General features: G+C 67.3%; 46 protein-coding genes, 2 rRNA genes and 1 riboswitch (2 of these 49 only partly in view). Of the genes, 16 read left to right on the top strand and 32 right to left on the bottom strand.

All coding sequences use genetic code 11. The features are described 5' to 3' along the window. The 7 genes from ACXI0D_RS12470 to ACXI0D_RS12440 form a co-directional block, all read right to left on the bottom strand. Positions 1-32: the 5' portion of an FAD/NAD(P)-binding protein gene (locus ACXI0D_RS12470; protein WP_479642611.1), read on the bottom strand. 1390 nt of this gene lie to the left of the window's left edge; 32 of the gene's 1422 nt are visible here — the first part of the coding sequence; the start codon lies at positions 30-32; the stop codon falls past the left edge of the window. A 45-nt stretch (positions 33-77) separates the two neighbouring features. After that, positions 78-1496: a cardiolipin synthase gene (gene cls, locus ACXI0D_RS12465; protein WP_479642746.1), complete on the bottom strand. Its 1419-nt coding sequence runs from the start codon at positions 1494-1496 to the stop codon at positions 78-80. Positions 1497-1621: 125 nt separating this feature from the next. After that, positions 1622-1870 carry a hypothetical protein gene (locus tag ACXI0D_RS12460; protein ID WP_014038959.1) on the bottom strand — a complete coding sequence of 83 codons (249 nt, stop codon included), beginning with the start codon at positions 1868-1870 and terminating at the stop codon, positions 1622-1624. Between the two features lie 498 nt (positions 1871-2368). Beyond that, positions 2369-2536, bottom strand: coding sequence for a 50S ribosomal protein L33 (gene rpmG, locus ACXI0D_RS12455; protein WP_169411268.1), 168 nt, complete (start codon positions 2534-2536; stop codon positions 2369-2371). A 10-nt stretch (positions 2537-2546) separates the two neighbouring features. Beyond that, on the bottom strand, positions 2547-2783 hold the full coding sequence (gene rpmB, locus ACXI0D_RS12450) for a 50S ribosomal protein L28 (RefSeq protein ID WP_005411638.1): 237 nt from the start codon (positions 2781-2783) through the stop codon (positions 2547-2549). Between the two features lie 322 nt (positions 2784-3105). Beyond that, a complete protein-coding gene (gene dnaQ / locus ACXI0D_RS12445) occupies positions 3106-3615 on the bottom strand; it encodes a DNA polymerase III subunit epsilon (protein ID WP_153856975.1) in 510 nt (169 codons plus the stop codon). A 55-nt stretch (positions 3616-3670) separates the two neighbouring features. Continuing rightward, positions 3671-4564 carry a LysR substrate-binding domain-containing protein gene (locus ACXI0D_RS12440; protein ID WP_479642610.1) on the bottom strand — a complete coding sequence of 298 codons (894 nt, stop codon included), beginning with the start codon at positions 4562-4564 and terminating at the stop codon, positions 3671-3673. Between the two features lie 109 nt (positions 4565-4673). On the opposite strand from ACXI0D_RS12440, the gene ACXI0D_RS12435 reads away from it, so the two are divergent. The 5 genes from ACXI0D_RS12435 (at position 4674) to ACXI0D_RS12415 (ending at position 11297) form a co-directional block, all read left to right on the top strand. Beyond that, positions 4674-5072 carry a RidA family protein gene (locus ACXI0D_RS12435; RefSeq protein ID WP_106549816.1) on the top strand — a complete coding sequence of 133 codons (399 nt, stop codon included), beginning with the start codon at positions 4674-4676 and terminating at the stop codon, positions 5070-5072. A gap of 160 nt (positions 5073-5232) precedes the next feature. After that, the gene (locus ACXI0D_RS12430) at positions 5233-5565 is read left to right on the top strand and encodes a hypothetical protein (RefSeq protein ID WP_164115421.1); all 333 of its coding nucleotides are present in this window, start codon (positions 5233-5235) and stop codon (positions 5563-5565) included. A gap of 56 nt (positions 5566-5621) precedes the next feature. Continuing rightward, positions 5622-6875, top strand: a complete 1254-nt coding sequence (locus ACXI0D_RS12425; protein ID WP_479642609.1) for a TolC family protein — start codon at positions 5622-5624, stop codon at positions 6873-6875. Continuing rightward, positions 6872-8077 (top strand): efflux RND transporter periplasmic adaptor subunit, encoded by a 1206-nt coding sequence (locus ACXI0D_RS12420; protein ID WP_479642608.1) that lies wholly within the window; start codon positions 6872-6874, stop codon positions 8075-8077. Before ACXI0D_RS12425 ends, ACXI0D_RS12420 begins: the two co-directional genes overlap by 4 nt. A 10-nt stretch (positions 8078-8087) precedes the next feature. Next, a complete protein-coding gene (locus tag ACXI0D_RS12415; protein WP_479642607.1) occupies positions 8088-11297 on the top strand; it encodes an efflux RND transporter permease subunit in 3210 nt (1069 codons plus the stop codon). 96 nt (positions 11298-11393) lie between these two features. On the opposite strand, the gene ACXI0D_RS12410 is transcribed toward ACXI0D_RS12415, so the two are convergent. The 9 genes from ACXI0D_RS12410 to ACXI0D_RS12370 all read right to left on the bottom strand — a co-directional run bounded on the left by ACXI0D_RS12410 (position 11394) and on the right by ACXI0D_RS12370 (position 19650). Continuing rightward, positions 11394-13166, bottom strand: a complete 1773-nt coding sequence (locus ACXI0D_RS12410; protein WP_087924046.1) for a DUF885 domain-containing protein — start codon at positions 13164-13166, stop codon at positions 11394-11396. A gap of 337 nt (positions 13167-13503) precedes the next feature. Continuing rightward, positions 13504-13851 (bottom strand): lipid-A-disaccharide synthase N-terminal domain-containing protein, encoded by a 348-nt coding sequence (locus ACXI0D_RS12405; RefSeq protein WP_014038968.1) that lies wholly within the window; start codon positions 13849-13851, stop codon positions 13504-13506. After that, positions 13851-14573, bottom strand: a complete 723-nt coding sequence (locus tag ACXI0D_RS12400; RefSeq protein ID WP_049446937.1) for a glycosyltransferase family 2 protein — start codon at positions 14571-14573, stop codon at positions 13851-13853. The genes ACXI0D_RS12405 and ACXI0D_RS12400 overlap by 1 nt, the downstream gene beginning before the upstream one ends. Positions 14574-14661: 88 nt before the next feature. Then, positions 14662-15627 (bottom strand): NAD-dependent epimerase/dehydratase family protein, encoded by a 966-nt coding sequence (locus ACXI0D_RS12395; RefSeq protein ID WP_119006947.1) that lies wholly within the window; start codon positions 15625-15627, stop codon positions 14662-14664. A 51-nt stretch (positions 15628-15678) separates the two neighbouring features. Further along, entirely contained in the window at positions 15679-16410 is a 732-nt protein-coding gene (locus ACXI0D_RS12390) for a suppressor of fused domain protein (RefSeq protein ID WP_119006948.1), read from the bottom strand. A 129-nt stretch (positions 16411-16539) separates the two neighbouring features. After that, complete coding sequence (locus ACXI0D_RS12385) at positions 16540-17463, bottom strand: ParB/RepB/Spo0J family partition protein (protein ID WP_008267278.1); 924 nt, start codon at positions 17461-17463, stop codon at positions 16540-16542. Next, on the bottom strand, positions 17463-18260 hold the full coding sequence (locus ACXI0D_RS12380; protein ID WP_005411653.1) for a ParA family protein: 798 nt from the start codon (positions 18258-18260) through the stop codon (positions 17463-17465). Before ACXI0D_RS12380 ends, ACXI0D_RS12385 begins: the two co-directional genes overlap by 1 nt. Before the next feature lie 112 nt (positions 18261-18372). Beyond that, positions 18373-19011, bottom strand: coding sequence for a 16S rRNA (guanine(527)-N(7))-methyltransferase RsmG (gene rsmG / locus ACXI0D_RS12375; RefSeq protein WP_014038973.1), 639 nt, complete (start codon positions 19009-19011; stop codon positions 18373-18375). A 39-nt stretch (positions 19012-19050) separates the two neighbouring features. Then, complete coding sequence (locus tag ACXI0D_RS12370; RefSeq protein ID WP_049446926.1) at positions 19051-19650, bottom strand: 4'-phosphopantetheinyl transferase family protein; 600 nt, start codon at positions 19648-19650, stop codon at positions 19051-19053. An 84-nt stretch (positions 19651-19734) separates the two neighbouring features. On the opposite strand from ACXI0D_RS12370, the gene ACXI0D_RS12365 reads away from it, so the two are divergent. After that, entirely contained in the window at positions 19735-19986 is a 252-nt protein-coding gene (locus ACXI0D_RS12365) for a GlsB/YeaQ/YmgE family stress response membrane protein (RefSeq protein WP_005411656.1), read from the top strand. Between the two features lie 72 nt (positions 19987-20058). Here the strand turns inward: ACXI0D_RS12365 and xth are convergent, their stop codons facing one another. The 4 genes from xth to ACXI0D_RS12345 all read right to left on the bottom strand — a co-directional run bounded on the left by xth (position 20059) and on the right by ACXI0D_RS12345 (position 25819). After that, positions 20059-20826 (bottom strand): exodeoxyribonuclease III, encoded by a 768-nt coding sequence (xth, locus tag ACXI0D_RS12360; RefSeq protein ID WP_049446923.1) that lies wholly within the window; start codon positions 20824-20826, stop codon positions 20059-20061. Positions 20827-21018: 192 nt separating this feature from the next. After that, entirely contained in the window at positions 21019-22428 is a 1410-nt protein-coding gene (locus ACXI0D_RS12355) for a coniferyl aldehyde dehydrogenase (RefSeq protein ID WP_119006949.1), read from the bottom strand. Positions 22429-22583: 155 nt separating this feature from the next. After that, positions 22584-24248: an MFS transporter gene (locus tag ACXI0D_RS12350; RefSeq protein WP_049446920.1), complete on the bottom strand. Its 1665-nt coding sequence runs from the start codon at positions 24246-24248 to the stop codon at positions 22584-22586. A gap of 143 nt (positions 24249-24391) precedes the next feature. After that, a complete protein-coding gene (locus ACXI0D_RS12345) occupies positions 24392-25819 on the bottom strand; it encodes a DcaP family trimeric outer membrane transporter (RefSeq protein ID WP_119006950.1) in 1428 nt (475 codons plus the stop codon). A gap of 245 nt (positions 25820-26064) precedes the next feature. Between ACXI0D_RS12345 and acs the strand changes: the two genes are divergently transcribed. The 3 genes from acs (at position 26065) to ACXI0D_RS12330 (ending at position 29739) form a co-directional block, all read left to right on the top strand. Beyond that, positions 26065-28008 carry an acetate--CoA ligase gene (acs, locus tag ACXI0D_RS12340; RefSeq protein ID WP_110714184.1) on the top strand — a complete coding sequence of 648 codons (1944 nt, stop codon included), beginning with the start codon at positions 26065-26067 and terminating at the stop codon, positions 28006-28008. 121 nt (positions 28009-28129) lie between these two features. Further along, positions 28130-28795, top strand: coding sequence for a response regulator transcription factor (locus ACXI0D_RS12335; protein WP_006477308.1), 666 nt, complete (start codon positions 28130-28132; stop codon positions 28793-28795). Positions 28796-28985: 190 nt separating this feature from the next. Next, positions 28986-29075: riboswitch (yybP-ykoY riboswitch) on the top strand. 88 nt (positions 29076-29163) lie between these two features. Beyond that, the gene (locus tag ACXI0D_RS12330; protein ID WP_032957840.1) at positions 29164-29739 is read left to right on the top strand and encodes a manganese efflux pump MntP; all 576 of its coding nucleotides are present in this window, start codon (positions 29164-29166) and stop codon (positions 29737-29739) included. A 99-nt stretch (positions 29740-29838) separates the two neighbouring features. On the opposite strand, the gene ACXI0D_RS12325 is transcribed toward ACXI0D_RS12330, so the two are convergent. The 6 genes from ACXI0D_RS12325 to glyQ all read right to left on the bottom strand — a co-directional run bounded on the left by ACXI0D_RS12325 (position 29839) and on the right by glyQ (position 44741). Further along, positions 29839-33285, bottom strand: coding sequence for a hybrid sensor histidine kinase/response regulator (locus tag ACXI0D_RS12325; protein WP_119006951.1), 3447 nt, complete (start codon positions 33283-33285; stop codon positions 29839-29841). A gap of 163 nt (positions 33286-33448) precedes the next feature. Further along, on the bottom strand, positions 33449-35596 hold the full coding sequence (locus ACXI0D_RS12320; RefSeq protein WP_119006952.1) for a S46 family peptidase: 2148 nt from the start codon (positions 35594-35596) through the stop codon (positions 33449-33451). 185 nt (positions 35597-35781) lie between these two features. Next, a complete protein-coding gene (locus tag ACXI0D_RS12315) occupies positions 35782-39639 on the bottom strand; it encodes a translocation/assembly module TamB domain-containing protein (protein ID WP_119006953.1) in 3858 nt (1285 codons plus the stop codon). Further along, positions 39636-41432, bottom strand: a complete 1797-nt coding sequence (locus ACXI0D_RS12310; protein WP_083663084.1) for an autotransporter assembly complex protein TamA — start codon at positions 41430-41432, stop codon at positions 39636-39638. Before ACXI0D_RS12310 ends, ACXI0D_RS12315 begins: the two co-directional genes overlap by 4 nt. A gap of 234 nt (positions 41433-41666) precedes the next feature. Next, positions 41667-43742, bottom strand: a complete 2076-nt coding sequence (gene glyS / locus ACXI0D_RS12305; protein ID WP_119006954.1) for a glycine--tRNA ligase subunit beta — start codon at positions 43740-43742, stop codon at positions 41667-41669. A gap of 87 nt (positions 43743-43829) precedes the next feature. Beyond that, positions 43830-44741: a glycine--tRNA ligase subunit alpha gene (glyQ, locus tag ACXI0D_RS12300; protein WP_006403404.1), complete on the bottom strand. Its 912-nt coding sequence runs from the start codon at positions 44739-44741 to the stop codon at positions 43830-43832. A gap of 83 nt (positions 44742-44824) precedes the next feature. Here glyQ and ACXI0D_RS12295 point away from each other — a divergent pair, with 83 nt between their 5' ends. Genes ACXI0D_RS12295 through ACXI0D_RS12285 form a run of 3 tightly spaced genes read left to right on the top strand, consistent with a single transcriptional unit; the run spans position 44825 to position 48340 of the window. After that, on the top strand, positions 44825-46660 hold the full coding sequence (locus tag ACXI0D_RS12295) for a GspE/PulE family protein (protein ID WP_049446899.1): 1836 nt from the start codon (positions 44825-44827) through the stop codon (positions 46658-46660). After that, positions 46632-47378: a glutamine amidotransferase gene (locus ACXI0D_RS12290; RefSeq protein WP_049446897.1), complete on the top strand. Its 747-nt coding sequence runs from the start codon at positions 46632-46634 to the stop codon at positions 47376-47378. Before ACXI0D_RS12295 ends, ACXI0D_RS12290 begins: the two co-directional genes overlap by 29 nt. A gap of 50 nt (positions 47379-47428) precedes the next feature. Further along, a complete protein-coding gene (locus ACXI0D_RS12285) occupies positions 47429-48340 on the top strand; it encodes a BPSS1780 family membrane protein (protein WP_014038990.1) in 912 nt (303 codons plus the stop codon). A 118-nt stretch (positions 48341-48458) separates the two neighbouring features. On the opposite strand, the gene tatC is transcribed toward ACXI0D_RS12285, so the two are convergent. The 4 genes from tatC to ACXI0D_RS12265 form a co-directional block, all read right to left on the bottom strand. Further along, on the bottom strand, positions 48459-49208 hold the full coding sequence (gene tatC / locus ACXI0D_RS12280; RefSeq protein WP_014038991.1) for a twin-arginine translocase subunit TatC: 750 nt from the start codon (positions 49206-49208) through the stop codon (positions 48459-48461). Next, a complete protein-coding gene (gene tatB, locus ACXI0D_RS12275) occupies positions 49205-49663 on the bottom strand; it encodes a Sec-independent protein translocase protein TatB (protein WP_119006955.1) in 459 nt (152 codons plus the stop codon). Before tatB ends, tatC begins: the two co-directional genes overlap by 4 nt. A gap of 15 nt (positions 49664-49678) precedes the next feature. Then, positions 49679-49906 carry a Sec-independent protein translocase subunit TatA gene (gene tatA, locus ACXI0D_RS12270; RefSeq protein ID WP_014648907.1) on the bottom strand — a complete coding sequence of 76 codons (228 nt, stop codon included), beginning with the start codon at positions 49904-49906 and terminating at the stop codon, positions 49679-49681. A gap of 75 nt (positions 49907-49981) precedes the next feature. After that, complete coding sequence (locus tag ACXI0D_RS12265) at positions 49982-50881, bottom strand: lipid-binding SYLF domain-containing protein (RefSeq protein WP_119006956.1); 900 nt, start codon at positions 50879-50881, stop codon at positions 49982-49984. A gap of 165 nt (positions 50882-51046) precedes the next feature. Between ACXI0D_RS12265 and hemH the strand changes: the two genes are divergently transcribed. The 4 genes from hemH (at position 51047) to ACXI0D_RS12245 (ending at position 55256) form a co-directional block, all read left to right on the top strand. After that, entirely contained in the window at positions 51047-52009 is a 963-nt protein-coding gene (hemH, locus tag ACXI0D_RS12260) for a ferrochelatase (protein WP_119006957.1), read from the top strand. Further along, complete coding sequence (locus ACXI0D_RS12255) at positions 52006-52860, top strand: alpha/beta fold hydrolase (RefSeq protein WP_119006958.1); 855 nt, start codon at positions 52006-52008, stop codon at positions 52858-52860. The genes hemH and ACXI0D_RS12255 overlap by 4 nt, the downstream gene beginning before the upstream one ends. Positions 52861-52986: 126 nt before the next feature. Continuing rightward, positions 52987-53136 carry a hypothetical protein gene (locus ACXI0D_RS12250; protein ID WP_164118740.1) on the top strand — a complete coding sequence of 50 codons (150 nt, stop codon included), beginning with the start codon at positions 52987-52989 and terminating at the stop codon, positions 53134-53136. Between the two features lie 14 nt (positions 53137-53150). After that, positions 53151-55256 carry a methyl-accepting chemotaxis protein gene (locus tag ACXI0D_RS12245; RefSeq protein WP_479642606.1) on the top strand — a complete coding sequence of 702 codons (2106 nt, stop codon included), beginning with the start codon at positions 53151-53153 and terminating at the stop codon, positions 55254-55256. A gap of 465 nt (positions 55257-55721) precedes the next feature. Here ACXI0D_RS12245 and rrf read toward each other — a convergent pair. Then, positions 55722-55836: ribosomal RNA gene (gene rrf, locus ACXI0D_RS12240) — 5S ribosomal RNA — on the bottom strand. A gap of 126 nt (positions 55837-55962) precedes the next feature. Next, positions 55963-57671 (bottom strand): 23S ribosomal RNA (locus tag ACXI0D_RS12235) (it continues 1171 nt past the right edge of the window).

Here is a 57671-nt window from a genome sequence, read left to right as displayed (position 1 = left end):
GGTGAATCAGTCATGTGCCGATTGTAGGCCATCGGCGATGACAGGCCGGATTGCCGAAATGGGCGGCCGGCCTTGCCTCACATCAACGCATCGGCCAAGCGTGCGATGCCTTCGCGGCTGCGCCGCCACGTGGGACGGCTGCGCCACTGCTGCAGGTCCAGCTGCCGCGACTCGCGCAGGTAGCCATCCTCGATCGCGCACAGCTGCTGGACCAGCGCGCGGTCGTAGCAGATCAGGCCGATTTCGGCATTCAGCGCGAACGAGCGGATATCCATGTTGATCGAGCCGAGCACGGCGATGTCCTCGTCCACGCTCATGTGCTTGGCGTGCAGGAACTGCGGTTCGTACAGGGCGATGCGCACGCCACAGCGCAGCAGCTCGTCGTAGTACGCCTCCTGCGCCCACGAGGTCAGCCGCTGGTTGTTGCTGGCCGACAGGATCAGCTGCACGTCCACCCCGGACAACGCCGCGATGCGCAGCGCGCTCAGCGTGGCTTCGTCGGGCACGAAGTACGGGGTGACCATCACCAGCCGGCGCCGTGCGAGGTGGATCAGCGCCGCCACCGCATCGCGTGCGTTGCTGTACGGGTAGGCCGGGCCGCTGGGCAGCAGCTGGGTGGCGATGTCGTCGCTGCACTCGGGCACATCGGCGATCACGTCCAGGCGCTGGCCGGTTTCCATGTACCAGTCGCTGGCGAACACCGCTTCCAGATGCGCCACCGCCGGGCCGCGCACGCGCGCCACCAGCTCGCGGTTCGGGTGGCCGGGCACGAACTGCGGGCCCGCCAGGTTCTGCGAACCGACATAGGCCACTTCGTTGTCGATCACCGCGATCTTGCGGTGGTTGCGCAGGTCCATGCGCCCGCTGCGGCGCCAGCGCAGGCCACCGGGCAGCATCGCGCGCACTTCGATGTCGCGCGCTTCCAGGCGCTTGCGATAGGCGCGCAGGCCGCGCTTGGCACCCACCGCGTCGAGCAGCACGCGGCACTGCACGCCACGCGCCGCTGCGCGCTGCAGGGCCTCGACGATCGCCTCGCCCACCGCGTCGTCGAACATCAGGTAGTACAGCAGGTGCACGCGGTCTTCGGCCTGGTCGATGTCGGCGATCAGCGTGTGCAGTGATTCGTCGTAGTCGGTCAGCAGATCGACGGCGTTGCCGTGCACCGGCATGAAGTCGCCCTGGCGCTGCACCAGCGGTACGATCTCGGCGCTGGCGGTGTCCGGCTGCGGGGCCCAGCGCAGGCGATGCTGCAGCGCCTGTTCCTCGCGGATCACCTGCGAGGCTTCGGCCTGGCGGCGGATACGCTCGCGCGACAGCCACGGGTGGCCGAACAGCAGGTACAGCGGCAGGCCCAGCAGCGGCACGAAGCCGACCAGCAGCAGCCAGCTGCGCGCCGCTCCCGGCGTGGTGCGGGTGGGGATCCAGCACAGCGCGACCAGCCGGATCAGCCAGTCGATCAGCAGCAGGTAGGAACCCAGCAACCACTCGAACAGCATCGCGTCGCCCGTCGGGAGGTGATGGGCCATTCTGCCCACCGGCCCTTGTAGAGTCGAGCCGCGCTCGACGGCCTTCCGGTCCGACGGCAGAGCAGCCGTGCGTGGGCTCGGCTCTACAGGACGGCTCAATGCCGCACCGGCACCTCGCACAGCTGCCGCACCGATTCGGCGTGGCGGCGGCCGTTGAGCGCCATGCAGGCGATAGCCTGCGCGGCCCGTTCCAGCTGCGCCTCTGGAAGCGGCGACGGCGCGCCGTTGGCCAGCGCGAGGTGGTGGTCGCACAGCAGCAGCGCCATGCCCTCGATGCCTTGCAGCATGCGCTGCAGGCGCAGCCAGCCCAGTTCCAGGTCCTGCCGGTGTGATGGGGTGTTCATGCAACCTCCTTCAACGGATCTGGCCACCGTGAAGGTGGCGGACGATGCGTGGTTGCAATACCGGGAACGGTAGCCACCAAACCGGCGGGCACGAGGCCCCCACGCACCGTCCGCCATAGAGGCAGATGGGTCGCCCGCCGTCGGCGGAGCTTTTCCGGCAACGGCGGGCGAGTTTACTGGCTACCGATTCGACGGGATTGCAAGCCCGGCCGCTGCAACTGCAGCGGCTTGCCATCATGGGCACGGCAAGGCCTGTCGTTCCAATCAATTTGGAACGCGCGAAGTGCCGGAACCGGTAGGCACAATCACTTATCGCATTCGGCCCATCATTCCGCGCACGGCGCCATTGGCGACAGCCTGCGCGGGGAGTGTTGCAGTGCCGACCAACGGTCGGCACCCACCACGGCAATGCAGGAAGTACCCACCACCTGGATGCCAGACATGAAAAAACCCGCCACAAGGGCGGGTTTCTTCGCGGGGACCAGCAATCCTTGCGGATTACTTGATCTTGCCTTCCTTGTACAGGACGTGCTTGCGCACGACCGGATCGTACTTCAGGAATTCCATCTTCCCCGGGGTGTTCTTCTTGTTCTTGTCGGTCGTGTAGAAGTGGCCGGTACCGGCCGAGGAAATCATACGGACCTTATCGCGCTTGCCTGCCATGATGCTTTACTCCTCAGACCTTTTCGCCGCGCGCACGCAGCTCAGCCAGAACGGAATCAATGCCGTTCTTGTCGATGGTGCGCAGTGCATGCGCGGAAACACGAAGCTTGACCCAGCGGTTCTCGCTGGCCACCCAGAAACGGCGCTCGTGCAGATTCGGCAGGAAACGACGACGGGTCTTGTTGTTGGCGTGCGAGACGTTGTTACCCGTCTGCACTCGCTTGCCGGAAACCTGGCATACGCGGGACATTGCGCACCTCGATAGTAGTAGTTGTCAGCCCGTAGCCCGGGAGACGGCGGCCTCGATGGTTGCCCACCACACGTCAAGAGAATCAAAGGGTTACGCTGGCGTTGGGCGGCCGGGGACGTGTTCCCGGGGGCGCCGCCCGGTAGAAAACCGGACACAGCGAGCCGCGCATTATGCACGGGTTCAAGCACTTGCGCAAGTTACCCACAGGCTGGGGCTGAACGCGACGGCTGCCTTCCTGTAGAGCCGAGCCCATGCTCGGCTGCTTCGGCCCGCAAGACCGAGCCGAGCGTGGGCTCGGCTCTACACAAGCGGCTAGGCCGGCTCAACGCAGGTGCGGAATCACCTGGGCCAGCAGATGGGCATCCTTCAACGCGCCGTGCAGGCCGCGGTTGCCGGGAATGCGCAGGCGCTGCAGCACATCATCCAGCTTGTTGCCCTGGCCGGGCCAGCGCCCGCGCGCCAGCTTCAGGCTACAGGTGATGCGGCAATGCTGGGCCAGCGTGCCGGGGATGCCCGCCAGGCGCAGCTCGTTGTCCAGGAAGCCCACATCGAAGGTGGCGTTATGCGCGATCATTTCGCTGCCGCGCAGGAAGTCCAGCAGTTCGGCGGCCTTGCTGGAGAACAGTGGCTTGCCCACCAGCATCGCATCGCTGATGCCATGCACGCGCTGTGCGCCCCAATCGACCTTGCGCTGCGGCTGCAGGTAGGTGTGGAACTGGCGGCCGGTCAGCTGGCCATCGATCAGTTCGACGGCACCGATTTCGATCACCCGGTGCCCCAGGCGGTGGGAGATGCCGGTGGTTTCGGTATCCAGTGCGACGATGCGACTCATCAGGGTGTGCGTTCTCCAGTACGTGCAGCCGGATTTTCGCACGCGACCGATGCACTCACCCCAACGCTTCCACCACCCAATCGATGAACACCCGCATCCGCTGGCTCATGTGCCGGTTCGGCGGGAACATCACATGCATCGGCATGGGTGGCAGCTGCCAGTCCGGCAGCACCGGCAGCAGCTCGCCACGCGCCACGTGCGGTTCGGCCATGTAGCTGGGCAGCGCCACCACGCCCAGCCCCGCCAACGCAGCCGCCAGATAGGCGTTGCCGTCGTCGAAGCCGACCGTGTAGCGGCCCTGCACCTCGACGCGCTCATCGCCGCGCTGCGCGCTGAACATCCGGGCCCGGCCACTGCGTGGGCTGAGGAAGCCGACCATGTGGTGGTCCGGTCCTTCCAGCGCGCGCGGGTCGGTCGGCAGGCCGAAACGCTGCACATAGCCGGGGCTGGCGTGGAAACCGATCGGCAGCGCAGCCAGCGGCCGCGCCACCAGTGCCGGGTCGGCCGGGGTGCCGCCGCGGATCACGCAGTCGACGTTGTCGGCGATGACATCGACCTCGCGGTCGCTGACGCCGATGTCCAGCTGGATCTCCGGGTAGCGCGCCTGGAAATCCGGCAGCGCCGGCACCAGCCGCAAGCGCGCGTACGGCCCGGGCACATCCACGCGCAGGCGTCCGCGCGGCTGGGTGGCCGCGTCGCCCAGCCCCCCCTCCACCTCTTCCAGCTCGGCCAGCAGGCGGGCGATGCGCGGGTAATAGGCCGCGCCATCGGCGGTGACGCTGACCCGGCGCGTGGTGCGGTTGAGCAGGCGCAGCCGCAGGTGCGCCTCCAGCTGCTGCACCAGCTGGGTGGCTGTGGTGCGGCTGATCTGCAGGGTCTGCGCGGCGCGGGTGAAGCTGCCGGTTTCCACCACCCGGGCAAAGGCCCGCATCGCCTCGAAACGGTCCATGGCTGACCATGATTGTTTGGGATCAGCAATCAATCTAGTCCGATCATCGCGGTTTATCCAGACAGCGCTGGCGCGGAGGATGGGCGTTCTCTCCCACGGGATCTTCCCCATGTCACAGCGTGATGTCGTTTTCCCCGCCGGCCGCCAGGCCCTGTACGAGCGCAACCGTTACTCGCCGGCGATCCGGTCCGATGGCTTCCTGTTCGTCTCCGGCCAGGTCGGCAGCCGCGAGGACGGCTCACCCGAGCCGGATTTTGAAACCCAGGTACGCCGCGCCTTCGAGAATCTCAACGCGGTGCTGGCTGCCGCCGGCTGCACGTTCGATGACGTGATCGACGTGACCGTGTTCCTGGTCGACCCCGAGAAGAACTTCGAGAAGGCGTGGGCGATCGTGCCCGAGTACTGGGGCGAAGCACCGCACCCGACCCTGACCGGAATCGGCGTGACCTGGCTGTATGGGTTCCAGTTCGAGATCAAGGTGATCGCGAAGCTGCCCGCAGACCGGTAGTGCCGGCCGCTGGCCGGCAGCAAGGTGTCGGGGTCAGAGCCCTTTCCGGAGGAAAGGGATCCGACCCCAGCCCGACCCACCTGAACGGGAGGCTCCGACGGATTCCCGAGGTGGCCATTGATATTGTATCCGGCGAAAACCGCTTGCTAGCCTCCCCTTCATGCGCCGGATCTCCCGCCACCTTCGCTCGTACCTGCTGATGCTGCTGATGGCGGCATTCGTGGTCGTGCCGGTGGCCGACGCGCTGGCCTGCACGGTGGAACCGCACGCCAGCACGGTGCATGTGGAGTCCGCACCGGATTCCGATGGCGACAGCGATGGCAAGCACGTCGGTGCCTGTGGCCACAACCACTGCCACCACTCCAATCTGAGCCTGCCGGCCAGCACCCTCGCCGCCTTCGGTGCGCCACTGCCGGCGCGCTGGATGAATGCCGGCGACGCGGCGACCTATGCGGTCGCCCAGGATGAATTGACGCGTCCCCCCCGGGCGTGAGTTGAGCGCGTCCCGCGATTGCGGGCTCCCGTTTCACTCACAACCGGAATCCCCCTATGTCGATCCTGACACCTCGGTCGCCGCGCGCGGCCGGGCTGGTCGTCGCTGTGCTGCTGGGCCTGGCCCCGGCGGCATCGGTGATGGCGCAAGCCGCCCCTTCCTACGACACCCTGCTTGAACGCCTGGACCAGCTGCCCGGCACCCGCGTCGGTACGGCACTGGCCGAGGCCGCCGACGCGCGCGCCGACCAGGCCCGTGCGCTGCCCAACCCTTCCCTCTCCTACTCGGCTGAAAATGCCTGGGGCACCGGCTCCTATGGCGGCATGGGCAAGGCCGATACCGTACTCACCCTGTCCCAGCCGCTGGAGGTCTGGGGCCAGCGTGGCGCGCGTGTCCGTGCCGCCCGTGCCGAGGCACAGGCCGCCAACCTGCGTGGTGCCCAGAGCCGCAGCGACGTGGCCAGCCAGCTGGCGGTGGTCTACGCACAGGCGGAAAGTGCACTGCGCCGCTACGCCCTGGCCGAAGAAGCGCTGACCCTCACCCGCGACGACGCCAATGCGGTCAACGCGATGGTCAAGCAGGGCCGCGAACCGCAGCTGCGCGCGGTGCAGGCGCAGAGCGAAGTGGCCAATGCCAGCGCTGCGCTGGATGAGGCGCAGGCATTCCGCGACGCCGCGCTGGCCCGCCTGGCCGGTGCCGCGCTGCTGGATGCGCCGGTGCAGTCGATCGACAACAGCCTGCTCGACCGTGCCCCGCCGCTGCCGCGTGGCGCCACCGACGTGGCGCTGGCGGTGCGCATCGCCGAAGCCGAAGCCGATGCGGCCAGCAAGCTGGTCGACGTGGAGCGCAAGCGCGCCCTGCCCGACCTCAGCGTCACCGCCGCGCAGACCCGCTTCCGCGAAGGCGGCGAGCGTGCCTACAACCTCGGGGTCAGCCTCAGCATCCCGCTGTTCGACCGCAACCGCGGGGGCATCCGCGCCGCCAATGCCGACCAGCGCGCGGCCGAGGCCCGCCTGGACCAGCAGCGCCGCGACAGCGAGGCCGAACGCCTGTCCGCCGTGGCCGGGCTGAAGGCGGCCGGCAGCCGTACCCGCGCCGCCGATGAAAGCGTGGTCGCCGCCGAAGAGGCGTATCGCCTCGCACGCGTCGGCTTCGACGCCGGACGCATCTCGCAGCTGGAACTGCGCAGCACGCGCAGCGCCCTCATCGCCGCCCGCAGCACCGCCGTGGATGCGCGCCTGTCGCGCGTCGGCGCCGAAATCGATCTTGCCCGCCTTGAAGGGCGCGCACCTTTTGTGGAGGCCAAATGACTCTCTCCCGTACTTTCCCGCTGATCGGCGGCGTGCTGCTGACCGTTCTGCTTGCCGGCTGCGCCGGCAATGCGCAGACGCCTGCCAATGAAGACCCGGCTGCGGCCAAGGCCGGCACCGACGATGGCCACGGCCATGCCGCCGACAGCAAGGAGGCCAAGGCGGAAACCGCCAAGGCCCCCGACGACGCCGATGAAGGCGTGGTGCAGCTGACCCCGGAACAGATCAAGGCGTCCGGTATCGAGGTGGTCGCCATCGGTCGCGGTGGCGGTGGCTCGACGCGCCTGTCCGGACGGGTCGAGCCGTCGGTGGGCGCACGCGCGTCGGTGGCGTCCACGGTGACCGGCCGCGTCGAACGCGTGCTGGTCGCGCCGGGCACGGCGGTGAAGCAGAACCAGGCGCTGGCGATCGTGGTCAGCGGTGAGGCCGCGGTGTTCCGCGCCAATGCGCTGGCTGCATCGGCCGAAGCCGAGGCCGCGCGCCTGGCCTATGGCCGCGACAAGGCGCTGGTCGACCAGGGCGTGGTCGCGCGCCAGGAACTGGAGGCCTCGCGCGCCCGCTCGCTGGCGGCACAGGCCCAGGCCGCTGCCGCGCAGGCCCAGGCTGCTGCCAACGGTGCGCCCGATGCCAGTGGCCGCGTGCGCATCACCAGCCCGGTGGCCGGCATCGTCGGCAACGTGCAGGTCACCCCGGGCGGCGTGGTCGCTGCCGGCAGCGCGGTGGCCGATGTCGCCGACCCGGCGATGAACGAACTGGTGTTCACCGCGCCGCCCGCGCTGGCCGCACAAGTCACGCCCGGCATGAAGCTGGAAGTGAGCGTGCCGGGTGGCAGCTTCACCGCCACCGTCACCGGTTCGGCCGCCGATGTGCGCCAGCAGGGCGGCGTCGCGGTTATCCGCGCCACGCCAGTGGACGCTTCGCTGCCGCCGGCCGGTTCGCCGGTTTCGGCGGTGGTGGTCACCGAGGGCCAGGACGGTTCGCTCAGCGTGCCGGCCGATGCGGTGCAGAACGTCGATGGCAGCAGTGCGGTGTTCGTTGCCGTCGACGGCGGCTTCAAGGCACAGCCGGTACTGGCCGGGCGCCGTGCCGGCGACCGCATCGAGATCCTCGGTGGACTGACCGGCAACGAGCGCATCGTCGGTGCCAACGCCTTCCTGCTCAAGGCCGAACTGGCCAAGGGCGAAGCCGAGCACGGCCACTGAGGAGGCGACCATGTTCAAGCTGATCATTGAAACAGCGGTGCGCCACCGCTGGCTGGTGGTGTTCATGGCGGCGTTGATCGCTGCCGTGGGCCTGTTCCAGCTGGGCAAGCTGCCGATCGACGCGGTGCCGGACATCACCAACCGCCAGGTGCAGATCAACACGGTGGCACCAGCGCTGACGCCCGAACAGATCGAGCGGCAGGTGACCTATCCGCTGGAAACCGCGCTGGCCGGCATTCCCGGCCTGACCACCACGCGTTCGCTGTCGCGCAATGGCTTCTCGCAGGTCACCGCGATCTTCACTGATGCGACCGACATCTACTTCGCCCGCCAGCAGGTGGCCGAACGCATGCGCGAGGCATCCGAAGACCTGCCCGATGGCGCGTCGCCGATGCTGTCGCCGGTCACCACCGGCCTCGGTGAAGTGCTGATGTGGACCGTGGACTTCACCACGTTCGATCCGACCAGGCTGGCCAAGCCCGGTGAAGCGGGCTGGCAGGCCGGCGAGGTCTACCGCACGCCGGAAGGCAACCTGCTGCGCACGCCAGAAGAACGTGCCACCTACCTGCGCACCGTGCAGGACTGGATCATCGCGCCGCAGATGCGTTCCAGCCCGGGACTGGCCGGCGTCGATACGGTCGGCGGCTACGTCAAGGAATACGGCGTGCATCCGGACAGCGCCCGGCTGGCCGCGCACGGCCTCGGCCTGGCCGATCTGGTCACTGCCCTGCAGCGCTCCAACGTGCAGGCCGGTGCCGGTTTCGTGCAGCGTGCCGGCGAAGGCCTGGTGGTACGTGCTGACGGCCTGGCGCTGACCACCGAGGATCTGGCACAGGCCCCGGTGGCCACCCGCAATGGCGTGGTGGTGCGCGTGGCCGATGTGGCCGAGGTCGAGCTGAGCCGCGCGCCGCGCCTGGGTGCGGCCAGCCGCAACGGCCATGAAGCCGTGCTGGGCACCGCGCTGATGATCGCCGGCGGCAACAGCCGCACCGTGGCCCAGGCCGCGGCCGCGCGCCTGGAACAGGTGAACACGTCGCTGCCGGCCGACATCGTGGCGGCACCGGTGCTGGACCGCAGCGTGCTGGTCAATTCCACCATCAAGACCGTGGCCAAGAACCTCACCGAGGGCGCGCTGCTGGTGGTGGTGGTGCTGTTCCTGCTGCTGGGCAACCTGCGTGCAGCGACGATCACTGCGCTGGTGATTCCGCTGTCGTTCCTGTTCGCAGTGATCGGCATGAACCGCTTCGGCATCAGCGGCAACCTGATGAGCCTGGGTGCGCTGGACTTCGGCATCCTGGTGGACGGTGCGGTGATCGTGGTCGAGTCGACGCTGCTGATGCTGGGCCAGCGCCGCGCCGAACTCGGCCGTGCATTGACCGCGATGGAACGCCTGCGCGTGGCCGCCGATTCGGCCATGAAGATGGCGCGCCCTGCAGCCTTCGGCCAGTTGATCATCCTGCTGGTGTTCGCGCCGATCCTTACTCTGGAAGGCGTGGAGGGCAAAACGTTCCACCCGATGGCAGCCACCTTCATGCTGGCCCTGGTCGGTGCCTTCATCTTCTCCTTCACCTTCGTGCCGGCGATGGCCGCGCTGCTGGTGCGCGAGCCGAAGGTCAAGGACGGCGATGCGCATGCCGATGATGGCGAGCACGAGACGAAGCTGATCCGCGTGCTGCGTGCGCGCATCGAGCCGGTGGTGCGCAAGGCCGTGGCCCATCCGCGCACGGTGCTGGCCGGTGCGGTGATGATGGTGGTGGTGGGCATCGGCTCGTTCTCGCTGCTGGGCCGCGAGTTCATGCCGACGCTGGACGAAGGCAACGTGGCGATGCAGGCCCTGCGCGTGCCGTCGACCTCGCTGGAACAGTCACTGGCGATGCAGCTGGCACTGGAAAAGGCGATTGCCAAGCAGCCGGAAGTGGAGACCGTGTTCTCGCGCACCGGTACCGCCGAGGCGGCCATCGACCCGATGCCGACCAACATCTCCGACAGCGTGATCGTGCTCAAGCCACGCAAGGACTGGCCGGATCCGAAGCTGGGCAAGGACGCGCTGGTGGCACGCTTCGAAACGCTGGCCGGGCAGCAGCTGGGCAACAGCTTCGAGTTCAGCCAGCCGATCGAGCTGCGCTTCAACGAGTTGATTTCCGGCGTGCGTACCGACCTGGCAGTGATGATCTTCGGCGATGACTTCAGCCAGCTGCAGAAGGTGGCCGACCAAGTGGCGCTGAAGCTGCGTGCGGTGAACGGCGCGGCCGACGTGCGTGTGGAACAGATCTCCGGCCTGCCGACGCTCAACGTGGCCATCGACCACGTTGCAGCGGCACAGTATGGGCTGACCGCCGCGGACGTGAGCGATGCACTGTCCACTGGTATTGGTGGCACCGCGGCCGGCAAGATCTTCGAAGGTGACCGCCGCTTCAACGTGGTGGTTCGCCTGGACGATGCCTCGCGCAACGATCCGGACCAGCTCGCTTCACTGCCGATCGCCACGCCGTCGGGGCTGGTGATTCCGCTGTCGTCGGTCGCGCGCATCACGGTGAGCGAAGGGCCGAACCAGATCAGCCGCAACAACGGCAGCCGCCGCGTGGTGGTGCAGGCCAACGTGCGTGGCCGCGACCTGGGCGGTTTCGTGGGCGAAGCGCAGGCTGCAGTGGCCGACGTGGCGCTGCCGCCGGGTGCCTACCTGACCTGGGGTGGCCAGTTCGAGAACCTGCAGCGCGCCGAGAAGCGGCTGGCAACGGTGGTGCCGGTGGTGTTCCTGCTGATCGGCAGCCTGCTGTTCATGGCCCTGCGCAGCGGCAAGGAAGCCATTCTGGTGTTCAGCTGCGTGCCGTTGGCGCTGGTCGGCGGCATCCTCGCGCTGCTGCTGCGTGGCATGCCGTTCTCGGTGTCGGCGGCGGTCGGCTTCATCGCCGTCTCCGGCGTGGCGACCTTGAATGGCCTGGTGCTGATGCAGGCCATCCGCGAGCGCCTGGATGCCGGCGACCTGCCGCTGCAGGCGGCGATCAACGGTGCTTCCAGCCGTATCCGCGCGGTGCTGACCACGGCACTGGTGGCGATCGTCGGCTTCATTCCGATGGCGATCGCCAGCGGTTCCGGCGCGGAGGTGCAGAAGCCGCTGGCGACGGTGGTGATCGGTGGCCTGATCACCGCCACCGTGCTGACCCTGCTGGTGCTGCCGACCTTCGCGGCGCGGGTGGCCAAGCCAAGGGCGGTGGGGTGAGGTGATGCCGGGGTCGGAGCCCTTTCCGTGGGAAAGGGATCCGACCCCATGACCGGGTCGGATTGCCGGCCAGCGGCCGGCACTACCTTGGAACGGTCAGGCCTTCTTGCGCTCGGCGATGTAGGCCTGGATCTGCTGTTCCAGCACCGGCAGCGGCACCGAGCCCTGCTTGAGCAGGGTGTCGTGGAAGCCCTTGATGTCGAACTTGTCGCCCAGCTCCTTCTCGGCCTGCGCACGCAGGCGCACGATGGCGATCTCGCCCAGCTTGTAGCTCAGCGCCTGGCCCGGCCAGGAAATGTAGCGGTCCACTTCGGTGGTCACTTCATGCTCGCTCAGCGCGGTGTGGTCACGCAGGTAGGCCAACGCCTGCTCGCGGGTCCAGCCCTTGCTGTGCACGCCGGTGTCGATCACCAGGCGCGCCGCGCGCCACATTTCGTAGGTCAGGCGGCCGAAATCCTCGTACGGGGTTTCGTAGATGCCCATCTCCACGCCCAGCTTCTCGCAGTACAGCGCCCAGCCTTCGCCATAGGCAGAGATGTAGGCGTTGCGGCGGAACTCGGGCAGGTTCTTCTGCTCGGCGGCAATCGCCCCCTGCAGCGAGTGGCCCGGATCGGATTCATGCAGGGTCAGCGCCGGCAGGTTGTACAGCGGGCGCGACGGCAGGTTGTAGGTGTTGAGCCAGTAGGTGCCCATGCCACCACGGCCGGCGGTCCAGAACGGCGCGATGTCCGGCGGCACCGGCACGATGGTGAAGCGGGCGCGCGGCAGCGTCATGTACTTGCCGAGCTGGCCATCGGCCCGCTTGGAGATCCACGCGGCACGCGACAGCAGCTCTTCCGGCGTCTTGGCATAGAACTGCGGATCAGTGCGCAGGAAGGTCAGGAACTCGGCGAAGCTGCCCTTGAACTTCACCTGCTTGATGATGTCGTTCATTTCCTTCTGGATGCGCTCGACCTCACCCAGGCCGATGCGGTGGATCTCGTCCGGCGACAGGTCCAGCGTGGTGTATTCGTGGATCTGCTGCTTGTAGTACGCCTTGCCGTCCGGCATCGCTTCGGCGGCCAGGGTGGTGCGCGCCTGCGGCACGTACTCGTTGACGAAGAAGGTGCGCAACTGCTGGAACGCCGGCACCACCTTGCCGCTGATCGCCGCGCGCGCCTGCGCCTGCAGCCTGGCCTGTTCGGCCGCCGGGATGCTGTTGGGCAGCTTCTTGAACGGTGCGTACAGCGGCGACTCGGTCGGGTCCTTCAGTTCGGCGACGGTGGCGATGGACACTTCGCGACCATCGAGCACGGCACGCGGCACGCTGAAGCCACGCTTCAGGCCGGCGCGCATGTTCTCGGTCTGCTGGCCGAAGTAGCGCGGCACATCGTTCAGGCGGGCGATGTAGTTCTGGTAGTCCTGCGCGGTCTTCATCTCGCGCCGGGCCATGAAGGACAGGTTGGACCAGAACGAGGAGTCGGCGTTGAACGGCATCTCGTAGCCGCGCAGGCGCGTCTCTTCGGCCAGGTTGAACACCTGGTCGTGGTAGATCGCGTAGTTGACCTGGTTGTCGGGCGACAGGGTCTTCGGGTCGATCTTCTTCAGCGCGGCGAGGGTCTCGTCCCACACCTTCAGGCGTGCCTGCTGCGCGGCCGGGCCGATGTCGGGCATGCGGGTGGCGTTGGCCGGGGCGTCCTCGTCCTCGCTGGCTTCACCGCCACCCTGCTGGCGCCACTTCCATTCCTTCTCGTACAGCGCGCGGAAGGCGGCGTCGGCGGGCGATTCAGTGGCCACGCTGGCCGGTGCGGCGGTGGCGGGCGGCGCGGCCAGGGCCACGGCGGGGGCGGACAGGGCGATCAGCAGGGCAACGGCAAGACGGGTTTTCACGAGCACAGGTTCCCGGGAAGGCAGACCCCGATCATGGCACCGCCCACGGCCCGTGGCATGGGACGAAGGTCCTGCCTGCAACGCAGGCAGGACCGGGAACCGGCCGCAGGCCGGGGCCCCAGCGCCGAAGGCGCGTGGTAGAGCCGACTGTCAGTCGGCTGCTCTTCCGCCAGATGTAGCAAACCCCGCGCTTCGCGCGAAAGTCGACTCTACCCACAGCAGGCAGGACCCGGCACGGCCGCCGGACATGCAACAGAGCCACGCCATGCGTGGATGCGCCGGCGATCCGGACGGGGTCAGAGCCCTTTCCTGCGGAAAGGGATCCGACCCCACAGCCTCAGTGGCTGGCCTTGTCCCGCTTCCAGCCCCGGTGCTTGATGTCCAGGTGCAGGCTGTACAGCGCGGTGAACGCCGGGAACAGGTTCTGCAGCACGCCCACCGAGTCCTGCTTGGCCGAGAACAGGAAGTAGCTCAGCGTCATCAGGCTGCCGATCACGCTCATGTACCAGAACAGGCGCGGGATCACCGGCTTGCCGGCGCGCTTGGAGGCGATGAACTGGACCAGCCAGCGGCCGCCGAACATCAGTGCGCCGGTATAGCCGATCAGCTTCCAGCCGGTCACATGCAGGCCGGTCCAGTACAGCCAGGTCAGCGGCTGGTCGAGCCAGTGCAGCTCCAGGCCCATCACCGCTCTTCCACCGCGGTGCGCTTGCTGCGGGTGATCAGCCAGGCCACGCCGCGCAGGTCACGGATGCCGACCAGCGCGCGCCCGAGGTTGTTGTACTTGGACACGCCGGCGGTGCGGTGGCGGTGGTTGACCGGCACGCTGGTGGTCTTCCAGCCGGCGCGCTGCATCAGCGCCGGCAGGTAGCGGTGCATGTGGTCGAAGTACGGCAGGTCGAGGAACGCACTGCGCTCGAACAGCTTGATGCCGCAGCCGGTGTCGGGCGTATCGTCGCGCAGCATGCGCGCGCGGATGCGGTTGGCCCAGCGGCTGGCCCAGCGCTTGCTGCCGCTGTCCTGGCGGTTGACGCGCCAGCCGGCAAACAGCTTCACCTGCGCCTCGGCAGCATCGCGCGCTGCCAGCAGCTTGGGAATATCGGCCGGATCGTTCTGGCCATCACCATCCAGGGTGGCGATCCACGGCGCCCGCGCATGCTTGACGCCGGTGCGCACCGCGGTGCTCTGCCCGCTCTGGTTCACATGGTGCAGCACGCGCAGTTCCGGGGTGGTTGCCTTCAGCCCCTGCAGCACCGCCAGGGTGTCATCGCGCGAGTGATCGTCGATGTAGACGATCTCGAACGGCAGCCGGCCACGCAGCGCAGCGGTGATTTCGGCGACCAGCGGGGCGACGTTGTCGCGCTCGTTGAATACGGGGACGACAACGGAAAGCTCGGGTTGGCTCATGGGGGACTCGGCCAAGGGGGACAAAGACCGCGCATTCTCCGCAGCCGAGGTTATCCGAAGATGAACCCGGCCGCGTGAGGATCACTGCTCAGGCGCGGTCGCCAAAATACTCGCGGCACCATTCCACGACGGGGGGCAGCCCCTCTTCGATCGGGGTCACCGCATCGAAGCCGAAGGCGTCGTGCGCGCGCCGGGTGTCCGCCATCGTGCGCACCATGTCGCCGGGCTGCATGGGCTTGTAGACCTTCTGCGCGGGGCGGCCGGCGGCCTGCTCGATGACGCTGATGAAGCGCTCCAGCTCGACCGGCGTATGGTTGCCGAGGTTGAACACCCGGTGCGGCACCGGACCGTCGGCCGGATGCGCGAGGGCGCCGAGGATACCCGACACGATGTCGGAAATATGTGTGAAGTCGCGCTGCATGCGGCCTTCGTTGAACACGTCGATCGGCCGCCCGGCCAGCACCGCACGCGAGAACAGCAGCGGTGCCATGTCCGGCCGGCCCCACGGGCCATACACGGTGAAGAAACGCAGGCCGGTGGCGTGCAGGCCATACAGCTGCGCGTAGGTGTAGGCCATCAGCTCGTTGGCGGCCTTGGTCGCCGCGTACAGCGAGCGCGGCTGGTCAACGCGCTGGTCCTCGGAGAACGGCGGCGTGGCCGAATCACCGTAGACCGAGCTGCTGGAGGCATACACCAGATGCTGCACGCCACGGTGGCGACACAGCTCGAGCATGTTAACGAAGCCGACAAGGTTGCTGTCGACGTAGGCATGCGGGTTTTCCAGCGAATAGCGCACGCCGGCCTGAGCGGCCAGATGGATCACCGCCGTCGGCTTCACTTCGTCGAACAGCGCGGCCAGACCCTCGCGGTCGGTCAGGTCGAGGGTGCGCAGGTCCAGGGTCGGGCACAGTGCGGCCACACGGTCGCGCTTGATCTGCGGGTCGTAGTAGTCGTTGAAATTGTCCAGGCCGACCACCGGCTGGCCCGCCTCCAGCAGCGCGCGGGCGGTGTAGGCACCGATGAAGCCGGCAGCGCCGGTGAGCAGGATGGTCATTGCAGTTGCCTGGAAATCAATGAGTACAGGTGCAGAGGATACGCTGCGGACTCAGAACAGCCCGAAACGCTTCCTGGCCACGTTGGTGCGGCCGGGTTCGATCACGTCCTGGATCTTCTTCGCATCGAAGCGGTCGAGCAGCGCCTCGGCGCCCTTCTTCAGCTTCAGATCCATCTCTTCCGGATACAGCGGAACCAGGGTCATGAAGCTGATGGTCTTGCCGTCGTCCAGTTCCAGCGTGGCGAATTCTTCCGGGGCAGTCACCGGTGGAAGCACGATGGCACCGTCGAAACCCACGCCCGGCGCATAGGGCTCGCTGGGATGGCCGTTGGGAATGGTGTGGCCGAAGCCCAGCCAGGTGTCGTACTCGTGCGGCAGCCGCGCCATGCCCTTCAGCAGGCGCACCGGCCAGTAGTTGCGTTCGTCCTCGAAGGCGTCCTGCGTGATCGGCCAGTCGGCCGGCAGGGTCACCATCAGCTCCATGTAGCGCGGCACGTCCGCGTCCACCTCGGCGGGCACGGTCATCGGCAGGTCGCTCATGCCGGAGGTGACCAGGCGCAGGTACGGGAACTGGTCATTGGCCGGTACCACGTGCACGTCGATGTGCACCAGGTCGGAGATGATCTCGTGGAAGACACCGGACACCGGGCCCAGATGGCGCTCGATGTGCGCGCCGATCGCCTCGATGTGTTCTTCGCCCTGCGGCGGGGTGAAATCCTTCTGGCGGCTGTGCACCAGGATCGGGCTGCCGCCCGGGCTGACGTCGTCGAATGCGTTGCTCATGTCCTGCTCCCTCGATGGCAGGCCAGCGGGCCGGAAGGCAGTACATCCCACGGCGCGCGCGGCGGTGCGTTCCCTGTCATTCGCGGGACACGGCAGGAACGGGCCGCGCCCCCTGTCACTGCGCCGGGCTCAGCCCTGGCGCGTGCGCAGCTTTTCCAGCACGCCGTCCAAGGTATCCAGGTCGGTGTAGTGGATGATCAGCTTGCCCTTGCCGCCGCGACCATGGTTGATCGCCACCTTGGCCCCCAGGGCTTCGGACAGCTCGGTTTCCAGCGAGGCGATGTCGGCCTGCTGCACCTTCGGCGTGGCCACCGGGCGGTTGCTCGGCACCTTGCCGGCGGCGAAGGCCTGCGCACGGCGCTCGACTTCGCGCACCGACCAGCCTTCATCGGCCGCTTCCTGCGCCAGCTTGCCGGCCAGCTCGGGGGCCAGGGTCAGCAGCGCACGGGCGTGGCCCATTTCCAGGCGACGGGTTTCCAGCAGCAGGCGGATCGCCACCGGCAGCTCCAGCAGGCGCAGCAGGTTGGACACCGCCGCGCGCGAGCGGCCGACGGCCTCGGCGGCCTCGGCATGGGTCAGGGTGAACTCGCTGATCAGGCGCTGCAGCGCCTCGGCTTCTTCCAGCGGGTTGAGGTCTTCGCGCTGGATGTTCTCGATCAGCGCCATCGCGATGACGGTGCGGTCTTCCAGCTCGCGCACCACCACCGGCACTTCGTCCAGGCCGGCCAGCTGCGATGCGCGCCAGCGGCGTTCGCCGGCAACGATTTCGTAGTTGCCCGCCGGCAGCTGGCGCACCAGGATCGGCTGGATCACGCCCTGCGACTTGATCGAGTCGGCCAGCTCGGACAGCTTGCCCTCGTCCATCTCGCGGCGCGGCTGGTACTTGCCCGGCTGCAGCTGGCCCACGGCCAGCTTGCGCAGCACTTCACCCGGCAGCGGCTCGATCACCGCGGTGGTGGCCTGCACCTGGCTGACCGCACCCTTGGGACCCAGCAGGGCATCCAGGCCACGGCCGAGGCCTCGCTTCTTGGCTGCCGGCTTGCTGCTGGTCATCAGACGGTCTCCACGGCCTTGGCGGCCTTGTTGCGTTCGTTGTTGCGGCGGATGATCTCGCCGGCCAGGCCCAGGTAGGCCACGCCACCGCGCGAGGCGCGGTCATAGCCGACGATGCTCTGGCCATGGCTGGGCGCCTCGGCCAGGCGCACGTTGCGCGGCACGATGGTGCGGAACACGCGGTCGCCGAAGTGCTCGGTGAGCTCGGCCGAGACCGCGTTGGCCAGGTTGTTGCGCACGTCGAACATGGTGCGCAGCACGCCTTCGATCTCCAGCGCCGGGTTCAGGCTGGTGCGCAGCGCCTCGATGGTTTCCACCAGCGCGCTCAGGCCTTCCAGCGCGTAGTACTCGCACTGCATCGGCACGATCACCGAGTCGGCGGCGGCCAGCGCGTTGAGCGTCAGCAGCGACAGCGCCGGCGGGCAGTCGATCAGGATGTAGTCGTACTCGTCGCGGATCGGCGCCAGCGCGCGCTTCAGGCGCTGCTCGCGCTCGCTCTGGCCCATCAACTGGATCTCGGCGGCGGTCAGGTCGATGTTGCCGGGCAGCAGGTCGTAGCCCTCGGCAGTCTGCACGCGCACATCGGCGGCGCTGTTCTCGCCGAGCAGCAGGTCACAGGTGGAGGCGGCCAGCTCTCGTTTGTCCACGCCACTGCCCATGGTCGCGTTGCCCTGCGAATCCAGGTCGACCAACAGCACGCGCTTGGGTGCGTTGGCCAGGGAAGCGGCCAGGTTGACGGCGGTCGTGGTCTTGCCGACGCCACCCTTCTGGTTGGCGATGGCGATGATGCGGGCCATGCGGGTGTGCCTCGTCGACGTGTGCTGGGACCGGTCATTATGCGTACAACCGGCCCCTTGCGGAAATCGTGAATCGCCAACCCGTTGTTCCACAAGGGGCTGGCGGCGGGAATCAGGGGCCTGTAACAGTGACCAGGTGGCGTTCGCCGGCCAGGCCGGGCACGCTCAGCGGGGTCACCTCGCGCACCTGCCAGCCGTCCGGCAGCTCCGCGATCTCTTCATGCGGGTAGACGCCCTTCATGGCCAGCAGCACACCGCCGGGGCGCAGCAGGTGACCACCGACGCGGACGATGCCGGCCAGGGTGTCCATCGCGCGCGCGGTCAGCTGGTCGTAGCGGCCGGCCTCGTCCAGCGCCTCGGCGCGCGATTCGGCCACGCGGGCGTTGCCCAGGCCGAGCTGGCGCACGGCCTCGCGCATGAAGCGCGCCTTCTTGCCGTTGCTCTCAACCAGGGTGACCTGCAGGGCCGGGCAGGCAATCGCCAGCGGGATGCCGGGCAGCCCGGGGCCGGTGCCGAGGTCGGCCAGGCTGCCATCGGCCACGAACGGTTGCATCGCCAGCGAGTCGAGCAGGTGGCGGGTGACCATCTCCTGCGGATCGCGGATGGCGGTGAGGTTGTAGGTGCCGTTCCAGCGGTGCAGCAGGGCCAGGTAGCGCAGCAGCGGCGGCGCCAGCGCGGCATCCAGGCCCATGCTGGCCAGGCCCTGTTCCAGCGTGGCAGATACGCTGGCGGGAAGTGGGTGTTCGCTCATGCCGACATTATCGCCGGTTTTGCGCGCTGATTCCCCGCTTCAGTGTGGATACCAGGCCAATGCCGCACGGAACTGGCCGGTGGCCTGCCATTCGTGCAGGTGCCAGCGCGCGGCCTCGCCCAGTTCCGGGTCGCACCAGCGCAGGTGCAGGGCGCCATCGGCCCCCGGCGCCAGCTGCAGGCGGTGCAGGCCGAACGAGATGCCCTGCCCGTGCGCCTTCAGCATCGCTTCCTTGGCGCACCACACGCGGAAGAACCAGTGCTCGCGCCCGGCCTCGTCCAGGCTTTCCAGCCAGGCCACCTCCTCGGGGTGGAAGAAGCGCTGCACGATCTCCAGCAGGCGGGCCCGCGGCCGCAGCAGCTCCAGGTCCACGCCCAGCCGCACGCCCTCGCCCAGCGCCACCAGCAGCACCTCGCCGCTGTGGCTCCAGCCGGTGCCGTAGTGGGCCAGCGCGCCGCTCAGCTCTGGCCGGCCCTTGTCATCACGGACCAGTGGCAGCGTCTCCGGCTCGGCGCCCAGCGCCTGCGCCAGCACCTGCCGCGCCTGCGGTTCGCCGCGGTGGCCCGGCACATGCGGGCGTCGCCAGACCGTCACCGGACCGAAGCGCCACGGGCCGTCGAGGGTGGCTGGCAGGCTCATCCGCACGCGCCCATCACGCAATTCCACGACGGGTTCACAGCCGTGCGCGTCAACTGGTCACAGTTCCCCACCGGAGGTTCGATCATGGGCATCATCATCTGGCTGATCGTCGGCGGCATCGTAGGCTGGCTGGCCAGCATCATCATGAAGCGCGATGCCCAGCAGGGCATCATCCTCAACATCGTGGTCGGCATCGTCGGCGCGCTGATTTCCGGCTGGCTGTTCGGCGGCGGCATCAACGAAGCGATCACCATCCGCACCTTCCTGTTCTCGCTGATCGGTGCGGTGATCCTGCTGGCGATCGTCAACCTGTTCACCCGCAAGAGCATACGCTGACACGGCAGTCGTGCCGGCCGCTGGCCGGCAGACGCATCACAACGGGCCCGGCAATCGTCGGGCCCCGTTCGTTCAACCGATCTGCACCCATGCCGGCGCGTGATCGCTCGGCCGTTCCCAGGTCCGCGGCTCACGATCGATACCCGAAGCCACCGCACTGCCCTTCAGCGCATCGGAGACCAGGGTCAGGTCGATGCGCAGGCCCAGGTTGCGGCGGAAGCCAGCGGCACGGTAATCCCACCAGCTGAAGGTGCCCGCCTCGTCATTGTGCAGGCGGAAGCCATCGTGCAGGCCCAGCTGCAGCAGCTTGTTGAGCGCGCCACGCTCGGCGGTGGAGGTGAGGATGTGGTTCTCGTTCCACACCTCCGGGTCGTGCACATCGCGCGCGTCCGGGGCGATGTTGAAATCGCCCATCACGATCAGCTTCGGGTGCCGCTGCAGTTCTTCGGCGATCCAGGCATGCACCGCCTCCAGCCAGCGCAGCTTGTACTCGTACTTGTCGGTGCCGATGTCCTGGCCGTTGACCACGTACAGGTTGATCACCCGCAGGTCGCCGAAGGTGCCGGCGATGACGCGCTTCTGCTCGTCCTCGAAACCGGGAATGCCGATCTGCACGTCCTGCGCCGGCTCACGCGACAGCAACGCCACGCCGTTGTAGGTCTTCTGGCCGGCGAACACGCTGCGGTAGCCCGCGCCGATCAGCGCCGAATCGGGGAACTTGTGGTCCTCCAGCTTGGTTTCCTGGATACCGACGATGTCCGGGCCGAACTCCTTGAGCCACTGCTCCAGGTGCGGCAGGCGGACATTGAGTGAATTGACGTTCCACGAGGCGATCTTCATGGGGGCATTCTACCCGGCCCGGGTTTGGTAGACGCCAACCTTGGTTGGCGCATGGGGTTCACGCGTGCCAACCAAGGTTGGCACCCACCGGAAGGGGCCGCGCGGGTTGGCACCGACCGGTAGTGCCGGCCGCTGGCCGGCAACCCCATGAACCCTCGGCGAGACCCTGCATCTGCCGGCCAGCGGCCGGCACTACCGCAAGAGGAACTTCAACAACCCCGCAATCTTCGAATACGGCGGTCGCAGCCGGTCGCTGGCGGCCCAGCGCGACTGCCACAGCACCGGCAGCCGCTTGCTCATCGCATCGAACCCGGCCCGGCCGTGGTACGCGCCCATGCCGCTGGCCCCCACCCCACCGAACGGCAGGCCATCGGCCGCGAAATGCAGCAGCGTGTCATTGACGGTCACTCCGCCGGCCACTACCTGGCCGAGGATGCGCTCCACCGTCGCCTTGTCGTAGCTGAAGGGATACAGCGCCAGCGGCCGATCACGCGACAGCACGTCGGCCAGCGCCGCATCCAGATCCGGGTACGCCCGCACCGGGAGGATCGGCCCGAAGATCTCCTCGCGCATCAGGTCCAGGTCGTCCGGCGGGTCCAGCACCACGGTCGGCACCAGCAGGCGCTCGCGGTCGGCGCGCGCCTCATCCACCTGCGCCAGCGGAATCACCGGCACGCCGCGTTCGCGCGCCTGCGCCAGATAGCCCTGCAGGCGCCGGTACTGGCCTTCGTTGATGATGCGCGTGTAGTCGCCGGCATCGCTGAAATCGCCGTAGCGTTCGCGCACCTGCTGCTGCAGCGCCTGCACGAACTCGCGCTGGCGCACGGTATCAATCAGCACGTAATCCGGCGCGATGCAGGTCTGGCCGGCGTTGAACCATTTGCCGGTGGCCAGCCGCGCGGCGGCCTTTTCCAGCGGGAAATCGCGGCAGACAATCGCCGGCGACTTGCCGCCCAGTTCCAGCGTGACCGGTACCAGATGTTCGGCGGCAGCGGCCATTACCTTGCGGCCAACCGCCGTCGAGCCGGTGAACAGCAGATGGTCCAGCGGCAGCGATGACACCGCCGCGGCCACGTCCGCCCCACCCTGCACCACCGCCACGCGATCGGGCGGGAGCACGCTGGCCAGCAGATCGGCCAGGAATGCACTGGTGCGCGGCGTGTGTTCGGAGGGCTTGAGCAACACGTGGTTGCCGGCGGCGATGGCGGTGGCCAGCGGCACCAATGCCAGCGTGACCGGGTAGTTCCAGGGCGAGATCACCCCGACCACGCCCAGCGGCATCGGCCGCAGCTGCGCGCGCGCCGGCCACAGCCGCCAGCCGGCACCGACCCGCTGCGGCTTCGACCAGCGGCGCAGGTGACGGCGCAGGTGGTCGATGGCCGACAGCACGCTCATGCCATCGGCCAGCTTTGATTCGACGTGGGCGCGATGGCCGAAGTCCTCGGCGATGGCCTGGGCCATTTCGTCCAGGCGCGGCTTCAGCGCCTCGCGCAAGCGGCGCAGGTCGGCTTCGCGCTGGTCGAGCGTGGGCCGCTGCGACTGCCAGGCGCTGCGCAGGGTGTGCAGGAGGGCGGGAAGGTCTGCCGGCGTGGTGGTGGTCATGGGCCGACTATACGGCGTACAGCACGTCTCGATGGGGTCAGATCCCTTTCGCAAGCGAAAGGGATCTGACCCCAAAAACAGGGAAACAAAAGGGCCGCGGTCTGCACCGCGGCCCCTGAAACCCGGTGGGTACCGACCGTTGGTCGGCACACCGGTTATTTGGTGATATCCACGTCCTTGGTCTCGCGCAGGAACAAGCCGCCGATCACCACCGACATCAACGCGATGATGATGGGGTACCACAGGCCGTAGTAGAGGTTGCCGGTACCGGCCACCAGCGCGAACGAGATCGCCGGCAGGAAGCCACCGAACCAGCCGTTGCCGATGTGGTACGGCAGCGACATCGAGGTGTAGCGGATGCGGGTCGGGAACAGTTCGACCAGGTAGGCGGCGATCGGGCCGTAGACCATGGTCACGTACAGCACCAGCAGCCACAGCATGAAGATGGTGCCGGCGATGTTGATGCGTGCACCATCGGCCTTGGCCGGATACCCGGCGGTGGTCAGGGCGGTCTTCAGTTCCGCACCGAACGCATCGGCCTTGGCCTTGCCGTCTTCCTTGGTCAGGCCAGCGGCCTCATACGAGGTGACGCTGGCGCTGCCCACGTTCACCATCGCCAGCGAACCGGCGGCGGCGGGCTGTACGTCGTACGGCACACCGGCCTTGGTCAGCGCAGCGGTAGCCACGTCGCAGGAGCTGGTGAACTTGCGCAGGCCGACCGGATCGAACTGGAACGAGCAGGTGTTCGGATCGGCCACGACCAGGGCCGGGGAGCTGCTACGGGCTTCTTCGATGGCCGGGTTGGCGAAATGGGTCAGGCCCTTGAAGATCGGGATGTAGGTAACAGCCGCCAGCAGGCAGCCGGCCAGGATGATCTTCTTGCGGCCGATACGGTCGGACAGCCAGCCGAAGAAGATGAAGAACGGCACGCCCAGTGCCAGCGCGGCCGCGATCAGCAGGTAGGAGGTGGTGGCATCGACCTTCAGCATGCTGCTGAGGAAGAACAGCGCGTAGAACTGGCCGCCGTACCAGACCACGGCCTGGCCGGCTGCGGCGCCGAGCAGGACCAGCAGCATCAGCTTCAGGTTGCCGCCCTTCAGGCTGTCACGGAACGGCGTCTTGGAACCCTTGCCCTCGGACTTCATCTGCTGGAACAGCGGCGATTCGCTCAGCTGCAGGCGGATCCACACGGACACACCCAGCAGCAGGATCGACACGAGGAACGGAATACGCCAGCCCCAGGCTTCGAAGGCTTCGTTGCCCAGGAAGTAGCGGCAGGCCAGGATGATCAGCAGCGACATGAACAGGCCGAGCGTGGCGGTGCACTGGATGAAGCTGGTGTACAGGCCACGCTTGTCGTCCGGCGCATGCTCGGCCACGTAGGTGGCGGCACCGCCGTACTCGCCGCCCATCGCCAGGCCCTGGGCCAGGCGCAGGATGATCAGGATCACCGGTGCGGCGAAGCCGATCGAGGCGTAGTTGGGCAGCACGCCGACCAGGAAGGTCGAGATGCCCATGATCAGGATGGTGACCAGGAAGGTGTACTTGCGGCCGATGCGGTCGCCGAGGCTGCCGAAGAAGGCCGCGCCGAACGGACGCACGAAGAAGCCGGCTGCAAACGCCAGCAGGGCGAAGATCATGCCCGTGGTTTCATTGACGCCACTGAAGAACTGCTTGGCAATGATGGCGGCAAGCGAGCCGTACAGGAAGAAGTCATACCACTCGAAGACCGTGCCGAGGCTCGAGGCGAAGATGACTTTCTTGTGGCCCTTGGTCAGGGTGCCCGCCGCATTGTGCGGGCTTGATGCAGTGCTGGACATGGGACGCTTTCCCTCTGTAGATGCCGGCCTTGGCCGGCATTCAATCTCGGTGGGTGCCGACCTTGATCGGCACTCAATTCGGTAGGTGCCGGCCGCGACCGGCACCCCATCTCGGTAGGTGCCGGCCGCTGGCCGGCACGCTCTTAGAAGCTGTACTTGGTGGTGAACTGCAATCGGGTGATGTCACCCTTGTTGCCGTTCTCCACTTCGCGACGGCCATACATCAGCTCGGCACCGATATCGACCTTGGGCAGCGGCGAATAGAAGATGTTGCCGCGGATGCTCTGCACGCTCTTGGTCACCAGCGGGCCGAGGATGCTGTCGTTGTCGTAGTCGCTGCGCGCGTAGATCAGGTTGGTGCGCAGCTTCGGCGAGAACGCATGCCGCCAGCCCACGTAGCCGGCCAGCACGCCGGTCGGGTTGAGCTCGTCGCGGGCCACGTCGTAGGCGCTGTCGGCGGTGATGCCCAGGCCGATGTAGCGGGCGATGCCTTCGCCGCCGGTCAGCTGGTAGTGCAGCGAATCGCTGTCACCCATCACCCACTTGCCGCCCAGGGTCAGGCCGCCGGCCACCTTGTCAGCCTTGGCACCGGTGGCCTGGTTGTCGACCTTCAGCTGGCGGACGATGCCGCCGACACCGAAGGTGCCCCAGTCGCCCTTCCAGCCGTAACGCAGGGTCAGATCAGGCAGGCTGCCACGATCGGAGTTGGCGCTGGTGTTGGTCCAGGCGCCGGTGACCGGGTTGCGGGTACCGGTGAGGGTGGTGGTTTCCGGGTTTTCCAGCGCGACGCTGAAGCCGCCCTGGGTGTAGCGCACCTGGGCCTGGCGCACGAAGATCACGCCGTCGGTGGGGCCGACGAAGTCGACCGCTTCGGGCAGTGCGGCCGCGTCCATGAAGTTGGACCAGGTCTGGCCGGCCAGCCAGTTGTTCCAGTACATGTAGGCGTGGCGCAGGGTCACGCCATAGGTGTTGGTGGCGGTCTGGTTGCCCAGCGAGTTGCCGAAGAAGTCCATCTCGAAGAACGCACCGGCCTTGTTGCCCGATTCGCTCACATTGTCGATGCCCAGGTTGAAGCGCGAGAACTTGGCGTGGGCGTTGAAGTCGGTACCCGAACGCTTGCCGCTGCCGCCGGCGCCCTCCACCGGGGTCTGGCCCGGCAGGTACAGCGAGCGGCCGGTGGCGTCGTCGGCCAGCTGGCCATCGCTGGTCTGGGTGGCGAGGAAATCGGCCTTGATGAAGCCGCCGATCTTGACCGTGGTGCCCGGCGCGGCGCCCGGGGTGATGGTGGTGACCTGGATCGGCTGCTTGCCCGCCGGCACCGAGGCGACCGGCTTCTGCTCGGCCTGCACCGTGCGGACTTCGGTCACCGCCTGCTGGGTCTGGCTGATCTGGGTCTGTTGTTGTTGCTGCGAAGACAGCAGCAGCTGGACCTGGCGTTCCAGTTCGGCAACGCGTGCTTCCAGTGCTTTCTCTTTGGCGGTCTCTGCGAACGCCATGCCCGGTGCGACCAGGGCGACCAACAGGCAGGCCGCCAAAGGTTTACGCACGGCTTTCAACGTACGGTGGCTCATGTTGCCCTCTCTCCCAAGTGGCAAGGTGATGCCGCGCGTGGGGCACGGTCGAGCCGAGACTGCGGGGCGTTCACGCACAGCGGCTATTCGCCATTGGTCGAACCCGGCCCTGCTGGGCGCTCACTTTCGACCATGGTCTAACCAGGGTGGTGACGCGGCCGGGGGTGGATGGGGCAAACTGAGGGGGATCGGTCGCCGCAATGCTGCGACCGCACACACAAAGTCAACGTGCAAGTGAGGGTGCCATGGCTGATATCTACCCCGTCGATCCGCAGTTCGCCGCCAAGGCACGCATCGACAAGACGTCGTACGAACAGCAGTACCAGGCTTCGGTGACCGACCCGGATGGTTTCTGGGGCAAGGCCGCCGAGCGCCTGCAATGGATGCGCAAGCCGACGAAGATCAAGAACGTCAGCTACGACCTGTCCGATTTCCACATCAAGTGGTTCGAGGATGGCGAGCTCAATGCCAGCGTGAACTGCCTGGACCGCCAGCTCGAGACGCGCGGCGACAAGACCGCCCTGCTGTTCGAGCCGGATGGCCCGGATGCACCGGCGCAGCACGTGACCTATCGCGAGCTGTACGAGCGCACCTGCCGCCTCGGCAATGCGCTGCGCAACCTCGGCGTCAAGAAGGGTGACCGCGTCACCATCTACCTGCCGATGATCGTCGACGCCGCCGTGGCCATGCTGGCCTGCGCGCGCATCGGTGCGATCCACTCGGTGGTGTTCGGTGGCTTCGCACCGAATTCGATCGCCGACCGCGTCAGCGACTGCCAGAGCAAGCTGATCATCACCGCCGACGAAGGCCTGCGCGGTGGCCGCAGGATTCCGCTGAAGGCCAACGTCGATGCCGCGCTGAAACTGCCCGGCACCAATACCGTGGAAACCGTGCTGGTGGTGCGCCATACCGGCGGCGCGGTCGACATGCAGGCGCCGCGCGACCGCTGGTTCCACGATGTGGTGGACAGCCAGCCGGCCACCTGCGAGCCGGAACGCATGAACGCGGAAGACCCGCTGTTCATCCTCTACACCTCCGGTTCCACCGGCAAGCCGAAGGGCGTGCTGCACACCACCGGCGGCTACCTGCTGTACGCGGCCTACACCCATGAAGCGGTGTTCGACCTGCGCGAGGATGACATCTATTGGTGCACCGCCGATGTCGGCTGGGTCACCGGCCACAGCTACATCGTGTACGGGCCGTTGGCCAACGGCGCGACCTCGCTGATGTTCGAAGGCGTGCCGAACTACCCGGACACCTCGCGCTTCTGGAACGTCATCGACAAGCACAAGGTCACCATCTTCTACACGGCCCCGACCGCCATCCGTGCACTGATGCGCGAGGGCGAGGAGCCGGTGAAGAAGACCTCGCGCGCGTCGCTGCGCCTGCTCGGCAGTGTCGGCGAACCGATCAACCCGGAAGCCTGGCGCTGGTACTACGAAGTGGTCGGCGACAGCCGTTGCCCGATCGTCGATACCTGGTGGCAGACCGAAACCGGCGGCATCCTGATCTCGCCGCTGGCCGGTGCGATGGACCTCAAGCCGGGTTCGGCCACCCTGCCCTTCTTCGGCGTGCAGCCGGCGCTGGTCAATGCCGATGGCGAGATCCAGGACGGTCCGACCGAAGGCAACCTGATCATCCGCGATTCCTGGCCGGGCCAGATGCGCACGGTGTACGGCGACCACCAGCGTTTCATCGATACCTATTTCCGCACCTACCCGGGCAGCTACTTCACCGGCGACGGTTGCCGCCGCGACGAAGACGGCTACTACTGGATCACCGGCCGCGTCGACGATGTGATCAACGTGTCCGGCCACCGCATCGGCACCGCCGAAGTGGAAAGCGCGCTGGTCTCGCACCCGAAGGTGGCCGAAGCGGCCGTGGTCGGCTTCCCGCACGACGTGAAGGGCCAGGGCATCTACGCCTACGTCACCCTGGTGGCCGAAGAAGCACCGAGCGATGAGCTGCAGAAGGAACTGGTCGCCTGGGTGCGCAAGGAGATCGGCCCGATCGCCACGCCGGACCACCTGCAGTGGGCGCCGGGCCTGCCGAAGACCCGCTCGGGCAAGATCATGCGCCGCATCCTGCGCAAGATCGCCGAGAACGCGCCGGACCAGCTCGGCGACACCTCGACCCTGGCCGACCCGTCGGTGGTGGCGTCGCTGGTGGACGAGCGCAAGGTGCGCTGATGGCGTGACTGCAGGCGCAGGACGCGCCAGGGACGTGGCCGGGAGGAGGGACCCGGCCGTGTCCGACCCGTCCTGCACCTGCCATCACGTCGCTCCTTTTCCTGATCGATAAGCTCGACCCATGACCACCCTCCTGATTGCCGATGACCACCCGCTGTTCCGCGAAGCCCTGCGTGGGGCGGTGCAGCGGGTCATCCCCGGCGTGCAGCTGTTCGAGGCCGACAGCGTGGAAGCACTGTACGCGCTGGCCGACCAGCACAACGACGCCGACCTGGTCCTGATGGACCTCAACATGCCCGGTGCGCAGGGTTTCAACGCCCTGGTGCACATGCGCTCGCTGCACCCGCACCTGCCGGTGGTGGTGGTATCCGCGCGCGAAGAAGCCACGGTGATGCGCCGCGCGCTCGACCACGGCGCGCTGGGCTTCATTCCGAAATCCGCCGACTCCGACACCATCGGCCACGCGCTGGGCACCATCCTCGATGGCGAGACCTGGGCACCGCCGGAAGCGCACAACGTGCCGCCCACCGGCAGCGAGGAACGCGAAGTCGGCCAGCGCCTGCGCGAGCTGACCCCGCAGCAGTTCCGCGTCTTGCAGATGCTCGGCGCTGGGCGCTTGAACAAGCAGATCGCCTACGACCTCAACGTCTCCGAAGCGACGATCAAGGCCCACGTCACCGCCATCCTGCGCAAGCTGGGCGTGACCAACCGCACCCAGGCCGTGCTGATGGCCGGCAAGCTGGCGATCGACGACGACGCCATCGTGCTGCCGCCGGAAGAAGATTGACGGTAGTGCCGGCCGCTGGCCGGCAATCGCCTGAAACGCGCGACATCATCTGAAACCGCACTGGTAGGTGCCAAGCTTGCTTGGCACGCCTTTGCTTCGCCCTGTTATAGCCATCGCTATACAAACCAGCCCTGCCTGCGCGTTTCGCTGGAAGTGCGCCACGCGCGGATCGCGATGCTAAGCTTCGCGTCCCCTTGGGGAGTAGCCGGATTCCTTCGCAGGAATCGTCCACGTCAACATACTCGGCCAGTGCGCCGTGGCGTGGACAACCATGATGGTTGGCGAGACCAGCGGCCCGCGCGCGCAACATCAGGTTGGGCGCGAGCGCAGGCCGTGCGTCCGTCCTAGCCCGACCTCAGCCGCCGCCCATGTCCCCCATTTCGATCCTCCTGATCGGCTTTGCCATGTCCACCGATGCCTTCGCCGCTGCAATCGGCAAGGGCGCGGCCATGCGCAAGCCGGTGTTCCGCGATGCATTGCGTGCCGGCATCATCTTCGGCGTCATCGAGGCGATCACGCCCATCATCGGCTGGCTGCTTGGCCGTGCCGCCCTGCAGTACGTCGAAGCCTTCGACCACTGGATCGCCTTCGGCCTGCTCGGCGCACTGGGCATCCACATGATCTACAACGGCCTGCGCCCGGACAGTGCCGAGGACGACGAGGATCCCTCGCAGCACCACGGCTTCTGGAAGCTGGCGCTGACCGGTTTCGCCACCAGCATCGACGCGATGGCGGTGGGCATCGGCCTGGCCTTCATGGACGTGCATATCGGCGTGATGGCTGCGGTGATCGGCCTGTGCACGCTGACCATGGTCACCGTCGGCATCATGCTCGGCCGCGTGCTGGGCAGCATGGTCGGCAAGCGCGCCGAGATCATCGGTGGCGTGATCCTGGTGATCATCGGTGCGACGATCCTGTACGAGCACCTGCACGGCGTGGGGTAAAACGCCGAGAGCGGGCGATTGCGTGGTTGCCGGCCAGCGGCCGGCACTACCAGACGTCACATCCACGCATGGCGTGGATCTACTGCCGGGCGGCCGGCGCTACTGCGCGTCGCGCAGCGCGCCCAGGAAGGCGCGCAGCGAGGCCGGCTTGATCGGCTTGGTCAGCACGCGGTAACCCCGTTCGCGCGCCATCCGCTTCAGCTCGTCGCGGCCATCGGCAGTCAGCAGTGCGCCCGGCAGCGGGTAACCGGCCGCCTCGCGCAGCGCCACCAGCGCGTCCAGGCCATCCATGCGGTCGTGCAGGTGGTAATCCACCAGCATCACCTGCGGGCGCTCGGCGATCTTCTCTAACGCCTGGTCAACGGTGGCGGCGGTGATCACCTGCACCTGCCAACGGCCGAGCAGTGCGCGCATGCCGTCGAGGATCTCCTCGTCGTTGTCCACGCACAGCACGCGCAGGCCAGCCAGGGAATCGCTGCGTACCGGTGCGGCCACGGCCGGTACCGGCGTGGCCAGTTCGGTATAGCCCGGCAATGGTGCCACCCGCGGCAGGATGATCGAGAACATCGAGCCCTTGCCAACCCGGCTTCGCGCATTGAGGCGATGGTCAAGCAGGCGCGAGATGCGCTGGCAGATCGACAGGCCCAGGCCCAGCCCCTGCTCGCCCCAGTCGAACGGCTGCTGGTAGCGGTGGAATTCATCGAAAATCTGCCGCATGTGGTGCTCGGGAATGCCGGGCCCGGTATCCCACACCTGCAGCTCCACTTCGTCGCCGCGCTGGCGCACGGCCAGCACGATGCGGCCCTGGCGGGTGTAACGCAGCGCATTGGCCAGGAAATTCTGCAGCACGCGGCGCAGCAGGCGGCGGTCACTGCGCACCCATGCCGGGCGTGCGAACAGGTCCAGGCGCAGGCCACGGCCGGCAGCAACCGGGGTGTACTGCGCGGCCAGCTCGCGCATCAGCGCACTCACGTCGAACTCACCGATCACCGGGTGCAGGCCGCCGGCATCCAGCCGCGATACATCCAGCAGGCCATCGAGCAGTTCTTCAGCCGCGCGCAGCGAAGCGTCCACGCGCTCGGCCAGATGCTTCTGCTCGTCGCTCACGTGATCACTGTCGCGCAGTGCCGAAGCAAACAGGCGCGCTGCGTTCAACGGCTGCAGCACGTCATGGCTGATCGCCGCCAGGAAGCGGGTCTTCGACTGCTGCGCGACCTCGGCCTCATGCGAGCGTTCGGCCACGCGCTGTTCCAGCGTCTCGTTGGCTTCCAGCAGCGCTTTTTCCGCGTGCTTGTAGTCGGTGATGTCGTTGTAGCTGGTCACGTAGCCGCCACCGGGCAGCGCCTGGCCGCGCATCTCGATCACCTTGCCATCGCTGCGGGTGCGCTCGAACACGTGCGGTGAACCGGCGCGCATGTAGCCGATGCGGCGGTTGATCTGCACTTCGATATCGCCCTCGCCCAGCTCGCCACGCTCGGCGTTGTAGCGGATCAGGTCGGCCACCGGGCGGCCCACGTAGAGCATGCCGTCGGGGTAGCCGAACATATCCTGGTAGCGGCGGTTCCACGCGGTCAGGCGCATGTCCGGGTCGACCACGCTGACCCCGGCACTGATGTTCTCCAGCGTGGTCGACAGGATCTCGCGGTTGAAGCGCAGTTCCTGTCCCGCTTCGTCCAGCACCGCCACCACTTCACCCAGGTCCATGCCCGAGCCGCGCAGCAGGCTGGTCAGCAGCAGGCGTGCCGATGCCGCACCGATCGACGCGGCCAGCAGGCGCTCGGTGAACTGTACCCACGGCCGGTCCGCAGGCGCCGAGGATTGCAGCTCGCGGCCCAGCGACTGCGCCTGCTCGAAGAACGAACGCCGCGCGTGGCGCTCGCCAACCACGCGCGAGGCCAGCGCCAGCAGGTCGCCCACGTGCACGTGACCCGGCCAACCACCGGCCACCGACGGGCGCTCGGCATATGGATCGAGGAACGGCGCAGCGCGAAGCCGCTCATCAACGCCGGGCCGCCAGCGCGCGGACACCAGCATCATCGTCGCCGCGTTGACCAGCAGCGACCAGAACGTACCGTGGGTCAACGGATCCCAGCCGGTCATGCCGAACAGCTGCTGCGGCCGCAGCCACTCGATGCCGAACGGGCCGTGCTGCACCCAGGCGGCATCGACCCAGCCGGCCATGGTCATCGCCGGCAGCAGCAGGGTGTACAGCCAGGTGGCGAAGCCGAGCAGCATGCCCGTCTCGACGCCACGACGGCTGGCGCCACGCCAGTACAGGCCGCCGATCAGGCCGGGCGCGAACTGCGCCACCGCTGCGAACGCCATCAGGCCATACGAGGCCAGCGTGCTGTCGTTGCTGCTGGTGCGGTAATAGCTGTAGGCCATCAGTGCCAGCAGCAGGATCGCCAGGCGGCGGATCCACAGCACGCGCGAGGCGACGTCGGCGGCCTCTTGGTGGTCACCGCTACGGCGCAGCAGCACCGGCATCACCAGGTCGTTGCTGACCATGGTGGCCAGCGCGATCGACGACACGATGACCATGCCGGTGGCCGCCGAGAACCCGCCCACATAGGCGATCAGCGCCAGCGCGTTGCGGCCCTCGGCCAGCGGCAGGGCCAGCACCATCGAATCGTCGGCGACGCTGCCACCGGTGCCGAACAGGGTCACGCCGGCGGTGGCGATCGGCAGCACCATGCCGGAAATCAGCACCAGGTAGCCGCCGAACATCCAGCGCGCGCGGCGCACGTCGCGCACGTCACCGCACTCGACCACGGCCACGTGGAACTGGCGCGGCAGGCAGATGATGGCGAGGAAACTGAGCAGGGTCTGCGAGATGAAGCCCACCGGCGGCAGGCCGGTGAACAGCGTATGCACCGACTCGACCACCGCGTCGGTGCGGTTGCTCAGCCACAGGTAGGCGAACACGCCCACGGCCAGCATCGCCAGCAGCTTGATCACCGATTCGAAGGCGATCGCCAGCATCATGCCGTGATGGTGCTCGGTGGCATCGACCTGGCGGGTACCGAACAGGGTGGCGAACAATGCCATCAGCAGCGCCACGTACAGCGCGGGATCGGTGAAGAAGCCGGTCGGGCCGGTGTTGCCGGTCAGCACCTGCAGGCTCATCGCCACCGCTTTGTACTGCAGGGCGAGGTACGGAATGATGCCGATCAGCGCGATGATCGCCACCAGCGCCGCCAGCCGGCGCGAGCGGCCGAAGCGCGAAGAGATGAAGTCGGCGATGGAGACCACGTTCTGGCTGCGCGCGATCAGCGCCAGGCGCTCGATGATGCGCCAGCCGAACAGCAGCAGCAGCAACGGACCGATGTAGATGGGCAGGTAGCCCACGCCGTTGCGCACGGCGGTGCCGACCGCGCCGTAGAACGTCCACGACGAGCAGTACACGGCCAGCGCCAGGCTGTAGACCACCGGCCGCAGCCACGGCCGGTCGGGGTACATCGGCCGACGGTCGCCCCACCACGCCACGCCGAACAGCAGCGCGGCATAGGCAACCGAGACCAGCAGCAGGATCCAGCTGGAGACCACGCGCGCGTTTCCGTCAGGACAGGGGCCAGTAGATCACGACCGTTGGTCGTGATGGTAGGTCACGACGGAGGGGCGCAAGGAGGGCGCGACGGTGGGTCACGACCGTTGGTCGTGACGGAGGCCTCCGTGCCCACCAACGGTGGGCACCCACCAGGAGCCGGCGTTACTGGGCCGGCACGCCCATTTCCTTCAGCAGTTCCGGCGCCGGGTAGACCTTGGCCAGCAGCCAGCGCAGGTAGCGCATGTCAACGTGCACGGCGCGCTTGTAGCGCGGGTCGAACCACCAGCTGGCGCTGACCGACTCCCAGTTGCTGTCGAAGTTCAGGCCGATCAGTTCGCCCTTGGCGTTGAGCACCGGCGAGCCGGAGTTGCCGCCCGTCGTGTCCAGGTTGGTCAGGAAGTTGACCGTCTGGGTCTTCAGCGCCGGGTCGGCGGTGCTGCCGAAGTCACCCTTGGCGATCGCGGCCAGCAGCGGCTTGGGAGCATCGAACGGATAGGCGTTGGTGTTCTTCTCGACGATGCCGGCCACGGTGGTCACCGGCGAGTAGGTCACGCCGTCGCGCGGATGCAGCGCTTCGACCTTGCCATAGCTGATGCGCAGGGTGCGGTTGGCATCCGGGTACACCGCACGGCCCTGCTTGGCACGCCAGGCGAACAGCGCCTGCATGTAGGCCGGGCGCAGGCGCAGCTGCTCGCCTTCGCGGGTCTTGCTCTCGTTCTCGATGCGCAGCTGCGCGGCCACCAGCGGGCCGGCCACGGCGATCAGCGGATCGGCGGCCAGTGCCTTGCCTTCGCGGGCCGCAGCGAAACGGGACAGGCGCTGTGCCTCCTCGCCCAGCTGGGTGCCGGCGTACAGGGTATCCAGCGCCGCTGCCAGCTGCTGCGGGGTACGGCCGAAGGCGGCGTCGAACTCGGCCACGCGCTGCGCGTCCGGCAGCTGCTGGTAGCGGGTCAGCAGGGTGCTCAGCAGCGCCTTCTCGACTTCCGGCGCGTAGCGGCGCTGGACCTGCTTGAGCACGCCTTCGATCATCGCCTGGTCGCGCTGCTGGTAGCCGCTCTCGCGCTGTGCGTCCGGCTTGGCCGATTCGATGCGCAGGCGTTCCAGCAGCAGCGCCGAGCGCAGCAGCTGGCTCTGCGCGGCCATCTGCTCCAGCAGCAGGTCACGCTCGCCCACCGCCGCGCCCTGCGACAGGTTGCCCAGCAGCGCCTTGATATCGCCCTGGTACTTGCGGTCGGTGGCGGCCAGCATGGCCGTCTCGTCAGCCGCACGCTGGGCCTTGGCGTCGCTGCGCAGCAGGCCTTCCAGCTCACCGGCGGCGCGCTTGCGGTTGTTCTTCAGCGACTGCAGCTGCGAGGCGTAGCGGGTACGCGCCTGCGCATCCTTGGCGCTGGCCGCCTCGATGGTGTCGATCATCTGCTGGAACACCGACACGCGGCGCGGCAGCACGGTATCGATCTGGCCAGCGAATTCGGCGGCGGTGCGGTGGCGGTAGGTGATGCCCGGGTAACCGGCCAGCATCGCGTAGTCGCCTTCCTTCGGGCCTTCCACCGACATCTGCAGGTGCGCCGGTGCCTGGTAGGGCACGTTGTCCTTGCTGTACGCGGCCGGCTTGCCGTCCTTGCCCACGTAAGCACGCAGCAGGGTGAAGTCGCCGGTGTGGCGCGGCCACATGAAGTTGTCGATCTCATCGCCGTAGTTGCCGATCGCACGCGGCGGCGCATACACCAGGCGCACATCGCTCAGTTCCAGCTGGGCGATGCGGTAGAAATCGGTGCCGTAGTACATGTTGGCCACCGAGCAGCGCACGCTGCCGTCCTTCTCGCACTCGGCCACGATCTGCTTGCTGGCCGCATCCACGGCATCGAAGTAGGCACGGCCGGTCTTGCCACGCGCCTGCGCCAGCACCTGGTCGGTCACCTTGTCGAAGCCGACCGTGACCAGCACACGGAAGTCCGGGTTGGCCGGGCGCTCGTCGGCGCGGTCCCTGGCGATGAAGCCACCGTTGATCAGGTCGTGCTCGGGCGAGCTGTTGTACTGGATCACGCCCATCGCCACGTGGTGGTTGGTCAGCAGCAGGCCGTCGGCGGACACGAACGAGCCGGTGCCGCCACCGGCACGCACCACGGCGCTCAGCGGCGGCGCGGTGACGTTGGCCAGGTCGGCCGGATTGCCCTTGAAGCCTGCGGCCTGGAGCGGCTTGGCCAGCTCCGGCAGCTGGGTCGGCATCCACATGCCTTCATCGGCGTGGGCACCGGCGGCGAGGGTCAGGCCCAGGGCCAGGGCGGTGGGAAGGGCTTTGCGTGGTGACATGAGGCAATCCGGTACGACAGAACAGCCCGGGACCATAGCCCGTGGGGCGGGATGGGGCAACGGCCGATGGTTGGGGCGACGCGCACGGTAGTGCCGGCCGCTGGCCGGCAATCCACGTAGCTCAGGAGATACGGTGCAGCTGCCGGCCAGCGGCCGGCACTACCGCAGCCACGCATGGCGTAGCTCTACTTCTCCCGCCGCCAGTTGATCGACCCACGGTTTTCCACCGTGCTCGATTCCACTTCCACGTCGAAGCCGCGACGCAGCAGGTACTTCAGCGTGATCACCGAACCGGCACCGACCAGCGACACGCCGTAACCGACGTACAGCTTGGGCGAGATGTACTTGCCGACGCCGATCACCGAGCCACCCAGCGCGCGCGACTGGCTCACGCCGGCATCGTCCAGGCCCAGCTTGGCGCCCAGCTGCGAGGCCAGCAGCCCGCTGCCGGCAGAGAGTGCCGCCGAGGCCGCGTTGACCTGCTGGGTCTGGTCGCTGCTGGCACCGGTCAGGCTGCGGCCGAGCACCAGGTAGGCCAGCGCTTCGGACTGCGACATCGCCGGATCGGACCACACGTCCGCACGCGGCTGCTGCGCACGCCCGGTCACGTCGATGCCGGCGGTGACATCACCAATCCGGCGCTCGGCACGGATGTTGATGCGCGGGTCGGACACCGCGTTGTAGTTCCAGGTGAGGTTGCCGCGGGTGATGGTCAGGTCCTGCCCATACGCCTTGTAGCGACCACTCACTTCCAGCCCGCCATTGGCGGTCATCTCGCGGCCGGGCTTGGCCCAGACCTGCATCTTGCCGGTCAGTGCACCCTTCAGGCCGAAGCCGGTCATCTTCACCTTGTCACCGAGGCTGACCGTCAGGTCCATGTCCAGCGGCGAGGTGCGCGACTCTTCCGGATCGGCCGGGTCGAGCACCACCACGTCTTCGGACACCGAGGTGCCACGGTCCAGGCGCTCCAGGTCGATGTCGGCCTCGGGCACGTGCACGGTGCCACGCAGTTCCATCGCGGCCTTGGCCAGGGTGAAGTCGAGGTTGGGATTGGCGACGATGCGCAGTTCGCTGGTGTTGGACAGCAGCACGTTCTCGCCGTGGATCTTCAGCTGCAGCGGCTGTGCATCGCCGAACCACGACAGGCCACCATCCACGTACAACGTGCCCTGGCCGGAGTTGGCCTGCGCGGTGATCTTGGCCGAACCGTCGGGCTGGGCCACGAAGCTGCCCTTGCCCTGATCGAAGGTCAGGCCCAGTGCCGGGAATTCACCCTTGAAGTTGCTCAGCTGCGCGTCACCACCCAGCGACGGCTGGCCACGCGTACCGCGCAGGCTGACGTGGCCTTCGATCAGGCCGGTCGGTCGCACGATGTCCGGCGAGAACAGCTCCAGCCAGTACAGCCGCGACATGTTGAGGTAAAGCTCACCGTTCAGCGGCGCACTGGCTTCCCAGCCGGTCTGCATCCTGGCGTCGACGAAGCCGTTGCCCTGGAAGCCCATGCCCAGGTAGCCCTTGATGCTGGCCGGGGTCATGTCCAGCTTCAGCGAGAACTGGTCGTAGCGCACCAGCTCGCCACGGGTGGTGTCCCCCACGGCATTGCGGTTCTCACCCAGGCGCACGCCACCTTCCTTCGAGCGCACTTCCACATGGCCTTCCCAGGCGTTGCCGCGCGGGCGGATCTGCGCGTCCAGACTGACATCGCCGCGCAGGTAGATGCGGCGGCCGGACTGCGGCGGCAACCACGGCTGCACCAGCGCCAGCGGCAACGCATCACTGCGCACCACCAGGCCCTCGCGCGGCCAGTTCGCCTGTGCACACAGTGCACCACTGCTGGCGGCGGCCAGGCAGGCTTCGGACAGCGTGTAGGTGCCGCCGTTGATCGCGAACGCCGCCGGTGCACGCAGCGACCAGGCATCGCCCTTCACCGGTGCGATGCGCAACGCGGCCAGCTCGCCACGCCACTGCGTGCCCTGCTGGCGCACGCTGCCCTGCAGCTCGACCGCGCCCATCTCGTTGCGGGTCTGCGCCGCCAGGCGCAGGTTGGAGACACTGCCCTGCGCATCCACATTCAAGCGTTCCAGCAGCATGCCGGCGTTAACCTGCTGGCCCTGCACCGCCAGCGTGCCGCTGTCACCGCGCCACGGCAGGTGGCCCTTGATGCTCACGCTCTCGGCGCCGTAGCCATCCCAGTTGAGGTTGTTGCCGACCAGGTCGGCGGTGATGTCCGGCGCATCGCGCGGGCCCTTCACCTGCACCTGGCCGCGCAGGCCACCATCGGCGCCCGGCAGCAGGTCACTCAGCTGCAGCGGCTCGAAACGCGCATCAATGTCGAGGCGGTCACCGACCTTGCCCGACGCGGTCACCCGGCTGCTGCCCAGCGACAGTTTCAGGTCGCCCTGGCCCTGCGCGCCTTGCAGCGCGAACTTGCCCTGTGCGTCGAGGTTGCGCTGGCGCAGCATGCCCTTCAGCGACGGCAGGTCCACCGTGGCTTCCAGCGTTCCGGCGGTGCCCGGTGCGGCATTGGCCGGCGGTGGCAGCTGGCGTCCCTTGGAGGCCAGGTTGCCGGACAGGCGGCCGTTCCAGCCCGGCACGAAATAGCCGGGGTCGAAGTCCTTCAGCGTGGCCTTGGCGTCCCAGTCCAGCTGCGGCGCCCAGGCCACCTGGCCTTCCACCTGCAGCTGCCCACCCGGTGTCTGCGCCTGCAGCTGGTGGATCGACGCGGCCTGGTCGTTGCCGCGCACGTCGAAGCGCAGCTGCGCCTTCTGTGCATCACGTTCCACCTCGGCGCGGCCGATCGCGGCCCAGGCCTTCAACGTGCCAGCCAGGCCGAAGCGTGCTTCCTTCAGGGTCACCGGCACCGGTGCGCTGCCGGCGGTGTTCGGATCGGGCGCCGGCACATAGGTCAGGTCCCGCGCGACCACCGAGAAGTTGAGCTTCTGCTGGTCTTCCTGGCTGAAATCAGCGGTGCCCTCCAGGCGGGCTTCGCCACCGAGCCCCTTCACCAGCAGCGGTGAAACCTTCAGCACCTGGTCCTGCAGCGACACCACCGACGGTGCCAGTTCCAGTTCCTGGTCGCCCTGCTTCACCTTGCCACGCAGGTTGGCGTTGCCGCCCTTGCCGGCGGCGGTGAAGTCCAATGCCAGCGGCGCGATCGCCGAGCTGGCCAGTGCCGGCGACAGCAACGCCAGATCCAGCTCGTCGCTGCGGATGCTGGCGCTCCAGCTCGGGTCGGTGCGGCCATCGAACACCAGCATCGCGTGCAGCGGCTTGGGCGCACGCCCGGCCACCGCTACTTCCATGTGCGACAGGTCACCGCGCGCAACCAGGCCAAGCGTCGCTGCGGTACGGCCACGCGGCGCCGGCAGCACTGCCGTCACCGTCACGTCGGTGTCGTAGTCCTTGGCCGGGATGTAGCGGCCCTGGGCGGTGAAATTGCCCATGTCGCTGTCCACGACCAGTTTGTGCGCCTGGAACTCGCCGTTGGCGATCTCGATGCCGCCACGCACGCGGCTGATGTCGATCACCGGCTCGTTGGCCTGGCTGATGCGGAAACCGTCGATGGCGATGGCATCGGCCTGGATCGCCAGCGGCATCTCGATCTGCGGCAGCGAATCGGGCCACGACGGCAGCTTGAACGGCTCGTCACTCTTGGCCAGGTTCAACGTCGCGTTGGTCAGCTCCAGCTTGTCCAGCAGCAGCTTGCGGCCCAGCAGCGGGCGCAGGTCCGGCTCCAGGTGTGCACGCTCGGCGTGGAAGTGGATGTCGTCGTAGCGGAAGTCGACGTTGTACAGGGTCAGCGGACCGGCCACCGGGCCGTCCACCTTGTCCCAGGTGAAGCTGGCGCCCACCGGCAGCCGCGCTACCACCTGTGCCAGCAGCACATCGCGGCCGGCCACGGTCTGCAGCAGCCAGTACACCGCCAGCAGGGCCAGCAGTACCAGGCCGATCACGCCGGCGCCGGACCACGCCCAGAAGCGGCGGCGGCGATAGAAGCGCACGCGCGGCGGCGGCGTGTTCGGGGTCGGTGCGGGCGTGCTCACAGGTCCGCTCCGATGTTCAGGTACAGCTGGAACTGCGAATCCGGGTTGTTCAGGCCATGCGCCACGTCGATACGCACTGGGCCCACCGGCGATTTCCAGCGCACGCCGAAGCCAACGCCGGTATGCAGGTCGATGGTGTTGTCGAAGGCACTGCCGGTATCGACGAACACCGCCGCGCCCCAGGGGCCGCCATTGAAATAGTGCTCGTATTCGGCCGAGCCGATCACCAGGTTCTTGGCGCCCAGCGCGTACTTGTCCGGCGCCGGCGTGCGCGGCCCGACCTCACGATAGGCGTAGCCGCGAATGCTGCGGTCGCCGCCGGCGAAGTAGCGCAGGCTCGGCGGCATCGCCACCAGGTCGCTGGTCCAGGTGGTGCCACCTTCACCGCGCAGGATCAGGCGATTGCTTTCACCCACCGGGATGTACCAGCGCAATACCGCATTGGCCTGCACGAAGCTGGTGTCCGAGCCGGCGCCTTCGACGCCGGCACGCATCGTCGCGGTGCCGCTGATGCCCTTGCGCGGGAACATCTCGTCGTCAACGTTGACGTAGTCGGCAACCATCTGCGGGTACACCAGCGTCGAGGTGTTGTAGACCGCGTCGGTGAACTCGGTGCCGGAGGCATAGCGCCAGCGCTCGCGTAGTGCGTTGACCGAGGCGATCGCGGTCCAGTGCTCGTTGATCTCGCCGCTGCGGCTGGCGATCAGTTTGAAGTTGCGCAGGTCGATGTAGTCGGTCTGCTCGTCGTACGCACTGGCAGCGAAGGTGTACCAGCCATCGAGCCAGTTGAAGGCCGGGATGCGGTAGCTGGTGACCAGGCTCTTGCGCTTCTGCGCATAGTCCAGCTGCGTGTTCATCTTGTGGCCGCGGTTGTTCAGGAACCGCCGCTCGATGCCACCGCGCACACCCGGGCCGCTCTCGCTGCCGTAGCTCAGGCCGGCGGTGTAGATCGTGCGCTTGGCCCGGGTCAGCTTCACGTCCACCGGCACATCGCCGTTCTCGTCGGCCTGGTCTGGCCGCGGCTGGATGTCGATCACGCTGAAGTAGTCCAGCTTGGTCAGCGACTGCCGCAGGCGGTCCAGCTTGCCCTCGTGGTAGTAGCTGCCCTGGTCCCAGTACACCAGCGGATCGAACAGCTTGTCGACGAAGTAGTCCTGCTCGAAGCGCACCGGGCCCATGTTGTAGCGGCGGCCGCTGTCCCAGGTCAGGTCGATGTCGGCGGCATTGTCGGCGCGGGTGATCTGCACCTGGCGCTGGGTGTAGTCGGCATCGAAGTAACCGCGCTCGGCCAGGCGCCGGGTGATGGTGATCTTGCTGGCTTCGTACTGGGTGTGCTCGAAGCGCTGGCCCTTGCGCGGCTTGAACGCGGCCAGGTCATCCTGCAGGTACTGGTCGTACATCGCCGGGCCGGTGATGTCGATGTGCTCGCGGCGCACGGTCACCGGGGTGCCCTTGTCGACATGGATCAGCACGCGGACGTGCTCGTCCTCGCGCGGCGCCTCGACCTTGATCACCGGGTTGTAGTAGCCGAACGGTTCCAGTGCCTGGCGGGTCTGCCGCTCGGCCTGGGACAGCAGGTACTCCAGGCGCGATTCGCCCTGTTCCTTGCCGATCGTGTCGTACAGCGACAGCGATTCCTGGATGTTCTCGATGATTGCGGCGTCGTCGCCCTTGTCCAATCCCTTGATGTCCACCTTGTCGATGGTGCCGCGCGCGTGGACCACGGAGGTGGCGGCCAGCGACAGGACCATCAGCGGCAGGGCGTATTTCTTTGGCTGCATGCGGCACAGCATACCGACCGAAGGTGACGATGCGAAATGCATCACGTCATTGGGGATCGGTTGTTAAGTTGCGGTCAAAATACGCGCCTTTGTGGCGATCATCGTGATCGCAGGCGAGGATGCCGGCATCGTGCCCGATGCCGGCGATGACCCCGATGGACATCCGCCGGCGATCCGGTCCGCGGGGGCAATGCCGGCCAGCGGCCGGCACTACCGGTGGGTGCCAAGCTTGCTTGGCACCACATCTCAGCTCGACAGATGCTCGATCGCCGCGACCTTGCCCAGGCGCTCGCCCAGCATCGTCAGCAGCGCAAGGCGATTGCCACGCAGCGCCGGATCTTCCGCATTGACCATCACGCCATCGAAGAACGCGTCGACCTGCGGGCGCAGGCGCGCCAGGCGTGCCAGCACGGCCACGTAGTCCTTGTGCTGCAGGCTGGCGCCGGTGTCGTCGATGGCCGCGGTGACCGCTTCGGCCAGCGCGCGTTCGGCATCTTCCTGCAGCAGCGCCGGATCGATCTGGGCCGGAATGTCGCCCTCGGCCTTGCGCAGGATGTTGCGGATGCGCTTGTTGGCCGCAGCCAGTGCTTCGGCTTCCGGCAACGCGGCAAACGTGCCAATTGCGTCAAGGCGGCGGTCGAAGTCGTACAGCGAGGCCGGCTTCAGCTCGGCCACGGCGTTGAAGTGCGTGGCCGGCACGCCCTTGTCGCTGTAGTAGCCCTTCAGGCGGTCGAGGATGAAGTCGTACAGCTCACCCACGTCGGCCTGCACATTGCGCGCGACCAGGCCGGCGTTGGCGCTGGCCAGCAGCGCGCGCAGGTCCAGCTCGAAGCCGCTTTCGATGATCGTGCGGGCCAGGCCCAGCGCGTTGCGGCGCAGGGCGAACGGGTCCTTGTTGCCGGTCGGCTTCAAGCCTGCGGCGAAACCACCGGCCAGCGTGTCGACGCGTTCAGCAATCGCCAGCACCTTGCCCAGTGGCGACAGCGCGATGTCGTCACCGCCGAAACGCGGCTGGTAGGCCTCGTCGATGGCCAGCGCCACATCGGCCGATTCGCCACCGGCCACGGCGTAGTGGCGGCCGGCGATGCCCTGCAGCTCCGGGAACTCGTTGACCATGCGCGACTGCAGGTCGTTCTTGGCCAGCTCGGCCGCACGTTTGGCCTGCGCCGGATCGGCGCCGACCTGGGGTGCGATCACTTCGGTCAGGGCGGCCACGCGCGCCACCTTGTCGGCCACGCTGCCCAGCTTGGCCTGGTAGGTCACCGTCTTCAGGCCCTCGCCCATCGACACCAGGCCCTGCTTCAGGTCCTCGTCGAAGAAGAACTTGGCATCGGCGAAGCGCGGGCGGATCACGCGCTCGTAGCCCTTGGCCACTTCGGCCACGTCCTTCGATTCGATGTTGGCGATACCGATGAACTTCTCGGTCAGCGTGCCGCTGTCATCCAGCACCGGGAAGAATTTCTGGTTGATCTCCATCGTCTCGATCAGCGCTTCCTGCGGTACCGCCAGGAACGCGCGTTCGAAGCTGCACAGCACCGCCGACGGCCACTCGACCAGGTTCACCACCTGCTCCAGGTTGTCGTCGGTGATGCGGGCGCTGCCGCCAGCCTTGGCCGCAGCGGCCTCGACCTCGGCGACGATGCGCGCGCGGCGCTCGCTCGGGTCGACCAGCACGAACGCGGCGCGCAGGGCTTCAACGTAGTCCTGCGGCTGTGCCAGCGACACGGCCTGGTCGTGGTGGAAACGATGGCCGCGGCTGACACGGCCGGCCTGCAGGCCGAACAGCTCGGCCTCGACCACGTTGGCACCGTGCAGCAGCACCAGCCAGTGCGCCGGGCGCGCAAAGCCCCAGGCATGGTCGCCCCAGCGCATCGGCTTGGGAATCGGCATCGCCGCGATCGCCTCGCGCAGGATTTCCGGCAGCAGGCTGGCAGTACTCGCACCCGGGGTCACCGCGCGGTGCACGAAGCGCTCACCCTTGTTGTCGGTGGTCTTCTCCAGCGCGGTCCAGTCGATCCCGGCCTTGGCGGCGAAGCCCTGCAGGGCCTTGGTCGGCTGGCCTTCGGCGTCCAGCGCGATGTTCAGGTACGGGCCCAGCACTTCGCTGTGCTGTTCCGGCTGCTCCAGGCCGACGCCCGGCAGCAGCACGGCCAGGCGGCGCGGGGTCGACAACGGGCGCGCATCGCCCAGTTCCAGCGCGACGCCGCGCTTGCGCAGGCCTTCGACGACACCGTCGAAGAACGCCTGGGCCAGGCCCGGCAGCGCCTTGACCGGCAGCTCCTCGGTGCCCAGTTCGATCAGCAGGGGGGACAGTTGGCTCATCGGTTCGATCCTGTGGTGGGGGCGCAGCGCGCAACGCGTCCGGCGCCCCGGGTAGTGGGTGAAAAGCGGGTCGGTGCAGGAAGGCGGTCAGGCCTTCTTCGCACCCGGGAAGCCCAGCTTCTCGCGCTGCTCGTAGTACGCCTTGGCCACCGCCTGGGCCAGCGCGCGCACGCGCAGGATGTAGCGCTGGCGCTCGGTCACGCTGATCGCGCGGCGCGCATCGAGCAGGTTGAAGGTGTGGCTGGCCTTCATCACCTGCTCGTAGGCCGGCAGCGGCAGGTTCACTTCCACCAGCTTCTGCGCTTCGCGTTCGCAGGCGTCGAAGCGGTGGAACATCTCTTCCACGTCGGCGTATTCGAAGTTGTAGGTGCTCTGCTCCACCTCGTTCTGGTGGTAGACGTCGCCGTAGGTCACCGGCTGGCCGTCCGGGCCGTAGGTCCAGACCAGGTCGTAGACGTTGTCGCAGTTCTGCAGGTACATGCACAGGCGCTCGAGACCATAGGTGATCTCGCCCAGCACCGGGCGGCACTCCAGGCCACCGGCCTGCTGGAAGTAGGTGAACTGGGTCACTTCCATGCCGTTGAGCCAGACTTCCCAGCCCAGGCCCCAGGCGCCCAGCGTCGGCGATTCCCAGTTGTCCTCGACGAAGCGCAGGTCGTGCACCAGCGGATCGATGCCCAGTGCCTTCAGCGAATCCAGGTACAGCTGCTGGATGTTGTCCGGCGCCGGCTTCATCGCCACCTGGTACTGGTAGTAGCGCTGCAGGCGGTTCGGATTCTCGCCGTAGCGGCCATCGGTCGGGCGGCGCGACGGCTGCACGTAGGCCGCGTTCCAGCTTTCCGGACCGATCGCACGCAGGAAGGTGGCCGGGTGGAAGGTACCGGCGCCCACCTCCAGGTCGAGCGGCTGGATGAGCACGCAGCCCTGCTGGGCCCAGAACTGGTTCAGGGTCTGGATCAGGCCCTGGAAGGTGATCGGAACGGTCGGGGTCGCGGACATGCGTACGAGTCTTGGCCGGCAAGGGGGTGCGCTAGTATAACGGCCGACCTGCGGGGCATTCCGTACCCGGGAGGAGCAGGCAGATGGAACATCGGCTGCCGGTGGGCACGCCCGGCGAGCCAGGCGGCGTCCCGCTGCCGTGGGGCCGCCTGCATTTCGAACAGGTCGGTGCGGCACTGCTGGCCGATGGCCTGGTCGCCGAGCACGAGGGCGAGCGCATGCGGTTTTCCGCACAGGGCGCGCGCAATGCCAGTGAAGTGCATCCGCTGGTGCTGCTGTCCAACCTCAAGCTGGCCGCCCGCGACGGTGGCGAACTGACCCTGGAGCGCCTGACCGAATGGCTGGCCCGGCGTACCGGCAGCCGCTACCTGCGCATTGATCCGACCCGGGTCGACGTCGCGGCCGTCACCGCGCTGGTCTCCCACGCCTACGCCCGCCGCCACCGCTTCCTGCCGCTGGCGGTGGATGCCGAACGGGTGCTGGTGGCCACCAGCGAGCCGCTGGTGCAGGAATGGCGCCGCGACCTGCAGCACCTGACCCGCCGCCGCATCGAGCTGGCGGTGGTCAACCCGCTGGACCTGCACCGCTACACCATGGAGTTCTATGGGGTGACCCGCTCGGTGCGTGGCGCCCGCGGCGACGTCCGTGGCGAGGCCAACACCACCCTGCCCAGCTTCGAGCAGCTGGTCGAGCTGGGCCGCACCGGCGACGTCAACGCCGACGACCAGCACATCGTGCACATCGTCGACTGGCTGCTGCAGTACGCCTACGAACAGCGCGCCTCGGACATCCACCTGGAGCCGCGCCGCGAAATGGGGCGCATGCGCTTCCGCATCGACGGCGTGCTGCACAAGGTGTTCGAAGTGCCACCGGCAGTGATGACCGCCGTGGTCAGCCGCATCAAGGTGCTCGGCCGCATGGATCTGGCCGAGCGCCGGCGCCCGCAGGACGGCCGCATCAAGACCCGCTCGCCGGGCGGCCGCGAAGTCGAGATGCGCCTGTCGACCATGCCCACCGCCTTCGGCGAGAAGTGCGTGATGCGCATCTTCGACCCCGATGCCGCCTTCAAGAGCATCGACCAGCTCGGTTTCAGCCCGCAGGAGGCCGCCGGCTGGAATGCGCTGGTCGAGCGCCCGCATGGCATCGTGCTGGTCACCGGCCCGACCGGTTCGGGCAAGACCACCACCCTGTATTCCACGCTGAAGCGGCTGGCTACGCCGGACGTGAACGTCTGCACGGTAGAGGACCCGATCGAGATGATCGCGCCCGAATTCAACCAGATGCAGGTGCAGGCCAACATCGACCTGGACTTCGCCAGCGGCGTGCGCACCCTGCTGCGGCAGGACCCGGACATCATCATGATCGGCGAGATCCGCGATCTGGAAACCGCGCAGATGGCGGTGCAGGCCTCGCTGACCGGCCACCTGGTGCTGTCCACCCTGCATACCAACGACGCGCCGTCGGCGGTCACCCGCCTGCTCGATCTGGGCGTGCCGCACTACCTGCTGGCCAGCACCCTCAACGGCATCCTCGCCCAGCGTCTGGTGCGCACGCTGTGCCCGCACTGCAAGCAGCCACACAGCCTCGGCGCCGCCGACTGGGCGGTGCTGGCTGATAGCCAAGCCGCATATCCAGATGCCGCCACGCCCTGTCGGCCGGTCGGTTGCCTGGAGTGCCGGCGCACCGGATTCCTCGGCCGCATCGGCCTGTATGAGTTGCTGCCATTGGGCTCGCGCCTGCGTGGCCAGATCCGCGCCGACATGGATCTGGCCGGTTTCACCCGCGCCGCGCGGGCTGAAGGGCTGCGAACCCTGCGCCAGGCTGGGCTTGAAAAGGTGGCGCAGGGGCTGACTACAATCGAGGAAGTCCTGTCAGTCCTGCCGCCCCCGGATGAACCCAGCCCCGTTCCTGATCCTTGAAACCGGCCGACCGGTGCCGTCCCTGCGCCGCTATGGGCGCTTCCCGCACTGGATCCGCGTCGCCGCCGGGCTGGAAGAGCACGAGACGGTGGTGGTCGATGTCGAACACGGGGATGCCCTGCCCGACCCGCATGCCTTCGCTGGCGTGCTGGTGACCGGCTCGGCCGCCTTCGTCACCGACCACGCCGAATGGAGTGAGCGCAGCGCCGCATGGCTGCGCCAGACCGCCCACGACGACCTGCCGGTATTCGGCATCTGCTACGGCCACCAGCTGCTGGCGCACGCGCTGGGTGGCGAGGTGGCCTACAACCCGGCCGGGCGCGAGTCCGGCACGATCGAGCTGGAACTGCAGCCGCAGGCCGCGCAGGACCCGCTGTTCCAGGGCCTGCCGCAGCACTTCGCCGCCCACGCCACCCACCTGCAGACCGTGCTGCGCGCGCCCGACGGTGCCGAAGTGCTGGCGCGCTCGCCGCTGGACGGCTGCCACGCGTTCCGTTGGGGGCGCCAGGCCTGGGGCGTACAGTTCCACCCCGAATTCGCCACCCACCACATGCGCGGCTACGTGCGCGCCCGCGCCGACTGCATCGGCCGCCATGGCGGCTGCGCCCGCAGCATCGAGCGCGCAGTCAGCGCCGCACCGCTGGCCCGCCAGCTGCTGCGCCGCTTCGTCCGCCAGGCGCGGCTGTCTTCAGCCCAGCCGGCGGCAAAACAGGGATAATCGGCGCCACGGGCAACCGCCCGGCCCCCTCCTGTCCTTCCCGGATGTCCATGAAAGAGATTCGCAAGCTGCCGGCCTCGGCGGGCGCCCAGTGGTTGCTGGATACGTTCTCGCTGTATCGGCGTGCGCCGCTGCAGCTGGCCCGGATCGGTCTGACCTGGCTGCTGGTGAGCTGGGTGGTCACCCTGTTGTCGACGCTGATTCCCGGCGCCGCCGGCATGGCTGTACAACTGATGACCCTGGCCATCTCGCCGATCATGTTCGGCGGCATGCTGTACGCCGTGGGTGAGATCGACGAAGGCCGCCCGGGCCTGGCCTCGCACCTGCTGCAGCCGATCCGCGACCACCGCGTCAGCCACCTGCTGGTACCGCTGGCGATCCAGGTACTGGCGGTCCTGCTGCTGGGCGCGCTGTTGTTCATGATGATCGGCCGCGAGGGCTTCACCGCCTTCAGCGAGGTCATGACCAAGATGGAAGAGATCAGCCGCAGTGGCCAGCAGATCAAGCCGGATGATGCGGCCGCGCTGGTGGCCAACCTGCCGGCCAAGCGCATCGCACTGTGGATGCTGCTGGTGTTCCTGAGCGCGGTTGCGCTGTCGCTGGCGATGTTCACCCAGCCGGCGCTGGTGGTGTTCGACAAGCAGAGCGGCATGCACGCGCTGCGCCTGAGCCTGCAGGGCTGCATCGAGAACATCGGCGCGATGATCGTGTTCGCCGTGCTCGGCCTGATCGCCGCGTTCTGCATCTACATCCTGTTCGTGATCGTGATCCAGATCGCGATGCTGATCGGTGGCCCGCTGGCCGCCGCCTTCATCGCGCAGCTGGTACTGACCACGGTGCTGATGCCGCTGTATGTCGGCGCGGTCTACGCCGCGTGGAAGCAGATGTTCGTGCACCGCGGCAGCCGCGCCGCCCCGCCGATCCCGACCACCCCGACCTCAAGCGACGTCTTCCACGCCTGACCAGCACATCGGTAGATCCACGCCATGCGTGGATAGAAAAGGGGACGGAGGGGATTAAGTCGTTTATGCCCAGTGTGTGCAGCTAACGACTTAATCCCCTCCGTCCCCTTTTTTTCTTTCAGGCGGCGGGCTTCTTCACTACCGACGACGGCACCAGCCAGCGTGCGGCGTGGATGCCCAGCTCGTAGAGCAGGCACATCGGGATCGCCAGCATCAACTGCGAGACCACATCCGGCGGGGTCAGCACCGCTGCCAGCACGAAGATGCCGACGATCGCGTAGCCGCGGCCTTCCTTGAACTGCTGCGGCGTCACCCAGCCCAGCAGCACGAGGATCACCATCGCCACCGGCAGTTCGAAACTGCCACCGAAGGCGAAGAAGATCGCCAGCACGAAATCCAGGTAGGCATTCGCATCCGGGGTGATCGCGATCACGTCCGGGCTGAAGGTGGTCAGGAAGTGGAACACCGCCGGCAGCACCAGGAAGTAGGCGAAGGCGCAGCCGGTGTAGAACAGCAGTACCGACGACACCAGCAGCGGCACCGCCAGGCGCTTCTCACGCGCATACAGACCGGGCGCGACGAAGGCCCACAGCTGGTACAGCAGCCACGGCACCGCCACGAACAGGGCAACGAAGAAGGTCAGCTTCAGCGGTGCGAAGAAGGCACCGGCCGGGTTGGTGGCGATCATCGTCTGCCCGTTCGGCAGCTGCGATACCAGCGGCTCGGCCAGCGCGTTGTACAGCTTCTGGGTGAACGGCAACAGCGCAAGCAGCGCCACGCCCAGGCCCAGCAATGCGCGTACCAGGCGGCCACGCAGTTCCACCAGGTGTTCGACCAGCGAGCTTTCGCCGAAATCCTGTTCACTCATGGCTGGCGCTCCGTGCTCTGCGGCGGCGGCGCACCGGCTTCAGGGGGTGTCGCCGGCGTCGGCTCGGGAGCAACGCTCTCCTGTACCGGTGCATCGGCATGGGGCAGGCCGCTCATATGCGGCGGCAGATCCGCGGGGGCCGGTGCGCGCACCTCCTGCGCCAGCGTATCGCCCTGCTGCTGCGCTTCCTGCGCTTCGCGACGGATCGCTTCGCCGCTGGCGCGCAGCTGGTTCTCGGTGTCCTGCATGCCCTGGCGCACGTCCTGCATCTGCCGCTTGATCTCCTCGGCCTGCAGTTCGCGCTCCAGTTCCTGTTTCACTGAATCCCATTGATTGCGGGCACGACGCACCCACAGGCCGGCAAAGCGGGCCGCCTTGGGCAGGCGCTCGGGACCGAGCACCACCAAGGCGACCACGGCGATCACCAGCAGTTCGCTGAAGCCGATATCAAACACCGCGACCGCTCCGGATCAGCGAGGGGTGCGGTCGTGCTCGTCCTGCGCGGTGCGCGAGGCGTCCTGGCTGCGCGACTCGTCGCCCAGCTGCGCGTTCGGCTTGTCGTCGTCGCGCATGCCCTTCTTGAATTCCTTGACCGCCGAACCGAGGTCCTTGGCGCCACTGGTCAGGCGCTTGGTGCCGAACACCAGCAGGACGATGGCCAGCACGACCAACCAATGCCAGATGCTGAAACTGCCCATAAAGACGCTCGTTACGTTAGTGATCAGGCTGTCGAGCATAGCGCACCGGCTGTTAGCCGGCGCGCGTGACGAAAGTCAGTTTCCGCCCAGCGTTTCCGTGCGGATTTCGCCGTCGTTGACCGGCTGGAAGCCCTGCTGCTGCGGCGGCGGGTTCTGCGGGACGTTCTGCAGCGGCGCCGTGGTGGCTTCGGCCGGGGCCGCCGACGCTGCCTGAACAGGCGCAGGCACAGGAGCGGCAGCCGGGGCCGGCGCCGGGCGCGGCGCGTTGCCACCGTTGCCGTTGCGGTTGTTGCGGGCGGCGTAGGTGGCCTCTTCCAGGCGATCACGGAAGGCGACCACGTCCATCGACGGCGACCCGACGGCGCGACCTTCGAAGATCATGCGCGGCGTGGTGTTGCTGCCGTAGGCGTCAAGGTTGGCGGCATCGTCGATCTGCAGCACCGCGCCATCCAGCGCAACACCGGCGAACAGGCCGCGGGCGCGCGACCAGGACCAGATCTCGGCCTTCAGCTGGCCGTCGGTGGCGGCGGCGGCATTGCGGCCGACCGGACCGGCGGCAACGCCGGCATCGGCGCCCAGTGTGAACTTGCCGTTGACCAGATTGTCCAGGCTGCGGTCGTTGCGGAACACCAGCACCACGTCCGAAGACTGGACGCCGGCCTGGAAGCCGATGCTGCCACCGGTCAGCTTGACGAATACCGGGCTGGACCACGCGCCATTGGGCATGCGCACCGACATCAGGCCGTGGCCGCGACGACCACCAATGACCAGACCGGCCTTGATCGTGTCGGGAATGACGATGACCGCGCGGCCTTCGTCGAGCAACTTGTCAGGAATCCCCTGTTCAGGGATTTCCTGGATTTCAGCCAGCACGCGCACGGCATTGCGGGCGCGCTGGTCTTCCTGCGGTCCGGCCATGGCCTGGCTGGACAGCAGGCTGGCGGCGATCAGCAGGGCTTGGATCGGGCGACGCATGGCAGGCTCCAGAAGTCAGTCCATAGGAAGATATAGCAAGTGACTGAAATTAGTGGTGTTGTCATGAATCGCCAATGAGCGTTCCCTGCTCACATTGATGCGCGCTATGCCCGCAATCCGAACCCTGCATCCCGGCGCGGCACCGGATCGGCGACAATACACACCATGCTCGACGCACCCGATACCGCCGTGCTGGCGGTCAACCTAGGCACGCCCGAGACGCCGACGGCCCCCGCCGTACGCCGTTACCTGGCCGAATTCCTGTCCGACCCCCGCGTGGTCTCGATCCCGGCGCTGCTGTGGCAGCCGCTGCTGCGCGGGCTGATCCTGCCGCTGCGCAGCGGCCGTTCGGCGGCCAAGTACGCCCAGGTCTGGCTGCCGGATGGCTCACCGCTGATGGTCCATACCCGGCAGCTGGCGCAGGCCATGCAGGCCCTGCTGCCGACCCTGAAGGTGCGCCACGCGATGCGCTACGGCGAACCGGCCCTGGCCAGCGAGCTCGACCGCCTTGCCGCCGAAGGCGCGCGCCGCATCGTGGTGCTGCCGCTGTACCCGCAGTACTCGACCACCACCACCGCCTCGGTCGAAGACCGCGTCGACGCCTGGCAGCGCCGCAATCCAGGCGTGACCGTCAGCCTGGTGCGCGACTACTCGATCGACCCGGGCTGGGTCGAAGCGGTTGCCGGCTCGATCCGGCGCTACTGGGATCAGCACGGTCGCGGCCAGACGCTGATGTTCTCCTTCCACGGCATCCCGCAGCGCCTGGCCGACGCGGGTGATCCGTATCCGCAGCGCTGCGAGGCCAGCGCGCAGGCCATCGCCAACGCGCTGGGCCTGGGCAAGGACGACTGGCAGATGGGTTACCAGTCGCGCTTCGGCCGCGAGCGCTGGCTGCAGCCTTACGCTGAGCCGAGCCTGTGGGCCCTGGCCGAATCCGGCGTGAAGCAGATCGACGTGGTCTGCCCCGGCTTCGCCACCGATTGCCTGGAAACGCTGGAAGAAGTCGCGATGGGCTTCACCGAAACGCTGGCCGAACGTGGCGCGACGATGCGCTACATCCCCTGCCTCAATGCCGAACCGGAACACGCGCGCGCACTGGCGCGACTGGCCGTGGCCTCGCTGGCATGAATCTGCAGCCCTTTGAACTCGAGGTCGGCGGCACCCGCGTCGCCGGCCTGCGCAACAGCAGCGAAGGCCCGCGCGTGCTGGCCCTGCATGGCTGGCTCGACAATGCCGCCAGCTTCGTGCCGCTGGCGCCGCACCTGTCGTCGCTGCAACTGGTGGCGATCGACCTGCCCGGCCATGGCCACAGCGCGCACCTGCCGGCCGGTGCCAGCTACACCACGGCGGCTGCGATCTGCCACGTACTCGACGTTGCCGATGCACTGGGCTGGGACCGCTTCAGCCTGCTCGGCCATTCGATGGGCGCCGGCATCGCCAGCCTCACCGCCTCGGTCAGCGACCGCGTCGAGCGCTTGGTGGCGATCGAAGCTCTCGGCGGCCTGCGCGGCCCGGAGGAAGAAACCGCCCATCGCCTGCGCGAGCATGTGAACGCCACCCGTGCGTTGGCGCGCAAGCAGCTGCGCGTTTTCCCCGACCTGGCCGCGCCGATCCGCGCGCGGATGATGACCAACCAGCTCAGCGAACCGTGCGCACGGCTGCTGGTCGAGCGCGGCGTGGAACCGGTCGAAGGCGGCTATCGCTGGTGCAGTGATCCGCGCCTGATGCTGCCCACCGCGATCCGCCTCAGTGAAGGCCAGATCGACAACCTGCTGCAGGCCATCGCCTGCCCGACACAGGTGATCTATGCCACGCCGGCGCAGTCGTATTATCCCGAACCGATGCGCAGCGATCGCCTGCAGCATCTGCGGGATGGACGGCTGGCCGTGTTTCCCGGCAACCATCACCTGCACATGGAAGACCCCGCACAGATCGCAGACGTGATCCTGCACTTCTTCAGCAACGACAACGCCGGCTGAGCGCAGGCGTCCACGCGCTTCACTCCGCGCGTTTGCGGCCGATACATCAGTTGCGGGCCCCTGCGCCCGCTGCACGCGGGCCCGGTCGGTCCTGCGGCATGTGTCTGGTTCTGCAAGGAAGTCCGCATGCCCGCTCTGCTGCACCGTCACCCACAGGATGTGGCCACGGTGTTCCGTCTCCGCGTCGCTGATCGCGCCGCATCCCTCGAATTCCCGGCACCCGCCCTGGTCACGCCCTGCTGCGTGCGCTGCGGCGTGCTCGTTGTCGTCTGCTGATCCAGGAGCCTCCGATGTCCATTGCATCCGCCCGTCCCCCCGATACCGCCCGCCTGTCGCACCTGCAGCAGCTCGCCCGCGGCGCCGACCGCCGACTGCTGATCGGCAGCGCCGCGCTGGCCGTGACTGGCCTGGTGCTGGCCCTGCGCGGTCCGCACGGTGTGGCCGCCGCGTTGACCGCAGGCGCGCTGTTGCCCGCCTCGTGGCTGGCTGGTCCGCTGGCAGGCCGCGGGATCGCGCGCAACGGCCTGGCGATCCTGTTGTCGCTGCAGCTGTCCCTGTTGTGCGCGATCGCCGGCCTGTCGCCGGCATTGCCGATCGCCCTGCTGCTGGGCGTGCTGCTGGGCCATCGCGATCGCCTTCCGGTGTGGCTGGCCGGCAGCATCGGCACGCTCGCACTGCTGGCGCCGCTGCAGGCGGGTGCCGCGGTGGGGCCGACACTGTTGCAGGCCGCGATGCTCGCCGGCCTGACCCTGTTCCTTGGCCAGGTCGCACTGCGGCTCCGCCAGCAGACCGAAGCACTCGGCCACGGCCCCCGCCGGCTGGCCGCACTGGCGCGCGATATCGCCACTGGCGCCGATCTTGGTGCACATGCCGACACCAGCGCCTATGCACTGGGTTCGCTGGCCCATGCGTTGGCCGACACCGCACGCCATGTGCAGGCCCAGCGTGGACGCGACGCGGAGGCACACGCCGAGAACGCGCAGATCCGCCAGGCCCTCGATGCCTCACGCACCGCGATGATGATTGCCGACAACGACCACGTGATCCGCTACGTGAACCGCTCGGTGGTGGCCCTGCTGCGCAACCAGCAGGCGACGCTGCGCCAGGCCTTCCCCGATTTCGATGCCGAGCGCCTGGTGGGCAGCAGCATCCATCGCTTCCACGCCAACCCGGACCGCATCCGCGCCATCCTCAATGGCCTGCAGGTCACCCACAACGGCAAGGTCCAGATCGGCCCCGTGCACTTCGCCCAGGTGGTTACTCCGGTCTTCGACGCTCAGGGCATGCGCCTGGGCTTCGCCGTGGAATGGCATGACCGTACCCATGAGCTCGCGCTGGAGAACGCCGTCGCCGGCATCGTCACGGCCGCCGCCGCCGGCGACCTCGACCAGCGCCTGCAGGCAACCGAAGGCGCCAGCTTCCTTGATGGGCTGACCGGTGGCATCAACCAGCTGCTGGATACGTTGGGCAGTACCGTCGACGAAGTGCGGCAGATGCTCTCGGCGCTGGCCAACGGCGATCTCGATCGACGCATGCACGGCGAGTATCACGGCGCCTTCGCCGCGATCCAGCGCGATGCCAACGCCACCGCCGGCCAGCTGGCGCGCATGGTCGGCCGCATCCAGCAGTGCGCATCCTCGATCAGCACCGCTGCGAGCGAAATCGCTGCGGGCAATGGCGCGCTGTCCGAGCGCAGCGAGCGCCAGGCGGCGCACCTGCAGGAAACCGCCGCCTCGATGGAAGAGCTGACCGCCACCGTGCGCCAGAACGCTGCCCATGCACGCGAGGCCAGCCAGCTGGCGGTCACCACGCAGGCCGCCGCCAGTGACGGCAACATCGCCATGCAGCGCGTGGTCGATACCATGCAGGCAATTGAAGGTGCATCGAAGCGCATCGGCGATATCACCGGCGTGATCGACGGCATCGCCTTCCAGACCAATATCCTGGCGTTGAACGCAGCGGTGGAAGCCGCCCGCGCCGGCGAGCAGGGCCGTGGCTTCGCCGTGGTGGCCAGCGAGGTGCGCGTGCTGGCGCAGCGTTCCGCCGCCGCCGCACAGGAAATCAAGAAGCTGATCGATGAGGCCGGTCGCCAGGTGGGCGAAGGCGCACAGCTGGTGGCCGACGCGGGCCAGCGGATGCAGGGAATTGTCGGGGGCGTGGAGAATGTCAGCCACCTGATGCACGAGATCTCGGCGGCCTCGCAGGAGCAGTCGGTCGGCATCGAGCAGATCAACCAGACCGTGGTGCAGATGGATCAGGCCACACAGCAGAATGCCGCGCTGGTGGAGGAAGCCACCGCAGCCGCACGCGAGCTGCAATCGCAGGCGGGTACGCTTACCGAAGCGGTGTCGGTGTTCCGCCAGCAGGAACCGCATGAGGTCTCGCGGGCCGCCTGATCCGGGCCTGCAATTCGATCCTGATCAAGACGGCGCCCTCAGGGCGCCGTTTTTTTGCCTGCTTTTGCGTGATGGGTCAGGAAAAGACCGCTTTCGGGCCTGCCGTGAGGAACGACCAACCCTGGTTGGCGTCGCATCCACACACGACATGGATCAACCGGTAGTGCCGGCCGCTGGCCGGCAATCACAGCGACACGCACTGTCTGACCCGCTGCCGGGGTTGGCACCGCTCTTCGCAGGGACAGCCCATCCACGCGTGGCGTGGATCTACTGTGGGTCCGCCTGCACTCGGTAGTCGCCAACCTTGGTTGGCGCTGTGGCTGCCCGCGGAGAATATCCACGCATGGCGCGGATCTACCGGCCGACCTGCAGCCAGAGGGGTGCCGGCCAGCGGCCGGCACTATCTGCATTTTCTGCACACAAAGAAAAACCCCGCTGCGTGAGCAGCGGGGTTTTGGGTATAAACCCTGGCGATGACCTACTCTCGCATGGCTTGAGCCACACTACCATCGGCGCAGCTGCGTTTCACTTCCGAGTTCGGGATGGGATCGGGTGGTTCCACAGCGCTAATTTCACCAGGGAGGCTTTTGGAGAGTCGCACTCGTCCCGATGGGACAAGGCGCCAGCCTCGCATAGTTCTTGTGACGTAGCGTGCACTTGGATGCTCTTACGACGTTGTCGTAAAGCCAAGGCAACTTGAGGTTATATGGTCAAGCCGCACGGATCATTAGTATCAGTTAGCTCAATACATTGCTGTACTTACACACCTGACCTATCAACCACGTAGTCTACATGGTTCCTTCAGGGGGCTTGTGCCCCGGGAGATCTCATCTTGAGGCGCGCTTCCCGCTTAGATGCTTTCAGCGGTTATCGCTTCCGAACATAGCTACCCGGCAATGCCACTGGCGTGACAACCGGAACACCAGAGGTTCGTCCACTCCGGTCCTCTCGTACTAGGAGCAGCCCCTCTCAAATCTCCAACGCCCATGGCAGATAGGGACCGAACTGTCTCACGACGTTCTGAACCCAGCTCGCGTACCACTTTAAATGGCGAACAGCCATACCCTTGGGACCGACTACAGCCCCAGGATGTGATGAGCCGACATCGAGGTGCCAAACACCGCCGTCGATATGAACTCTTGGGCGGTATCAGCCTGTTATCCCCGGAGTACCTTTTATCCGTTGAGCGATGGCCCTTCCATACAGAACCACCGGATCACTAAGTCCTAGTTTCCTACCTGCTTGATCCGTCGATCTTGCAGTCAAGCACGCTTATGCCTTTGCACACAGTGCGCGATGTCCGACCGCGCTGAGCGTACCTTCGAGCTCCTCCGTTACTCTTTAGGAGGAGACCGCCCCAGTCAAACTACCCACCATACACGGTCCCCGACCCAGATAATGGGCCCAGGTTAGAACGTCAAGCACGACAGGGTGGTATTTCAAGGATGGCTCCGCTGCAGCTAGCGCCACAGTTTCATAGCCTCCCACCTATCCTACACAGACGAACTCAACGTTCAGTGTAAAGCTATAGTAAAGGTTCACGGGGTCTTTCCGTCTTGCCACGGGAACGCTGCATCTTCACAGCGATTTCAATTTCACTGAGTCTCGGGTGGAGACAGCGCCGCTGTCGTTACGCCATTCGTGCAGGTCGGAACTTACCCGACAAGGAATTTCGCTACCTTAGGACCGTTATAGTTACGGCCGCCGTTTACTGGGGCTTCGATCAAGAGCTTCGCCTTGCGGCTGACCCCATCAATTAACCTTCCAGCACCGGGCAGGCGTCACACCCTATACGTCCACTTTCGTGTTTGCAGAGTGCTGTGTTTTTGATAAACAGTCGCAGCGGCCTGGTTACTGCGACCCTCTTCAGCTATAGCTCGCACGAGCCACCAAAAAGGGTGCACCTTCTCCCGAAGTTACGGTGCCATGTTGCCTAGTTCCTTCACCCGAGTTCTCTCAAGCGCCTGAGAATTCTCATCCTACCCACCTGTGTCGGTTTACGGTACGGTCTGCGTAAGCTGAAGCTTAGGAGCTTTTCCTGGAAGCGTGGTATCAGTGACTTCGCCATAAAGGCTCGTCTCGGTGCTCGGTCTTAAAGGATCCCGGATTTGCCAAAGATCCAAACCTACCGCCTTTCCCCAGGACAACCAACGCCTGGTACACCTAACCTTCTCCGTCCCTCCATCGCACTTACGCGAGGTGCAGGAATATTAACCTGCTTCCCATCGACTACGACTTTCGTCCTCGCCTTAGGGGCCGACTCACCCTGCGCCGATTAACGTTGCGCAAGGAAACCTTGGGCTTTCGGCGTGCGGGTTTTTCACCCGCATTATCGTTACTCATGTCAGCATTCGCACTTCCGATACCTCCAGCAGACTTCTCAATCCACCTTCAACGGCTTACGGAACGCTCCTC

The organism is Stenotrophomonas sp. C9D9 (assembly GCF_056491205.1).
Note: the sequence above shows the minus strand (reverse complement) of the source record. Positions and strands in the feature narration are given on the sequence as shown.

Coding starts and splice junctions, on each gene's coding strand:
- tatC (WP_014038991.1), bottom strand. CDS start 49,208: ATGAGTGAACAGGATTTCGGCGAAAGCTCGCTGGTCGAACACCTGGTG.
- ACXI0D_RS12380 (WP_005411653.1), bottom strand. CDS start 18,260: ATGGCCCGCATCATCGCCATCGCCAACCAGAAGGGTGGCGTCGGCAAG.
- ACXI0D_RS12365 (WP_005411656.1), top strand. CDS start 19,735: ATGGGCATCATCATCTGGCTGATCGTCGGCGGCATCGTAGGCTGGCTG.
- ACXI0D_RS12395 (WP_119006947.1), bottom strand. CDS start 15,627: ATGACCATCCTGCTCACCGGCGCTGCCGGCTTCATCGGTGCCTACACC.
- acs (WP_110714184.1), top strand. CDS start 26,065: ATGGCTGATATCTACCCCGTCGATCCGCAGTTCGCCGCCAAGGCACGC.
- ACXI0D_RS12370 (WP_049446926.1), bottom strand. CDS start 19,650: ATGAGCCTGCCAGCCACCCTCGACGGCCCGTGGCGCTTCGGTCCGGTG.
- ACXI0D_RS12345 (WP_119006950.1), bottom strand. CDS start 25,819: ATGAGCCACCGTACGTTGAAAGCCGTGCGTAAACCTTTGGCGGCCTGC.
- ACXI0D_RS12330 (WP_032957840.1), top strand. CDS start 29,164: ATGTCCCCCATTTCGATCCTCCTGATCGGCTTTGCCATGTCCACCGAT.
- ACXI0D_RS12320 (WP_119006952.1), bottom strand. CDS start 35,596: ATGTCACCACGCAAAGCCCTTCCCACCGCCCTGGCCCTGGGCCTGACC.
- ACXI0D_RS12385 (WP_008267278.1), bottom strand. CDS start 17,463: ATGACCAGCAGCAAGCCGGCAGCCAAGAAGCGAGGCCTCGGCCGTGGC.
- ACXI0D_RS12415 (WP_479642607.1), top strand. CDS start 8,088: ATGTTCAAGCTGATCATTGAAACAGCGGTGCGCCACCGCTGGCTGGTG.
- ACXI0D_RS12250 (WP_164118740.1), top strand. CDS start 52,987: ATGCCCGCTCTGCTGCACCGTCACCCACAGGATGTGGCCACGGTGTTC.
- rpmB (WP_005411638.1), bottom strand. CDS start 2,783: ATGTCCCGCGTATGCCAGGTTTCCGGCAAGCGAGTGCAGACGGGTAAC.
- ACXI0D_RS12430 (WP_164115421.1), top strand. CDS start 5,233: ATGCGCCGGATCTCCCGCCACCTTCGCTCGTACCTGCTGATGCTGCTG.
- xth (WP_049446923.1), bottom strand. CDS start 20,826: ATGAAGATCGCCTCGTGGAACGTCAATTCACTCAATGTCCGCCTGCCG.
- ACXI0D_RS12355 (WP_119006949.1), bottom strand. CDS start 22,428: ATGACCACCACCACGCCGGCAGACCTTCCCGCCCTCCTGCACACCCTG.
- tatA (WP_014648907.1), bottom strand. CDS start 49,906: ATGGGCAGTTTCAGCATCTGGCATTGGTTGGTCGTGCTGGCCATCGTC.
- ACXI0D_RS12335 (WP_006477308.1), top strand. CDS start 28,130: ATGACCACCCTCCTGATTGCCGATGACCACCCGCTGTTCCGCGAAGCC.
- glyS (WP_119006954.1), bottom strand. CDS start 43,742: ATGAGCCAACTGTCCCCCCTGCTGATCGAACTGGGCACCGAGGAGCTG.
- rsmG (WP_014038973.1), bottom strand. CDS start 19,011: ATGAGCGAACACCCACTTCCCGCCAGCGTATCTGCCACGCTGGAACAG.
- ACXI0D_RS12405 (WP_014038968.1), bottom strand. CDS start 13,851: ATGGGCCTGGAGCTGCACTGGCTCGACCAGCCGCTGACCTGGCTGTAC.
- cls (WP_479642746.1), bottom strand. CDS start 1,496: ATGCTGTTCGAGTGGTTGCTGGGTTCCTACCTGCTGCTGATCGACTGG.
- ACXI0D_RS12390 (WP_119006948.1), bottom strand. CDS start 16,410: ATGAGCAACGCATTCGACGACGTCAGCCCGGGCGGCAGCCCGATCCTG.
- ACXI0D_RS12245 (WP_479642606.1), top strand. CDS start 53,151: ATGTCCATTGCATCCGCCCGTCCCCCCGATACCGCCCGCCTGTCGCAC.
- ACXI0D_RS12350 (WP_049446920.1), bottom strand. CDS start 24,248: ATGTCCAGCACTGCATCAAGCCCGCACAATGCGGCGGGCACCCTGACC.
- ACXI0D_RS12290 (WP_049446897.1), top strand. CDS start 46,632: ATGAACCCAGCCCCGTTCCTGATCCTTGAAACCGGCCGACCGGTGCCG.
- ACXI0D_RS12420 (WP_479642608.1), top strand. CDS start 6,872: ATGACTCTCTCCCGTACTTTCCCGCTGATCGGCGGCGTGCTGCTGACC.
- ACXI0D_RS12295 (WP_049446899.1), top strand. CDS start 44,825: ATGGAACATCGGCTGCCGGTGGGCACGCCCGGCGAGCCAGGCGGCGTC.
- ACXI0D_RS12425 (WP_479642609.1), top strand. CDS start 5,622: ATGTCGATCCTGACACCTCGGTCGCCGCGCGCGGCCGGGCTGGTCGTC.
- ACXI0D_RS12285 (WP_014038990.1), top strand. CDS start 47,429: ATGAAAGAGATTCGCAAGCTGCCGGCCTCGGCGGGCGCCCAGTGGTTG.
- ACXI0D_RS12435 (WP_106549816.1), top strand. CDS start 4,674: ATGTCACAGCGTGATGTCGTTTTCCCCGCCGGCCGCCAGGCCCTGTAC.
- ACXI0D_RS12400 (WP_049446937.1), bottom strand. CDS start 14,573: ATGAGCCAACCCGAGCTTTCCGTTGTCGTCCCCGTATTCAACGAGCGC.
- glyQ (WP_006403404.1), bottom strand. CDS start 44,741: ATGTCCGCGACCCCGACCGTTCCGATCACCTTCCAGGGCCTGATCCAG.
- ACXI0D_RS12440 (WP_479642610.1), bottom strand. CDS start 4,564: ATGGACCGTTTCGAGGCGATGCGGGCCTTTGCCCGGGTGGTGGAAACC.
- ACXI0D_RS12255 (WP_119006958.1), top strand. CDS start 52,006: ATGAATCTGCAGCCCTTTGAACTCGAGGTCGGCGGCACCCGCGTCGCC.
- ACXI0D_RS12310 (WP_083663084.1), bottom strand. CDS start 41,432: ATGCTGTGCCGCATGCAGCCAAAGAAATACGCCCTGCCGCTGATGGTC.
- dnaQ (WP_153856975.1), bottom strand. CDS start 3,615: ATGAGTCGCATCGTCGCACTGGATACCGAAACCACCGGCATCTCCCAC.
- ACXI0D_RS12460 (WP_014038959.1), bottom strand. CDS start 1,870: ATGAACACCCCATCACACCGGCAGGACCTGGAACTGGGCTGGCTGCGC.
- ACXI0D_RS12265 (WP_119006956.1), bottom strand. CDS start 50,881: ATGCGTCGCCCGATCCAAGCCCTGCTGATCGCCGCCAGCCTGCTGTCC.
- hemH (WP_119006957.1), top strand. CDS start 51,047: ATGCTCGACGCACCCGATACCGCCGTGCTGGCGGTCAACCTAGGCACG.